This is a genomic window from Citrobacter freundii complex sp. CFNIH4, from assembly GCF_002934505.1.
Classification (GTDB): Bacteria; Pseudomonadota; Gammaproteobacteria; order Enterobacterales; family Enterobacteriaceae; genus Citrobacter; species Citrobacter freundii.
In genome coordinates this window covers 1204488-1262158 of record NZ_CP026231.1, presented here as the reverse complement: position 1 = coordinate 1262158, position 57671 = coordinate 1204488, and the positions used below count along the sequence as shown (strand labels likewise).

The following is a 57671-nucleotide window of genomic DNA, read 5'->3' as shown; positions in this document are numbered from 1 at the left end:
ACATGCCAGATCACTAGTAATTCCTCTGCAACGATATCTGGATAATAAACCCTTCGGTGAACATTATTTATTTCGCTCCGATCAACTGGTAACCAGTGAGCGCCTTATCATGCGACAGGCTGAACATGGCTACGAAATTATCAGACCAGATTCCTCATTTCAGGATAACGATCAGGCTATCGACATCAGTGATTTTTTGCGCCTGATGGAAAAGTTTATTCGAAAGTTCAGTCTGATGTTAACGGACCTGACAGCCAGCGAAGATGAAACGTATGAATACATCAAAAAGTTAACCCGACTTCTGTTCGACCCGGTTAATGACTACAGACCGTCATATTATGGTTCAACCCTGCCAAATATGTCTCGTTTTTTGTTACCACGTACCGATCTGCCTGAACTGCGGGAACTAAGAAAAAGTAATATTTTGCCCAATACACATGCCAGTATTTTTGGGTTAACTAACTGGTTGCTGAAACAAAATGTTGTGGATACCGATATCGATCCATTACGAATACAGATCAAGCGTGCGTTCTTGCCAACAACAGCAGAAGGTTTACTACTGTCATTAGCCAGCCGTAATCTCGTTTTTGCACTGTCGGCCACATCATATATTGAAAGAGCCTGCAACCACTTTGATGTCCGGTGGATAAACTCAGCCTTACGCTATATTGCAGAAGCACGTAACCCTACAGTTACGGAAAGCTTTCTTGGAACTACTTTTGAAAACCGACCTGATTCCTGGTTTAAAGAACCGATTCCCTACGTTCAGACCGATGATGACCTTCAGTTACAAAATACCGCGATTGAAGAAATCAATAGCAGCAAGGAAAGCATCAGAAAGACACAACTGAATACTGAGATCCATGATTTTAATAGAACAAAGAACAGCCCGCATTCAGCCGATCTTCTCGCTTCTCTGCCCCCCGATTTTTTCCAGAATGATGATGAACCTTCAACAGATTTCGAATCAGAGTATCGCCAGAATATTCTACTTAAACTACTTGATGTGCTGGATCTAGCAGGAAAAAGGCCTCAGCACCGAGGGCATCTGGCTTTTGTTAATTCCATATCTTATTTAAGAAAATGGCTAACCACTGCAATAGCGACACAAAGCAGAGATTGCCTCACATGGTTAAAGCTGGATCCGCCTTTATCCGACAATCTTCTGCTAAAGAATTTTACTGATGTATTTATCCCGTTGACTATACATAACGAGCCCGCACTAATCTGTCTGTTAACCGCAGAATGTCAGAAAAAAAAGGGCTTCAGTGATGCCTATCAGGCTGCATTTGCTTCCCGACGTATTGTTATTGTGCTGACACAAACAGCCTCTGCCACCAACGGTATAAATCTGGATTTCAGCCTACCTGAATCCGGCAAAAATATGGATTTGACCTGTTTATATTTACTGGAATCACGGCATTTTTACTTTTCCGCTTTCCAGACTAGTGCAGATAGCAATGATGATATGGCACATGCAGGCTTCCAGTTACGCAATCTGGAAAAACTACTACGAGCAGGGGAAATTTCACGTAAACAGCATCAGCGCTTTATCCTGCCACTGATGTTGAACAGGAAGAACGAAATCTCCCGGTTAAACGGAGAGTATAAGAGAACCAGCGATTATATAAAAAATACGGCAGCCAATGTTCAACAGCAGGTTGGTCGTATTGAGAGAGCCTGGTGCGAAGTACCCAACGCTGAGATTCACCTTGATGCTGAACTAGCAAAAGACCTGTCCCGCTTTGCTTCATTACCTATCTATACATCAAATCGTCGACAGCTTTCGGCACTCAATCGTCAATTACTGGATACACTTCGGGAGCGTGATGAACTGACACAGAATAATTTCTTCAGCCAGCTCATGACGCCGACACAGCCTGGAAAACTAGCAGTGGATTATATCGATCAGCGACTAGTTCCTGCTATTCGGTTGTTACGGGAACAGTCAACACCAAGAGATGACATCCCATTACTCTGGCGACAACTCGGTAAAGCAGTACTTCAACATGATTTAGCCTGGAAACCGGGAAAAAACGCTTTCGACATTGATCTTGAATTATATAAATGGGCTTGCTTTGAAAAACCGAAATTAGCTAATACTGACGGCAAAATCTGGTACTCCCCACAGACATGGCAGTTTTTTGACAAAACAGCAGAAGGGCTGCGCCAATACAACCCTCAGAAACTGTATCAGTATATTCAACGTCATCCTGTCATTACTGACTGGTTCAACCGTAAGGGTTACAGAACGTCTATTATGCCCTTCGCGAACGATTTGGAAGAGCGTTACGCATTTCATCCACTAGTTATACAACGCCTACTGATGGGACGTCTGGGAGAAGAAGCTATCCGGGCACTTCTTTATTCAGAGAGCATCATTACCACCAGCCAAGTGAGCAATCACCGGCTTTTTGAGCAGTATGATTTCAGCATAAAAAATTCTGATTATCGTGTGGATGCTAAGTTTTGGAGACAAGATACTCTTGATAAGGCAGATGAAGAATATCAACGATGGTTGGCATCTGGCGCAAATCAAGAGCATACCCCTCTGGGTCTGAGTAAAAAACTGGCACAAATTCGCGCTATCGAGGGTAATAAAACCAAATTGGTTATCGCCAACTTTGTTGCTCCACATGCTGATAGTCAATTACTGGGTTTCTCTCACCAATTAACCCCTGTTCAAAATCCTTATGAGGCGGACATTCTGATTCTCGGCGGATGCGTGACCCCAGACACCATTTCAGTGGAAACACCCGGATTCGGGCAACTCAAAAAAATCATCAATCAAAACATTATGGAAAGAGCATAACATCATGGCGAAACGTAATGACGAAATAATCCGTTCTCTCCCTCTTTCACACATGATCTACCGGGACAACGAGATCGATCGGGAGAAAGCTGAAAAACTAGTTGTCTATCATTATCCGTTAAGTAAAAACTATCGCTGGAATGAATGGCAAAGCCGAATTGATGATGAGTTAGGCAGTCGTTATTATCCTTATTTGATGAAATCTCATAAGGATCAATTTGGACTATACGTTGCTTTGGACTCAGAGCAAGACAAGCCACCAATAATAAAAAATGGTGATGGGATTATTGTTGAGCCAATGCGTGTCCATTACGAGGCTATGCTGAATCCAGTATGGATCCGACTTATCATGCGTAAAGTCTCCGCCTTTGGTTCACATTGCAAAGGTAGCCATACACTGGGATGCCCATTACTACAGACCGACGTTTGGAAAAGTAAGAATAGTTGCGGTATCAATGCAATTAGTCTGGACTGTCGCACTCAACAAAGAAGCGATAAAAATATCACTGAGGTTATATTATTTCATAAAAATGTCCCACTACGTCCAGTCGATATAAAAGACGAATTATTTAATATTCATCAACCATTATGGATTTATGATAAAAACAATGTTCTTGCCCGCTGGAAAGCGGAAGAAACGACAAAACCTAAATCTCAAATTTACCGGGAGGTAGCCAAAAATAAAGATAAACGCAAGCTACGCCCTTTTCTCGACCTTTCGTCTTCAACCTCACTCAAAAATAGCTGGCCTTGGATCCTTCAACCCGTTCAAAATGAATTTATTGAGCAAGCAAGAAAATTTGGTTTCGGATTATCTCCAATAGTACTTAAGTTACGCCCTTTACCGCTTAAAACAAAATTCAAAACAGCTGACAAGGCTAAATTCCCAAGTGTACAGCTTGACAGAGAGATAAAGATTCTTGATTTACGTTTTTCGAAAAATGTATCCCCACAATACATTGTTAATAACATTCAGTCGTTGCTGAATGAAAAATATCCTGATGCACGCATGTCATTACTACCTGATATAGAACCGGATCAGATTGTGAACATAGAAATTGATGGATCACAGTGTCTACTTGTTTTGCTGGATCAGACCCCGGGTATCATTGACGATCGCTATCCATTGACACAAATATTAAGAACAAAAGCTGCCTGCCAGCATATTAATGTTAATCCTTTTGATCTCACAGTCGACCCAATTACGGATAACTTACTAATAGAACAGTCTACCCCTGACGGTGACACGAGGCTTATTCCTGCCACAGATTCTCGTTACTATGATTATAGTATCAGTGATTTTGAGAAAAAACCGGTTCAAGAATCTTTGGCACGTAATGTTGAAATTGTATATAAAGAATTAGCCCTGAAGCATTTGCTGCTATGCAATGAGACCAAAATTAGTGTGACGCTTCCGCAGCAGAAGGATCTACTCACTAGCAGTCTCGCTGTAATCACTAATGGCTGTTTGTTTACTGTTAAACAAGACCGCCCAATAATATTACCTTTCCACCCAGCTATGCCAGATGCTGTTTCAGCCTGTGATAATATACTCTGTTCATTTGATACCTCTGTAACAGCACTACTCGCTTTGCTTAACGAAAAATGGCCTTACCATTATCGCCCCCAAGATATTACACAAGGGATTTGGAATGAAGCAGAGAAGTTGACCCGATTTATTAATCGGTTGACGGTGATAATTCACAAAACGGAAGAAGTGACTATCCTCCTTCAGGATCCACAATATGGAGCACCTCATATGCTTCCGGAGAGATTAAACGATTTAATGACTATTCTGGATTCTCAACGGCAACAACTCCCTCTTAATAAATGGTTATTACCTGAAATGGATGAACTAATGTTTCATATAGACCAACTTACTGAAGAAAGTGAATTATCCGATGCAAATAAAAATACGTTACTTCGTGAATTAGAGTTGTTGTGTGACCTATGGAAATGTGCTTTAAGAAAATATTATTCCGACAATGAATTCAATATCACTTATGATGTTTTAAAAAATTATGTTTTTTCCCAATGGCCTGAAAGGAAAAATGCGCTTATGGTGGCAGTCGCTAAAAAATCAGTAAAAAGAGCCAGTACATCATTAATAGCATCATGGAATAAATTATTATCTCGTGTCTTCGATTTACCTTTAGGCGATCCTCGCAACTGGCTCAAGAACGTACCAGGTATTACACGACTCTGGCATGATCCAGAGCAAAATTACGTCATTGTTGGCAGTCTTTCATCCCCTCAACCCATTATTCAACGACAACCCAGTATTCGCCAATGGCATGCATTGCAGGGTGAACTTAATTCCGAACTTCTTGCCGGACTAGTTGATGTTGATTGGGTCAGAATGAATCAACTAGCGGGCAATCCCTGTGTGGCTACGCTTGTGCGTCGATGGAAGGAATGTCAGGTTCAGCTGGATGTGGACTGACCCCACCCCGGTAGACGATCCTGCCCTATAGTTTGGGCATAGGGGGAGCATATGGGCACACCACGATTTACGCCTGAATTTAAGGAAGAAGCCGTCCGTCAGATAACGGAACGCGGTTATTCCGTTGCCGAAGGATCTGACCGTCTGGGCATTTCTGCGCACAGCCTCTACAAGTGGCTACGGGCTATCAAGCCTGATAACAGCGAACAACATGCCCGGGATTTACTGGAAGTCAAAAGCGAAATCCTGAAACTACGCGCGCAGCTAAAACGTACCGAAGAAGAACGGGATATCCTGAAAAAGGCCGCGCGGTACTTTGCAAAGGAGCCCGACTGAAGTACCGCTTTATCAATGAACACCGCACTGTATGGGGTGTGATGACGATGTATCTGGTACTGAATGTCTCCCGGGCCGGGGTCTATGCATGGCTGCACAACCCGGTCTCGGCGCGTGATAAAGATAACCAGTGTCTGCTGATGCTTATCCGCGACGCCTATTCACTGAGCGGAGACGTTTACGGTTACCGGCGGGTTCATGGCGATCTGAACGAAATCGGGGAAACCTGCGGTAAAAACCCCGGGTGGGCCGCATCATGCAACTGAACCGGATTAAAGCGGTACGCGGCTATAAAGCGCCACGTCGTATCGTCGGCAGACCTTCAGTGGTCGCTCCTAATCGCGTGCAGCGGCAGTTTACCGTTGTCCGGGCCAATCAGGTCTGGGTCACCGATATTACTTACATCCACACCTGGCTGGGATGGTTGTATCTGGCGGTGATTATCGATCTCTTCGCCCGTAACGTGGTCGGCTGGTCGATGAAGCCCTCTCTCTCACGCGAACTGGCGCTGGATGCACTGATAATGGCCGTCTGGCGTCGAAAACCGGACGGTGAGGTCATCGTACATAGCGGTCAAAGTAGCCAGTATGGCAGTGACGACTGGCAGCGCTTCTGCCGGGTCAATAACCTGGCTCCGAGTATGAGCCGGCGTGGCAACTGCTGGGATAATGCGGTGGCCGAATCGTTCTTCAGTTCACTGAAAAAAGAACGTATCAGGAAGAGAATATACAAAACCCGGGATCTGGCCCGGGCGGATATCTTCAATTACATTGAAGTGTTCTACAACCGTGCCCGGCGCCACAGTCATCTCGGCGGCGTCAGTCCGGAGGCCTTCGAACAGGCCTCGTCGTGAGGACAGAACTTGTCCACTGTCGTGGGGTCAGTCCATAAATGACTCCGAGGTGTCTGTTAAACCTGTGGCGATTCACTTAACAAACTGTAAACCCGACAAAGCAACCATAATGCTTCTGTATTATTGACGATGATATGTATATTGCATATATATCCACCTTCGAATTATACAATAGCCCATCTTAATTAATACCTTATCATAATTTCAACATTGAATACCTGCCAGGACAATCTATTCTAGTTAATGGTATATGGTGAATTTATAATTTTCGCCATATTTTTCCATTAACATCATTATGTCCATTAATATTAAGGAGAAAATGATGAAAACACTTAACTTTCTCTTAGTTACATACTTAACTGTCATACCTATTGCATCAGTAACCTCTGCGACAATAAAACCCACTGACGAACTAATTGAACAGGCAAAGGTAATAAGTGATATTAATGATGTAAAACTTAGCCATAAGGTTGTAAGAAATGGCTTTGAGGAGTTTAAAAAAACGGTCTATAAAGAACCATTTCCTGGTGGTGTTTATATTGTTAATGGTGATACCCCTATTGCTAATGAATCTGACTTGCGAGAGTTTTATGAAAGAGAACTTGCAGCCAGTTGGAAAAGTGTTTTATTCGGTTTTAATATAAATGAAAACACATTGCTTATTGTTGATGCCCCACAAGGGAATATAAGTAAATGGGACAACGTAACAAAAAGGAATCTCACCTATTGTGTAAGTACCTCGTTTGGAGAGAAATATGACACCGTCGTAGCAGCAATGCTTGATGCAGCTAAAGCATGGTCAGATGCAAGTGATGTAAGATTTATACATTCTTCATGGCTTGACCCACTTTGCAATGAGAATACAACTGATGTCATATTTGATGTTCGGCCTGTAGATGTCAATGGACAATACCTTGCACGTGCGTTTTTCCCAAGATACGAAAGATTACAACGAAATGTTCTTATCGATAAATCAGCGCTGAATCTTTCACCTGGAAAGTTAACCTTGACCGGCATACTCAGACATGAACTAGGACATACGCTTTCATTTAGGCATGAGCAAACTCGCCCTGAAGCAGGCAAATGTTTCGAGGACAAGGACTGGAAACCTTTAACTTCATATGATGGGTTTTCAGTAATGCATTACCCTCAATGTAATGGACTGGGTGACTGGTCCCTTAATTTAACAGAAAAAGATAAAATAGGTTCTGCATGCCTTTATGGCCCAGTTCCCAATGCTGTTTTTGATCCTACCGTATGTTCAATAAAAGGGTGATTATAATGAAATTATTACCATTCCTATTTTTAATTAGTATGCCACTATCTGGTATTGCTGCACAGGTGCCTAATAATGATTTAAAGGTAGATGGATACGATTCAAAAGGATTCCCTAATTTTGATAAGAAAGACCTTGGGTCTGCTTTAAGTTCTGGTGGCCAGTATGGAAGGAAAAAAATTGCACAATGGGGTGATCCTCTGACACCACCGCAAACAAGAACAAGATGTATAGGTGAAGCATGGGGTAACTGGCCATGGGGAGGAGAATGGCGTACCTGCAACCAGTGGGCAACTGATTACCGGACAATGCAGGTAGAAGTATATATGAATGGAATTGGTCCCACAGATCTTTCAGAAGCCGCGCGCAGCGTAGTGGAAAACATAGTAGCTACGTGCGTTGGTCTCTCCTCCGCTGTTGCAGTTGCCGCACTTTGGGCTACACCATCACCAGAACCAACTGCCCGAGTTGCTGCGGCATATGCAGGCGCATCTGCCACTTTTACTGGATGCCTTTCCGGTAAGGCTGCTGAACTAACTGCCGTTGGCCTGGCTACGGCTGCAATAAAACTGGCCTTTGAACAATCCGCTGGGTGGTCAAACTGGAGTAATGAATAAAATAATAGCCGGCCAAGTATCAATCTTTGATTATTTTCACTCTAACCTTAGCCAAAGCTGGCTTTTAAGATACCCCTTTTACTCTAAAAAAGAGTAAAAGGGGTCAGTCATGAAAACATTAATGTTATAAGCCGGCTTGTAGCGTCATTCTTGTTAGGGAAGGTGCGAACAAGTTCCTGATATGAGATCATCATATTCATCCGGAGCGCATCCCAGAGGGACATCATGAGCCATCAACTCACCTTCGCCGATAGTGAATTCAGCACTAAGCGCCGTCAGACCCGAAAAGAGATTTTCCTCTCTGTAGTGGTTTACTGAATTTGGCCACCTGAACAGAGGTGATATGCTCACCTCAGAACATTACAGGTGCCTCAATGAAAAAAAGAAATTTCAGCGCAGAGTTTAAACGTGAATCCGCTCAACTGGTCCTTGATCAGAACTACACCGTTGCAGCTGCGGCCAGTGCTATGGATGTGGGTCTTTCTACCATGACGCGATGGGTAAAGCAGTTGCGGGATGAACGACAGGGCAAAATACCTAAAGCCTCCCCTATAACCCCGGAACAGATTGAAATACGTGAGCTGAAGAAAAAGCTACAACGCATTGAAATGGAAAACGACATATTAAAAAAGGCTACCGCGCTCTTGATGTCAGACTCCCTGAACAATTCTCGTTAATCGGGAAACTCAGAGCGCAGTATCCTGTGGTCACACTCTGCCACGTGTTCGGGGTTCATCGCAGTAGCTACAAATACTGGGAGAAAAGCGCCGAAAAGCCAGACGGCTGGCGAGCTGTGTTACGCAGCCAGGTTCGGGAGCTGCATAACATCAGCCATGGCTCTGCTGGCGCAAGAAGTATCGCCATTATGGCAACCCTGAGAGGCTTCAGAATGGGACGCTGGCTTGCTGGCAGGCTCATGAAAGAACTGGGGCTGGTGAGTTGTCAGCAGCCTACCCACCGGTATAAACGTGTTGGTCATGAACACATCGCTATCCCGAATCGCCTTGAGCGACAGTTCGCAGTGACAGAACCTAACCAGGTGTGGTGCGGCGATGTGACGTACATCTGGACAGGCAAGCGTTGGGCTTACCTTGCAGTTGTTCTCGATCTGTTCGCAAGGAAACCAGTGGGCTGGGCAATGTCATTCTCGCCGGATAGCAAGCTGACCATCAGAGCGCTGGAAATGGCGTGGGAAGCTCGCGGTAAACCAGCCGGAGTGATGTTCCACAGTGACCAGGGTAGCCACTATACAAGCAGGCAGTTCCGGCAGTTACTGTGGCGTTGCCAGATCAGGCAGAGTATGAGCCGACGTGGAAACTGTTGGGACAACAGCCCGATGGAACGCTTCTTCCGTAGTCTGAAAAACGAGTGGGTGCCAGTGACAGGTTATATAAACTTTAGCGATGCTGCTCATGCGATCACAGACTATATCGTCGGGTATTACAGCTCGCTAAGGCCGCATGACTATAACGGTGGGTTGCCCCCAAACGAATCGGAAAACCGATACTGGAAAAACTCTAAAGCCGTGGCCAGTTTTAGTTGACCACTACAATCCCGCATGGAGCAGATTCTGCCATGGCAGAATATGACCGCTGTCATCGAGCCGTTTTATCCCAAGGCGGGCAATGGCCGACGGCCCTATCCGCTGGAGACCATGCTGCGTATTTACTGCATGCAGCATTGGTACAACCTGAGCGACGGTGCCATGGAAGATGCCCTGTACGAAATCGCCTCCATGCGCCTGTTTGCCCGATTATCCCTGGATAGCGCCCTGCCGGATCGCACCACCATCATGAATTTCCGCCACCTGCTCGAGCAGCATCAACTGGCCCGTCAATTGTTCAAGACCATCAATCGCTGGCTGGCCGAAGCAGGCGTCATGATGACCCAAGGCACTTTGGTGGATGCCACCATCATTGAGGCACCCAGCTCTACCAAGAACAAAGAGCAGCAACGCGATCCGGAGATGCATCAGACCAAGAAAGGCAATCAGTGGCACTTTGGCATGAAGGCCCACATTGGTGTCGATGCCAAGAGTGGCCTGACCCACAGCCTAGTTACCACCGCGGCCAACGAGCATGACCTCAATCAGCTGTGTAATCTGCTTCATGGAGAGGAGCAATTTGTCTCAGCCGATGCCGGCTACCAAGGAGCGCCACAGCGCGAGGAGCTGGCCGAGGTGGATGTTGACTGGCTGATCGCCGAGCGTCCCGGCAAGGTAAAAACCTTGAAGCAGCATCCGCGCAAGAACAAAACGGCCATCAACATCGAATACATGAAAGCCAGCATCCGTGCCAAGGTGGAGCACCCGTTTCGCATCATCAAGCGGCAGTTCGGCTTCGTGAAAGCCAGATACAAGGGGCTGCTGAAAAACGATAACCAACTGGCGATGTTATTCACCCTGGCCAACCTGTTTCGGGTGGACCAAATGATACGTCAGTGGGAGAGATCTCAGTAAAAACCGGAAATAACGCCAGAAATGGTGGAAAAAATAGCCTAAATAGGCTGATTCGATGTGTTTGCGGGAAAAAAATCGGCCCAGATCCGCGAAATTTTAATCAGCGAGTCAGCTTGGGAAGAAATGACCTGCTTATTCGCACCTTCCCTAACTCCAACATCAGGAACTTCTTTCCCAAAGGAAGAGCATGAAAGAATTTTCTCATCAGAGAAAGTAAAAGAAATATGCAGTATCAATTCGCATCTAGATAGAGTTTCTTATAAAAGCGGGCAATATAGTTTTACAGGCTTTGGCCGAGGCTTTGTCGATTCGTGTGTCGGCAGATATAGCATTTAAAAAGTCAAAAAGCTGCTCCGGTTATTGAGGCCTTAACGTCCGCTCCTCGCTCAAAGTTGCCCCTCAGCTCCACGCCAGCTGCTGAACAAACGCATCCGTGTAAGTGCACAATTTTCATGTGCCACTAAAGCAGTGTGTTCCCATCGACATTCAGTCAGCTTTATACGCCTGCCACTCGCGCCAGACATTCTCAGGATCAATATCGCGGTAGCCACGCTCTCTGATTATATCCTCGGCTGCTTCGGCCGGCAGGCGGATGGCTGTAGCACCATCGCGAATGGACTCAACCTCATCGCGGGTCAATTCCCGTCCTATGTCCTGTTCTTTATCAATCAGGACTACGATCAACGCAGGGATAAAAACAATCTTCATACTGACAAGCCTCTGAAATATTCGCATCCCACTGTATCACTGACAGTTTTGATATAATTTAGTAATCGTCAATTTATTACCAGGACGGGAATCATTCATGACATTACAAATCCGTGACGCCACACCGGCCGACGCGATGTTGCTTAATGCGCTGGGATACCGCATCTACCGCGCACATTTTGAACAAAAGGCACTGGAGCTTCGCTTATATGTCCACGGAGATAACGGGCGTGCGATTCGTGCTTATGAGCGATGTGGTTTCACTGAATCTCCGTATACCATTATGAAAGTGGGTTTATAGCTTCCCCAAATACAGTACTCCTAATGCTCCGCCTGAAATCAGAACACTCCTGACAGGCCACGATTCCACCTGATTCAGATTTTTCATTCATCTTATTTTTCATGTTGCCATCAGATGAGGGAGATAATCGTTTTCACTTCCCGTCTGTCGCGGTAATCTCATAACGGTCGTTAATATTGCGACTGCAATGTGTGTAACCCAACTCAAATACTAATAACTAAAAAACAGTACAGACAGGATAACTATGGATTCCACCCTCACCTCCACGGGTCCCCAACAGGACGCCTCTTCGCTTAACCGCGCCCGACGCGCTGCGCTTGGCAGCTTCGCGGGTGCCGTGGTCGACTGGTATGATTTTCTGCTTTATGGCATTACTGCCGCACTGGTCTTTAACCGCGAGTTCTTCCCGCAAGTCAGCCCAGCGATGGGGACACTTGCCGCATTTGCTACCTTTGGCGTCGGATTTTTGTTCCGTCCGTTAGGCGGGGTGATCTTCGGCCACTTCGGCGATCGTCTGGGCCGTAAACGTATGCTGATGCTCACCGTCTGGATGATGGGTATTGCCACTGCGCTGATCGGGATTATTCCCTCTTTTGACACCATTGGCTGGTGGGCTCCCGTTCTGCTGGTGACGCTGCGTGCTATTCAGGGATTCGCCGTTGGCGGTGAATGGGGCGGCGCAGCGTTGCTCTCGGTCGAAAGCGCGCCGAAAAATAAAAAAGCCTTCTACAGCAGCGGCGTTCAGGTTGGTTACGGCGTCGGACTGTTACTTTCTACCGGTCTGGTCTCGCTGATTAGCTCGCAAACCACCGATGAGCAGTTCCTGAGTTGGGGCTGGCGTATTCCATTCCTGTTCAGCATCGTGCTGGTATTGGGCGCGTTGTGGATGCGTAACCGAATGGATGAATCGGCCGAATTCGAACAGCAGCAGCAGGCACCGCAACCAGAGAAAAAGAGACTACCGGTAGTCGAGGCATTAATCCGTCATCCAGGGGCGTTTTTGAAAATTATCGCTCTGCGCCTGTGTGAACTGCTGACGATGTATATCGTCACCGCGTTTGCCCTTAATTACTCCACGCAGAATCTGGGCTTACCTCGCGAACTGTTTCTGAATATCGGGTTGTTAGTTGGTGGACTGAGCTGTCTGACCATCCCCTGCTTTGCCTGGCTCGCCGACCGCTTTGGTCGCCGGCGCGTTTACATTACTGGCGCACTGGTCGGGACGCTTAGCGCATTCCCGTTCTTTATGGCGTTAGAAGCGCAATCCATTTTCTGGATCGTGTTCTTCGCGATTATGTTGGCCAACATTGCACACGATATGGTGGTCTGCGTACAGCAGCCTATGTTTACCGGTTTGTTTGGCGCAAGCTATCGCTACAGCGGCGCAGGCGTTGGTTATCAGGTAGCAAGCGTAGTTGGCGGCGGTTTTACCCCCTTCATTGCTGCTGCACTGGTAACATTCTCCGGCGGAGACTGGCACAGTGTAGCCATTTATCTGATGGCGGGTTGTCTTATTTCCGCGACTACAGCATTGCTGATGCGGGATAAGCAGCACGGTTAAGCCCGGGTGCGGAGGCCGTCCGGTCTTCGCACAATCTTCCTCAACGTCTGACTTTTGTTTCACATTCCTGTGACATACTATCGGGAGAGCAGTACATCTGTGAAACAAGGAGACAGACATGAACAATAAGGGCTCCAGCCTGACCCCAACTCAGGCACTGGATAAACTGGACGCGCTGTACGAGCAGTCGGTTAAAGCACTGCGTAGCGCCATTGGTAAGTATATTGAAACAGGGACGCTCCCTGATGTAATCGCCCGCCATAACGGTCTTTTTGTTTACCCATCACTGTGTGTCACCTGGGATGGCATCGCCACCAATCCCCCGAAAACCCGAGCCTATGGTCGTTTTACCCATGCGGGCAGCTACACCACTACGATTACCCGTCCGTCGCTTTTTCGTCCGTATCTTGAAGAACAGCTCACGCTGCTGTATCAGGATTATGATGCGCATATCTCCGTCGAGCCGTCGCAGCATGAAATCCCCTATCCCTATGTGATTGACGGTTCAGAACTGACGCTGGATCGCTCGATGAGCGCCGGATTAACGCGCCATTTCCCCACCACTGAATTGTCGCAGATTGGTGACGAAACGGCAGACGGGATTTTTCATCCGGCGGAATTTTCTCCGCTGTCTCACTTCGATGCCCGACGCGTGGATTTTTCGCTGGCGCGACTACGTCATTACACGGGAACGCCGGTTGAACATTTTCAACCTTTTGTGCTGTTCACCAACTACACCCGCTACGTCGATGAGTTTGTGCGTTGGGGTTGCAGCCAGATCCTCGACCCGGACAGCCCATATATCGCGCTTTCTTGTGCGGGCGGGATCTGGATCACCGCCGAAACCGAAGCGCCAGAAGAAGCCATCTCCGATCTCGCCTGGAAGAAACACCAGATGCCCGCCTGGCATTTAATCACGGCTGACGGTCAGGGGATCACGCTGGTCAATATCGGCGTTGGCCCGTCTAACGCCAAAACCATTTGCGATCATCTGGCCGTACTGCGTCCTGACGTCTGGCTGATGATTGGTCACTGCGGTGGTCTGCGTGAAAGCCAGGCGATTGGCGACTATGTTCTGGCCCACGCTTATCTGCGTGACGATCACGTTCTGGATGCCGTACTACCGCCGGATATTCCGATTCCGAGCATTGCGGAAGTACAACGCGCCCTGTATGACGCCACCAAAGAAGTCAGCGGTATGCCCGGTGAAGAAGTTAAACAGCGCTTGCGTACCGGTACTGTCGTCACCACCGACGATCGTAACTGGGAGCTACGCTATTCCGCTTCTGCGCTGCGTTTCAACCTCAGTCGCGCGGTGGCTATCGATATGGAAAGCGCCACCATCGCCGCTCAGGGATACCGTTTCCGCGTTCCGTACGGCACGCTGCTGTGCGTTTCCGACAAGCCGCTGCACGGTGAGATCAAACTACCTGGTCAGGCCAACCGTTTTTATGAAGGTGCTATTTCTGAGCATCTGCAAATAGGTATCCGGGCTATCGATCGTCTGCGTGCTGAAGGCGACCGACTGCACTCCCGTAAATTACGTACATTCAACGAACCGCCGTTCCGTTAAGACCTGAAGGTTAGCTATGCACAACTCAACTCCTCTTTCCGCCCTGCGCAACCTGCTGATAGCGCAGGGGCTGGATGGCATGATTGTTCCGCGCGCCGACGCTCATCAAAGCGAAGATTGTACGCCGCATGACAATAAACTGGCCTGGCTGACCGGATTTAGCGGCTCTGCCGGCCTCGCGTTGGTCCTTCAGGACCGTGCGTTAATGTTTGTCGATGGACGCTATCAGGTCCAGGTACGCAATGAAGTCTCGCTGGATGATTTTGAAATTCATCATTTACACGATGAACCGCTGGCCGACTATTTGCAGTCTCACGTTGCAGCGGGTACACGTATCGGCTTTGAACCGCTGCTGATGGTCAACAGCCAGTTTGAAGCCTTGTCGGCAACTCATTGCGAGCTGGTACCTCTTGAGCAAGATCCTTTTGACCAGGTGTGGCTTGACCGACCGGCAGCCCCCTGCGGCATCATTCGTGAAATGCCCATTGAAATCAGCGGGGAAAGCAGCACGCAAAAGCGTGCCCGCGTCGTGGAACAACTCGCTCAACATGAGGCTGACGTACTGGCAATTACCCTGCCGGATAACATTGCCTGGCTGTTGAATGTACGCGGTTCAGATCTAGCTATGGTGCCAGTACCGTTTTCGTTTGCCCTGCTCCATCGCAGCGGTGAGCTGGAATGGTTTGTGGATAGCAACAAAACGCAGCAACTCCCCGTATCACTGCTAAACACGCTCACGCTGGCCCCGCAAGAGAGTTTCCTGGTACGTTGCCAGCAACTGGCCAGTGGGAAACGCTTCCTGGTCGATAAAGACTACGCCCCGGTTGCGTTGCGTTTTGCCATTGAAGAACACGGTGGCAACGTCTTATGGGCCCCTGATCCCATCACCTTGATGAAAGCCCACAAAAATGACGTTGAACTGGCGGGCTATCGGGAATGCCATGAACAAGATGGCGCAGCCTGGGTTAATTTCCTTGCCTGGCTGGCCCATGAAGTCCCTTTGCGCGAAGCGGCTGACAATCCGGTCACCGAACTGGAAGCCCAGGCAAAGCAACTGGAATTTCGCCAGCAGCAGCCGGGATTTATTGAGCAAAGCTTCAGCACGATATCGGCCTCTGCCAGCAATGCGGCGATGTGTCATTACCACTCCAGTGAAAAAACCAATACGCCAATTACCTCGCAGGCCATGTATCTGAATGATTCCGGCGGCCAGTACCACAATGGTACGACGGATACGACGCGTACCTTCGCGTTTGGTCCACAGGATCCGCAACGTCGTCTGCATTACACCGCCGTGCTGAAAGGCTTTTTGTCGCTTATTTCACTGCAGTTTCCCAGCGGCACTCAGGGCCATCAACTGGATGCCTTTAGCCGTCGGGCGTTGTGGGATTTAGGCCTGGATTTTGATCATGGAACAGGACACGGCGTAGGCCACCAGTTGCTTATCCATGAACAACCCCATCGCATTGCCAAGAAAGTAAACCCCTGGCCTCTGGTCGCGGGCAATATCATCACTATCGAACCGGGTTACTATCTGGCCGGGCAATATGGGATCCGTATTGAGAACCAGGTGGAAATAATCAACAGCCGCCCTGGCTTCTGTCGTTTCTCAACGCTGACGCTGGTGCCGATTGATTTGAATCTGGTTGAACTGCATCTATTGAGTGAAGCTGAAAAGCAATGGATTGATGATTACCACCAGCAAGTCAGAGAGACGTTATCCCCTCGCGTGAATGCAGAGGCTCGTCCGTGGCTGTTCGCAGTCACCGCGCCGATTCGCGTTCAGGCTAATTAATGCAATAAAAAAGGCAGCCCGTAGGCTGCCTTAGTTCTCCCCAATTTCTTACTGCTTAGCTGTTACGGATGTACTCATCCATTTCAGTTTTCAGGTTATCGGACTTAGTACCGAAAATCGCCTGAACACCGGAACCAGCTACCACAACGCCCGCCGCACCCAGTTTCTTCAGGCCAGCCTGATCCACTTTGGCAACGTCAGCCACGCTGACACGCAGACGGGTGATACACGCATCAAGGTTAGTGATGTTTTCTTTACCGCCGAACGCCGCAACCAGAGCCGGAGCCATTTCGCCTGACGCACCTGCTTTGCTGTCTTCGGTGGCATCTTCACGACCCGGAGTTTTCAGGTCCAGCGCTTTGATCAGCACACGGAAGATGGTGTAGTAAACAATCGCATAACCGATACCGACAATCGGGAACAGCCACAGTTTGCTGCTGTTACCGGAAAGAACGATAAAGTCGATCAGACCGTGGGAGAACGACGTACCGTCACGCATACCCAGCAGGATACAGATCGGGAATGCCAGACCAGCCAGAATCGCGTGGATGATGTACAGGATCGGCGCCACGAACATGAAGGAGAACTCGATCGGCTCGGTAATACCGGTCAGGAACGAGGTCAGCGCCGCGGAGATCATGATACCGCCCACTTTCGCGCGGTTTTCTGGTTTAGCAGAGTGCCAGATAGCAATAGCAGCAGCCGGCAGACCGTACATTTTGAACAGGAAGCCACCAGACAGTTTGCCCGCAGTCGGGTCACCCGCCATATAGCGAGGGATGTCGCCGTGGAACACCTGACCTGCAGCGTTGGTGTATTCACCGATCTGCATCTGGAATGGAACGTTCCAGATATGGTGCAGACCAAACGGCACCAGGCAGCGTTCAATGAAGCCATAGATACCGAACGCCACGACCGGGTTCTGGTATGCAGCCCACTGGGAGAACGTCTGAATAGCAGTACCGATTGGCGGCCAAATGAAGGACAGAACCACACCTGTGAAGATAGCAGCCAGACCAGAAATGATAGGAACGAAGCGCTTACCCGCAAAGAAGCCAAGATACTCAGGCAATTTAATACGGTAGAAGCGGTTGAACATATACGCTGCAATCGCACCGGAGATAATCCCCCCGAGAACACCCGTATCAGCAAGGTGTTTAGCTGCGATCTCTTCAGCAGGTAAATGCAGAACCAGCGGCGCAACTACAGCCATGGTCTTAACCATGATGCCGTAAGCAACAACGGATGCCAGTGCAGATACACCGTCATTATTAGTGAAGCCTAACGCAACACCGATAGCAAAAATCAGCGGCATGTTCGCAAAAACAGAACCGCCCGCTTCTGCCATTACGTGCGATACAACGGCTGGCAGCCAGCTGAAGTTAGCGGAACCGACGCCCAGCAGGATACCTGCAATTGGGAGTACGGATACCGGCAGCATCAGCGATTTACCGACCTTTTGCAGGTTAGCAAATGCATTCTTAAACATAATTAGGAGTGCTCCTGAGTATTTGTGCTTTTCTACGTTCTCACGCATTAGCGAGGGGGGAGAACCTCGCCGTGTACAGGGCATCTAAGTACCCTTTATTTATTACACAGAGTAAAATAATTCAGTTTGTTTTTGTTTGACGGCTATCACAGTTCAGTCGTGAATGGCCGCAAAATCCGCACATTCCGATAAAATGCGTTTCTGAATGTGTCAAGCTGGTTATTCACCGCCCATTTTGTGGCGGTGAACTTTACTCGCATTAGTGATTAATTACGAGCTTTAAAAAAAGTCAGTTAACGAACAGATTGCAGGCGAGAAGCGTCGATGTGAAACAGGCGGGCAAAGTTATCAGTGGTTGCCTGCGCCAGTTCTTCAACGGCAACACCTTTCACTACGGCCATGTACTCTGCAACGTCACGAGTCATGGCGGGCTGGTTCTCTTTTCCACGATGCGGTACAGGCGCAAGGTAAGGAGAATCCGTCTCGACCAATAACCGGTCCAGAGGAACATAGCGGGCAGCATCACGGAGCTGCTCTGCATTTCGGAACGTGACGATGCCGGAAAACGAGATATAGAATCCAAGGTCCAGTAATTTGCCCGCCGTTTCTCTGTCCTCTGTAAAACAGTGTAGTACGCCGCCACAATCCGTCACTTTTTCTTCGCGCAGAATAGACAGCGTGTCGGCTCGCGCATCGCGGGTATGCACGATAACTGGCTTCTGTAACTCACGGCCAATCTGAATATGGTGGATAAAAGATTCCTGCTGGCGCACCTTTGTTTCCGGCGTGTAAAAATAGTCCAGCCCGGTTTCTCCCATCGCCACAACCCCCTCTTCGGCGGCAAAACGACGCAGCTCCTCAACATCATAGGTTTCATCCTGATTTAACGGATGCACGCCGCAGGAAAAAACCACATTGTCGCGCTCACCAACCAGTTCACGCATACTGCGGTATCCTGGCAAGGTGGTTGCAACGGCAAGACAGAATTTCACATCGCGTGCGGCCGCTTTCGCCAGCACGTCGTCCACGTCCTTATGCAGAGATTGATAATCCAGGCCATCAAGATGGCAGTGTGAGTCGACTAAAAACATAATGTCTCTCTCAAAGATGGGGAACAGGCAGTACGGTGCCTGGTTGCAGGTAATGCTCAATACGAAGAATAAGATCGGTTAATACCAGCTCGCGGTTTACGCCCGTCACGTTCAGCAACTGCTGACGGCAATGGCAAACGTCACCGAGTATCGCCTGTATCTGGGCAACGGATAACCGTTCTGCGATTGAAGATATCAGGTCCAGGGCATCAGGATTGGTTAAATGGGCAACCCCATACGGACGTTTCAACGCATCCGTAAACAACGTTGCCAGCCAGTGTAAACGGGCGGCAGCCTGATCGTGGTTTAACGCCGCGAGCAAGATATACCAATCACCGGCATTTAATGTATTTACCAGTGCCGCACAAAAATCTGTACGGTGCGCCCAGCTTTCAGCCTGTAACAGCGTGAGTGCCGCGCCTGGCGAACCGGCACTTAGACGTAACGCGCTAAGCAGCGCTTCTGACGACGCAGTCACTTCACGAGCAAGCCAGCAGATAGCATACGACTCCGGAGGTGGCGCAAGATGATGTAACCGACAACGGCTGCGTAATGTCGCCAGCAAACGAGCTGGCTCTGTGCTGGCGAGGAAAAACCAGGTCTGTGCCGGGGGTTCTTCCAGCGTTTTCAACAGGGCATTGGCGGCAGCATCGGTTAACTGGGCGGCATCAGGGATCCATACAACCTTCGCACCACCGAGACGCGAATGCTCGTACAGCTTTTCACTGACTTCGCGTACAGCATCAACCCCCAGCGTGCTTTTGCCTTTTTCTGGCAGCAGCGAATAGTAGTCAGGGTGCGTCCCCGCCTGCATCAGCTGACAGCCACGGCACTGTCCGCAGCTTTTATGTCCTTCCGGCTGCTGGCACATTAAATAGCGGCTGAGGGCGTAAATAAGCGCCTCGTCGCCCATTCCGGGTAACGCCTGAATCAGTAACGCATGGTGACCACGACCCGCCTGGTAGCTGGCCACCAGTTTTTCAAAATCCGGTCGTAACCATGGGTACCATTTCATGCGCCCTGCTCCTTCACCCACTGGGTGATGGTATTGCGAATATCAGCCATCACAGCCTCCAGCGGCTGCGTAGCGTCTATAGTGCGAATGCTGGCGTCTTTGGCAGCCAGCTCAAGATAGCGCGCGCGGGTACGATTAAAGAAATCGAAAGATTCCTGCTCAATACGATCCAGCTCGCCGCGTGCACGGGCACGCTTCAACCCGACTTCTGGCGTCACATCCAGATAGATAGTGAGATCCGGGCGAAAATCGCCGAGCACTGCATCGCGCAGGGTTGCCAGCATGTTTTGATCGATACCACGTCCACCACCCTGATACGCCTGGGTAGACAGATCGTGACGATCGCCAATTACCCACGCGCCTTTCGCCAGCGCAGGTTTAATAACGGTTTCGACCAGTTGTACGCGCGCGGCGTAAAACATCAGAACTTCGGCTTTGTCAGTGATAACCTCGTCACCCACCGACTTAATGTCCAGCACCAGGCTTCTTAGTTTCTCAGCCAGTTGCGTGCCGCCAGGTTCGCGGGTGAAAACCATGTCACGAATACCGAGTTGCTCAAGTGTCTCTACCACTACGTTACGCGCGGTGGTTTTTCCGGCGCCTTCCAGGCCCTCGATGACGATATAGTTACTGCCCATTTTTTTCCTTAAGCACTTTCAGGTAATCCTGCACGGACCGGTTGTGGCTGGCAAGATTGGTGTTAAACGTGTGGCCACCTTTACCGTCAGCCACAAAATAAAGATACGGCGTTTTTGCCGGATGTGCCGCGGCCTGCAACGATGCCTCTCCCGGCATGGCAATCGGGCCAGGTGGCAGTCCTGTAATGGTATAGGTGTTATAAGCGGTCGGGGTGTCTAAATCCACGCGCGACAATTTGCCATTATAACGTGACCCCATACCGTAAATCACCGTCGGATCGGTTTGTAAACGCATACCGATACGTAAACGGTTAATAAACACCGAAGCCACCTGGTCACGCTCGCTGGCAACCGCAGTCTCTTTTTCAATAATAGAAGCCATGGTTACCAGCTGATTTTTGTCCTGATAAGGCAGGCCGTCAGCGCGCCCTTCCCAGACAGTATCCACCGCTTTAACCATTTTCTGATGCGCGCGTTTTAGCAACGCTACGTCAGTCGTATTGGCGGTATACATCCAGGTATCTGGCCAGAACCAACCTTCCACCCATTGCGGGTTTTCCAATTTCAGCGCCTGGGCCACGGTCTCATAGCTATCGTCGCTTAACGTATGTTTGATATACGGGGCATCGCGCAGCTGTTTCAGGTAATCGCTTAGGCGCATCCCTTCAACCAGACGTAACGGGAACTGCGCCTCTTTTCCGCTTTCCAGCAGTTGCAGCATATCCCGAACCGTCATGTCGGGTGTAAAACGGTAGGTTCCGGCCTTAAAATGCGACAGTTCAGGTTCCACACGCAGCAGCCATTGGAACACGCGCGGACGGTTAATAACCTTGTCCGCATACAGCTGTTCGCCAAGGGCCAGGCGGCCCGTCCCCGCTTTCAGCGTAAAAATCGTCTCTTCTTTAATCAATAATTTACTGTCCGCCAGATGGCGAACTTTCCACATTCCCACTCCCGCGGCAATGCCCAGCACAACCAGCAATAACAGGACAACAAGTAACAGTTTTTTCATGACTAATTCGGGTGCTCACAAAGTGGGGCTAAAAAATCGAATAACAAACGTGAAGACAGCAATGTGTCGCCACAGGCACGCACGGGAATAATGGGCATTAACGCGTTACAGACGACGATTTCATCAGCCTGCATAACCTCCTCCAACCCGGCATACACTTCGACAATACTGAATGGCGATTGTGCCAGCATCCGGATACAGAATTGTCGCATAATGCCGTTTACTCCGGCCTGATCCAGGCGGGGCGTGTAAACCACATCACCTTTACGCCAGAACAAATTAGCCGCACAGCATTCCGTAACCCATCCCTCGCTGTCAAGAACCAGTGCTTCATCTGCGTCCGTCTGTTCAAGATGAGAGCGAATCAACACCTGCTCCAGTCGATTCAGATGTTTAAGCCCGGCAAGCAGTGGATTACGTCCCAGACGTACTGGGCTTAGCGCCAGCACAATGCCATCTTGCCGCCAACGATCGTAATGAACGGGCCAGGCTGAAACGGAGAGGATGCGTGTGGCGCTGTGACAACTTTTGCCACTGTAGCCCCGGCCTCCACTGCCACGGCTGATAATCACTTTCAACACCCCGCGTACGTGCCCTTTCGCCAGCATTTTCATTTCATTTTGCAGCTCGGACCAATTTTCAAAAGAGATCAGCAGTTTTTGGCAAGCGTCTTGTAAACGCTCAAGATGCGCTGCAAAGAGAGGGATTTCGCCGTCGATAATACAGGCAGTGGTAAAACAGCCATCACCAAATTGGGTCGCTCGATCGTTTGCTGCCAGCATATTCTGCTCGCAGCCATTAATTAAGAACATGGTGGCTCCTTATTTCTGGTCCGCTAGTTTGGCAGGATGAGTAACACAGGACAAGGGCGGAAAACCGAATAAAAAAAGGCCCGACAAGCGGACCTTTTCAATTTGCTATCGATGCTAGCGCATCAGCTAACGGGCTTAAATCTTTTTAAAGATCAAAGAGCCGTTGGTACCACCGAAGCCAAAGGAGTTACACAGTGCATACTCCAGACCACTAACCTGACGCGCTTCGTGAGGTACGAAGTCCAGATCACAACCTTCATCCGGGTTATCCAGGTTGATGGTTGGCGGAATAGCCTGATCGCGCAGCGCCAGGATAGAGAAAATAGACTCTACCGCGCCCGCCGCACCCAACAGGTGTCCGGTCATAGATTTGGTGGAGCTTACCATTACACGGCTTGCCGCATCACCAAAGACAGATTTCACTGCCTGGGTTTCTGCTTTATCGCCTGCAGGCGTAGACGTACCATGCGCGTTGACATAGCCAATCTGACCCGCTTCGATAGCCGCATCACGCAGCGCGTTAACCATTGCCAGCGCAGCGCCTGCACCGTTTTCCGGTGGTGACGTCATGTGGTAAGCATCACTGCTCATACCGAAGCCAACGACTTCAGCATAGATTTTTGCACCGCGCGCTTTCGCATGTTCGTACTCTTCCAGTACAACCATGCCTGCGCCGTCGCCCAGCACAAAGCCATCACGTTCTTTGTCCCACGGACGGCTTGCCGCTTGCGGGTTATCATTACGCGTAGACAGCGCACGTGCCGCGCCAAAACCACCCACGCCCAGCGGCGTACTGGCTTTTTCTGCACCACCCGCAACCATCGCGTCCGCATCGCCGTATGCAATGATACGTGCAGCATGACCGATGTTATGCACGCCTGAAGTACAGGCGGTCGCGATGGAGATGCTTGGCCCTTGCAGGCCGTACATGATGGTCAGGTGACCTGCCACCATGTTAACAATCGTCGACGGAACGAAGAACGGGCTGATCTTACGCGGTCCACCATTTACCAGAGAGGTATGGTTTTCTTCGATAAGACCGAGACCGCCAATACCAGAGCCGATAGCGGCGCCAATACGGTGGGCGTTCTCTTCCGTTATTTCGAGGCCAGAATCCTGCATGGCCTGAACGCCAGCGACAATTCCATATTGAATGAAAGCATCCATCTTGCGCTGTTCTTTGCGCGAGATAATGTCTTCACAGTTAAAATCCTTTACTAAGCCAGCAAATTTCGTTGCATAGGCGCTAGTATCGAAATGGTCGATCAGGCTGATGCCACTCTGACCGGCAAGGAGAGCTTTCCAGGTAGACTCTACGGTATTGCCGACAGGAGACAACATGCCCAGTCCGGTCACAACTACACGACGCTTAGACACGGTTGTCCTCCAGGGAGGGAAAATAATTCAAGTGGGATAAAAAGATAAAACTCAGGCGGTCGAATGACCGCCTGGAGATGTTCACTTACGCCTGGTGGCCGTTGATGTAATCAATGGCAGCCTGAACGGTAGTGATTTTCTCAGCTTCTTCGTCCGGAATCTCAGTATCAAACTCTTCTTCCAGAGCCATTACCAGCTCAACGGTGTCAAGAGAATCTGCGCCCAGGTCTTCAACGAAGGAAGCATTGTTGGTTACTTCTTCCTGCTTAACGCCCAGCTGTTCGCCGATAATTTTCTTAACGCGTTCTTCGATAGTGCTCATACTCTTAAATTTCCTATCAAAACTCGCTTTCGCGATGGTTTTCGTAGTGTATAAAATGTTGAAAAATTTGCAACTAAATCCCGGCAGGTCTTACCACGATTTTGCGCTATTTTGAGGCCATTCACCCTAATAACGCAAATATTTTTCAATCGTGGTTAAACCATGTACATCCCGCCGTTGACGTGCAAAGTCTCACCTGTGATGTAACTTGCTTCGTCAGAAGCTAAAAATGCAACCGCACTGGCGATTTCCTGAGCGCCGCCAAGGCGACCCGCAGGAACCTGCGCCAGAATACCCGCACGCTGATCATCAGACAGCGCACGCGTCATGTCCGTTTCAATAAAGCCCGGAGCAACAACGTTTACAGTAATGCCACGAGACGCAACTTCGCGCGCCAGTGATTTACTGAAGCCGATCAGACCCGCTTTCGCCGCAGCGTAGTTAGCCTGACCCGCATTTCCCATGGTACCAACCACAGAACCGATAGTGATAATACGCCCATGACGCTTTTTCATCATAGCTCGCATTACCGCTTTTGACAGACGGAAAACAGATGACAGGTTGGTTTCGATGATATCGTTCCACTCGTCATCTTTCATGCGCATTAACAGGTTATCACGAGTAATCCCGGCATTATTGACCAGGATATCGACTTCACCAAATTCTGCGCGAATATTTTCCAGAACAGATTCGATAGATGCAGGATCGGTCACATTCAACATCAGACCTTTACCATTTGCACCTAAATAATCGCTAATGGCCTGCGCGCCGCTTTCGCTGGTAGCAGTACCGATAACTTTCGCGCCACGGGCAACGAGTGTCTCAGCAATTGCGCGGCCAATGCCACGGCTTGCACCGGTAACCAGCGCGATTTTTCCTTCAAAACTCATGGTCTTCCTCTTTTATTGCTCTAGCGCCGCAGACAGTGCCGCCGGCTCATTCAGTGCCGAAGCAGTCAGGGTGTCAACAATACGTTTCGTCAAACCGGTCAGAACTTTACCCGGACCGACTTCATACAGGTGCTCTACGCCCTGGGATGCCATAAATTCAACGGTTTTAGTCCACTGAACCGGGCTATACAGCTGACGAACCAACGCATCGCGAATTGCGTCTGCCGTGGTTTCACACTTCACATCGACGTTGTTCACGACCGGAACAGTCGGCGCGTTAAAGGTGATTTTCTGCAGCTCAACGGCCAGTTTCTCAGCAGCAGGCTTCATCAGCGCACAGTGAGACGGCACGCTAACTGGCAGTGGCAGAGCACGTTTCGCACCCGCAGCTTTACAGGCAGCGCCCGCACGTTCAACCGCTTCTTTATGACCCGCGATAACCACCTGGCCTGGCGAGTTGAAGTTAACCGGAGAAACAACCTGACCTTCTGCTGACTCTTCACATGCTTTAGCGATAGACGCATCATCAAGACCGATAATCGCAGACATACCGCCAGTGCCTTCTGGTACAGCTTCCTGCATGAACTTACCGCGCAGTTCTACCAGACGTACGGCATCAGCAAATGCGATCACGCCTGCGCAGACCAGCGCAGAATATTCGCCCAGGCTGTGACCCGCCATCAGCGCAGGTGTTTTACCACCCTGCTGCTGCCATACGCGGTAAAGCGCGACAGATGCGGTCAACAGCGCTGGCTGCGTCTGCCAGGTTTTATTCAGTTCTTCGGCCGGACCCTGCTGAGTCAACGCCCACAGATCATAGCCCAGCGCAGCTGATGCTTCAGCAAATGTTTCTTCAACAATTGGGTAGTTTGCTGCCATTTCAGACAACATCCCAACGGTCTGGGAACCCTGCCCCGGAAACACAAATGCAAATTGCGTCATGTTTAAATCCTTATACTAGAAACGAACCAGCGCGGAGCCCCAGGTGAATCCACCCCCGAAGGCTTCAAGCAATATCAACTGCCCAGCTTTAATACGCCCGTCGCGGACGGCTTCGTCCAGCGCGCACGGTACGGAGGCAGCAGAGGTATTACCATGTCTGTCGAGCGTCACGACAACATTATCCATCGACATACCCAGCTTTTTCGCCGTCGCGCTGATAATGCGCAGGTTAGCCTGATGCGGTACCAGCCAGTCCAGCGCAGAACGGTCGAGATTATTGGCTTCCAGCGTTTCATCAACGATGTGCGCAAGCTCGGTCACCGCGACTTTAAATACTTCGTTACCCGCCATCGTCAGATGAATCGGGTTTTCTGGGTTCACGCGATCGGCGTTAGGCAGCGTCAACAGTTCGCCATAGCGACCGTCAGCGTGCAGATGCGTGGAGAGAATGCCTGGCTCTTCCGATGCGCTCAGTACAACCGCGCCCGCGCCATCACCGAAAATGATGATCGTTCCGCGATCGGTTGGATCACAGGTGCGCGCCAGAACATCAGAGCCAACGACCAGAGCATGCTTAACTGCGCCAGATTTAACATACTGGTCGGCAACGCTCAGGGCGTAAGTGAAACCAGCGCAAGCGGCTGCAACGTCAAACGCCGGACAGCCTTTGATCCCCAGCATACTTTGGATCTGGCACGCCGCGCTTGGAAATGCGTGAGTGGATGATGTGGTAGCAACCACAATCAGACCAATTTGTTCTTTGTCGATGCCCGCCATTTCAATCGCACGGTTTGCGGCGGCAAAGCCCATCGTCGCAACTGTTTCATTTGGCGCTGCAATATGGCGTTCACGGATACCTGTACGAGTGACGATCCACTCATCAGATGTCTCAACCATTTTTTCCAAATCGGCGTTAGTACGCACTTGTTCAGGCAGATAGCTGCCAGTACCAATAATCTTCGTATACATGTACGCTCAGTCACTTTTTGGTTATATACCGCCACGAGCAAATCGCTGATACGTTGGCTACATTCACAAACGCACCGTTATCTGTGTGCTCGTGAGGTTGCGCTTTCGCCACCGTCCAGCAGTTCGAATCCAGCTGGGTATACAGATTCCAGGCGAGCGGCAATTCGCTGAGGAACTTGTCGCTGCACCGCCTGCACTGCCTGTTCAATCGCGACTTCAAATGCTCGCTGATTGGCCGCACCATGACTCTTAATCACCGTGCCGCGCAATCCTAACAGACAGGCGCCATTATACTGGTCGGGGTTGAGGTGACTAAATCGCCTTGTCAGGCTTTTTTGTAACCAACGTTTTAATAACAGAAGCCACCACGACCGTTTTTTGCCCTCACCCTGAGATTTCAGCAGTGAAAGGAACATTCTGACAACACCTTCCATCGTCTTTAATGTGACATTACCTGTAAAACCGTCACAGACCAACACATCGGTTTTGCCAGTCAGTAACTCATTGGCTTCAAGATAGCCGATATAATTAATGGAAGGGATTGTTTTTAGCACAGCTGAAGCATCTCGAATACTGTCGAGACCTTTCGTTTCTTCTTCGCCGATGTTGAGTAACGCTACGCGAGGATTGGCAATGCCAACAACCTCTTCTGCCAGCACGGAACCCATGACGGCAAATTGCACCAACATAGTGCTATCACAATCTACGTTGGCGCCCAAATCCAGCACCACCGTTTTGCCCTTTTGCTGATGCGGTAAAACCGTCACCAACGCCGGACGCTCAATCCCATCAAGGGGTTTGAGCAATAACTTCGCAAGTCCCATAAGTGCGCCCGTATTACCGGCGCTGACACAAGCTTGTGCCTGACCTTCTTTCACGAGCTCCAGGGCAACACGCATTGAGCTTCCACGACTGGCGCGAATAGCTTGCGAGGGCCGGGCATCACTGGCAATAACTGACTGAGCAGGGATAATCTGCAGACGCGAACGTTGTTCGAAGTCAGCTTTGGCAAGTAATGGCGTGATTGTATCGGGATCCCCGACTAAAAGAAGTGTGAGTTGCGAATTAGAATTCAGTGCCTGCAATGCTGCAGGCACTGTCACGGTAGGGCCAAAATCTCCCCCCATGACATCTAACGCCAGGGTTAGACGTGTCAAGGTATCGTCGCTGCCCGGTTAGGTGTTTCCCCAGTTACCCGGGGAAAGCCTCACTAAGCTTCATCACGCGTTCACTCTTTGTCTTTCTCACCAGGGTGGGAAAGCCATTGAGTCATGCGTGATTACTTAGCGATTACCTTACGGCCACGGTAGAAACCGTCGGCAGTGATGTGGTGACGCAGGTGTTGTTCACCAGAAGTTTTGTCTACAGACAGGCTGGTGACTGCGGTCAGAGCGTCATGAGAACGACGCATGCCACGTTTGGAACGGGTTGGTTTATTCTGTTGTACGGCCATGGACCTTACTCCTCAATTACTTACGCTTTAAGCTGGCTAATACGGCAAATGGGTTTGGTTTTTGCGCTTCATCAGGCAATTCTCCAAAGACCATGTCCGCCTCGGACACTTCACAGTGTTCAGAATCATGCACCGGAACTACCGGCAAGGAGAGGATAATCTCATCTTCAACCATTGCAAGCAGATCGATTTCACCGAATTCGTTAACCTCAATCGGCTCATACGCTTCCGGGAGTGCTTCAGCCTGCTCGTCAGAACGGACAGGACTAAAACAATATGTTGTGTGAACATGAAGTGGGAACGGTTTCCCGCAACGCTGACATTCGAGCGTAACCGATACCTTCGCATCACCGGTTATAACGGCGAGACGCTGGTTATCGATAGCGAACGACATGGAGCATTCCACATCACTGTCCACACTGACTACAGAATCGGCGACGCGCTCAACCAGATCAGAAGTATAGATACCTTCATAATCGAGGCGTTTTTGAGCCGTACGAACCGGATCAAGAGTCAGGGGTAATTTTACCTTTTGCATAGGGCGCGCATATTAACTTTGTAACGTCATATAGTCAAAGAAAAAGGCAGCCTGTGGTTGCCTTTTGCCAATAATTCGCACACATTGCGGGTCATCGACTTAAAATCGCTCAAGACAAGCCACTACAGCCAGCTTGTAGGTCGAAGTCCATAGTTTAAAATGGCTCTCATCAATACGCTATATGCGAGGGAAAAAATATGCCTCAACTTATTCTTGCTTCCACCTCTCCCTGGCGTCGCGCTTTACTCGAAAAACTGGCAATTCCGTTCGAATGCGCAGCACCAGAGGTTGATGAAACACCATTACCAGGCGAGGCGCCACGTCATCTGGTGTTGCGACTGGCGCAGCAAAAAGCGCAATCACTCGCCCACCGTTATCCCTCGCATCTGATTATTGGCTCCGATCAAATTTGTGTTCTTGATGGTGAAATAACCGGCAAACCATTAACAGAAGAAAGTGCGCGCCAGCAATTACTCAAAGCCCGTGGCAATATTGTGACATTTTACACCGGACTGGCGCTGTATAATTCTGCGACCGGACATTTACAAACTGAAGTAGAACCTTTTGACGTCCATTTCCGTCATTTAAGCGAGGCGGAAATTGATGATTATCTGCGCAAAGAGCGTCCGCTCCATTGTGCAGGTAGTTTCAAAAGTGAAGGGTTAGGTATTGCACTCTTTGAACGCCTGGAGGGTCGTGACCCAAATACCTTGGTAGGTTTGCCGCTGATCGCGTTGTGTCAAATGCTGCGGCGGGAAGAAATGAACCCGTTGAACGCCTGATTAATCTGCCTGATGTCGACGCGATGCGTCTTATCAGGCCTACGGTCCATCACACGATTGTAGGCCTGATAAGCAACGCGCATCAGGCTTTGCTGCGTAATACCTCGAGGCAGCGCTTCAACTGTTTATCCATTGGCGCTTCAATACGCATCACTTCCCCCGTACCCGGATGAGTAAACTTCAACGCTGCGGCATGCAGGAAAAGTCGGTTCAACCCCGTATCCGCCAGTTGCTTATCGAACTCACGGTCACCGTAGCGATCGTCAAAAGCAATTGGATGACCGGCATACTGGGTATGCACACGGATCTGGTGCGTACGGCCGGTCACCGGGCTACAGCGCACAAGCGTGGCAAACGCATAGCGCTCTTCCACTTTAAAACGTGTTTCTGACGGTTTGCCTTCCTGATTCACCCGCACGATACGCTCGCCGCTTTGCAGAATGTTCTTTAACAGCGGCGCCTGCACGGTTTTGACATGCGACTGCCATTGGCCTCGAACCAGCGCGAGGTAATCTTTCTGCATGCCTTTTTCACGCAGTTGTTCATGCAATGAACGCAAGGCTGAGCGTTTTTTGGCAACCAGCAGCACACCGGAGGTATCCCGGTCGAGGCGATGCACCAGCTCAAGGAAACGCGCTTCCGGACGCAACGCACGTAATCCTTCAATGACGCCAAAGCTTAACCCGCTTCCGCCATGCACGGCCGTACCTGAAGGTTTGTTAAGCACCAGAATGTGGTCATCTTCATATAAAATGACATCGGTCAGCGCCGCAACCTTCTGCAGGTTTGGCGAAATGGCCTCTTCTTCACGTTCAGCGACACGCACAGGTGGAATACGCACAATATCCCCATCTTCGAGTTTGTACTCGGGTTTAATGCGTTTTTTATTCACCCGCACTTCGCCTTTACGCAAAATGCGATAAATCATACTTTTCGGCACGCCCTTAAGCTGGGTGCGCAAAAAGTTGTCGATGCGTTGCCCTGCTTCGTCGGCAGTAATGGCAACTGTTTTTACGGCTGGAGTCTCTGTTTTCATGGGGGCCGATTTTAAATAGCCATCAAGATTCGCGCCACACATTTTTCTATGCTTATATTAACTGCTATACCTTATTACTTAAGTTTGACATAGCCGATTTGGTGGTTATTAAAGCAATCACTACGCGGAAGTGAAAAAACTGTGAGTAACCGGGTGATAAATGGCAAAAGTCATCTTGCTATAACAAGGTTAGCAGTGGAATAATGCGGTTGTTTCCGTGTTGAATCTTGTTAAAACAAGAACTTTTCCGGAATGACCCAATTTTGCCCGACCGATCATCAACGCAGCAATGGCGTAAGACGTATTGATCTTTCAGGCAGTTAGCGGGCTGCGGGTTGCAGTCCTTACCGGTAAGTGCTCTATGGATTTCACATTGTAGGAAGGCGGCAAGTCTGGATACCCCCAGGTTCTTACTCCTGTAAGCGACCAGGGTGAGAAGATAAAGCCAACGCACCGACAGCGTGAAAGACGACAAGCACAATGGAAGCTTCTCTGGAGAGTAACACCCAGACTGTTCCCCTGATAATTGCGCTGTGTTTCCGTATGAAATACAGGCAACCGACACTCTGCGCCTCTTTGAGCTGACGATAACCGTGAGGTTGGCGACGCGAATAGACACGAGGCCATCGGTTCACACCCGGAAAGGCATTACTCTGCCCGCAGCTTAGTCGTCAATGTAAGAATAATGAGTAAGTTACGATGAAAAGAATGTTAATTAACGCGACTCAGCAGGAAGAGTTGCGTGTCGCCCTTGTAGATGGGCAACGTCTGTACGATCTGGATATCGAAAGTCCTGGACACGAACAGAAAAAAGCCAACATCTATAAAGGCAAAATTACCCGTATTGAACCGAGTCTGGAAGCTGCTTTTGTTGATTACGGCGCTGAACGTCACGGTTTCCTCCCGTTAAAAGAAATTGCCCGCGAATACTTTCCCGCTAACTACAACTCCCATGGTCGTCCCAACATTAAAGACGTGTTGCGTGAAGGTCAGGAAGTCATCGTTCAGATCGATAAAGAAGAACGCGGTAACAAAGGCGCTGCGCTGACTACCTTTATCAGCCTGGCGGGTAGTTATCTGGTTCTGATGCCGAACAACCCGCGCGCGGGCGGCATCTCCCGTCGCATTGAAGGCGACGACCGTACCGAATTAAAAGAAGCGCTGGCAAGCCTGGAACTGCCTGATGGCATGGGGCTTATCGTGCGTACCGCAGGGGTAGGCAAATCCGCCGAAGCGCTGCAGTGGGACCTGAGCTTCCGCCTGAAGCACTGGGAAGCGATTCAAAAAGCCGCTGACAGCCGCCCTGCTCCGTTCCTGATCCATCAGGAAAGCAACGTTATCGTGCGTGCCTTCCGCGACTATCTGCGCCAGGACATCGGCGAAATCCTCATCGACAACCCAAAAGTCATGGAGATGGCGCGTCAGCACATCGCCGCGCTGGGTCGTCCGGATTTCAGCAGCAAAATCAAACTGTACACCGGCGAAATCCCGCTGTTCAGCCACTATCAGATCGAGTCTCAGATTGAGTCCGCGTTCCAACGCGAAGTGCGTCTGCCGTCCGGCGGCTCAATCGTTATCGACAGCACTGAAGCACTGACCGCTATCGATATCAACTCCGCACGCGCAACCCGCGGCGGCGACATCGAAGAAACAGCGTTCAACACCAACCTTGAAGCAGCCGATGAAATTGCACGTCAGCTGCGTCTGCGCGACCTCGGCGGTCTGATTGTAATCGACTTCATTGATATGACGCCGGTTCGTCACCAGCGCGCGGTTGAAAACCGTCTGCGCGAGGCCGTACGCCAGGACAGAGCGCGTATTCAGATCAGCCATATTTCTCGCTTCGGTCTGCTGGAAATGTCCCGTCAGCGTCTGAGCCCGTCACTGGGTGAATCCAGCCATCACGTGTGCCCGCGCTGCTCCGGCACCGGTACCGTACGTGATAACGAATCACTGTCGCTGTCTATTCTGCGTCTGATCGAAGAAGAAGCACTGAAAGAAAATACGCAGGAAGTACACGCTATTGTTCCTGTGCCGATCGCTTCCTACCTGCTCAACGAAAAGCGTACCGCGGTAAATGCAATCGAGACGCGTCAGAATGGCGTGCGCTGTGTGATCGTGCCAAACGATCAGATGGAAACCCCGCACTATTCTGTGCTGCGCGTACGTAAAGGGGAAGAAACGCCGACCCTGAGCTATCTACTGCCGAAACTGCATGAAGAGGCAATGGCATTGCCGACGGAAGAAGAGTACGTCGAGCGTAAACAGCCTGAGCAACCGGCGTTGGCCACCTTCGCCATGCCAGACGTTCCGCCAGCTCCTGCTCTGCAGGAACCTGCCGCGAAAGCCGCCGCGCCTAAAGCTGCGGCAGCGACTGCAGCCGTTGCCGAACAGCCCGGTTTGATTAGCCGTTTCTTTGGCGCACTGAAGTCCATCTTCGGTGGTAGCGAAGAAGTGAAGCCGGTTGAACAACCTGCGCCGAAAGCTGAAGAGAAAACCGAACGCCAGCAGGATCGTCGTAAACCGCGTCAGAACAATCGTCGCGACCGTAACGATCGTCGTGATAACCGGGATAATCGCGGTGACCGTGACAACCGTAACGAACGTTCAGAAAACGGCGAAAACCGTGAAGATAACCGCCGTAACCGTCGTCAGTCACAGCAGCAAAATGCGGAAGCTCGCGATAACCGCCAGCAAACTACTGACGTTGCAGACAAAGCGAAATCTGGCGATGAGCAGCAGGCTCCGCGTCGCGAACGCAACCGCCGTCGTAACGATGACAAACGTCAGGCTCAGCAGGAAGTCAAAGAGCTGAACCAGGCTGAACAACCTGTGCAGGATGCCGAGCAGGAAGAGCGCGTACGTCAGCCTCAGACTCGCCGTAAACAGCGTCAATTGACTCAGAAAGTGCGTTTCACTGACAGCCCGGCGGTTGAAACCGAAGTGGCAACTGCCGCAGTAGTTGCTGAAACCTCTGCCGCTCAGCCAACAGAACAGCCTGCACCAGCACAACGCACCGAACTGGCGAAAGTTGATCTGCCAGCCGTCGTTGCGACTGAGCAGGAAGACAACAGCGACGCGCGTGACTCCAATGGTATGCCGCGTCGTTCCCGTCGCTCCCCTCGCCATCTGCGCGTCAGTGGACAGCGTCGTCGTCGTTACCGTGACGAGCGTTATCCGGTTCAGTCACCAATGCCGTTAACGGTCGCCTGTGCATCTCCTGAATTAGCGTCCGGTAAAGTTTGGATCAGCTACCCTGTCGCACGTCCTCAGGATCAGCAGGTTGAAGAACAGCGCGAACAAGAAATGATCCAGCAGCAAGCCGCACCTGTCGCCGTAGCGCCTCAGGTTGCTGCAGCTGCCGTGGAACACATTGTGGATGCCCCTGCGCCAGTTGAAGCCGTGCAGCCAGAAATTGTCGTAGCTGAGCCTCAGGCCGCCGTTGTTGAAACCACACAGGTTGAAACCACGCATCCGGAAGTCATTGCGACCCCGGTCGAGGAACAACCGCAAATTATCGCTGCATCTGATGCGCCCGTTGCAGAAGAAATCGCCGCTGAAGCCGAACCTGTGGCTGACGTTGTGACTGCGCCGGTTGTTGAAGAGCCTGCAGAGGTTGTTATTTCCCAGCCAGAAGTGGTTGAAGAGATTGCCGAAGTTGTGGAAACAGCGCCAGTTGCTGAAGAGATTGCTGCGCCGCAGGAAGTTGTTGCAGCGCCAATTGTAGAAACGACTGTCGTTAAGCCTGAAGTTGTCGCAGCCAGTGTTGATGCTGAACACCTTCACAGCCATGCGACCGCACCGATGACCCGCGCCCCGGCACCGGAATATGTGCCAGAAGCGCCGCGTCATAGCGACTGGCAGCGTCCGGCATTCGCCTTTGAAGGCAAAGGTGCCGCAGGTGGACACAGTGCAACGCATCAAGCGACTGCGCCAGCAACACGTCCTCAGCCTGTCGAGTAAGCCATAATCAATATCAAAGCCGGCCTTCGGGTCGGCTTTTTTATATCTGATCTACGCCTTTCATCCCCGTCAGCTGCGGCATAACATCCTTCATTAAGTCCAGAAACTTGCGTAAGCGAATCGGATAGTAACGCGCCCACGGATAAACCAAATGTACAGGCAACGGCGCCGCATGCCACTCAGGTAGCAACGCAACCAGACGTCCGTTGGCAATATCCTCCGCCACCATCCAACTTGAAACAATAGTCACTCCCAACCCCGCCAGCGCGGCATTCCTTGCGACATAAATACTGTCGGTACTTAATCTGGGTGAAATATTCAACGTGACTGGCTCATTACGCAATTGGTGCAACAACGAAACGCTATGTTGATAAAACGTATTCACGGCAATCCAGGGCAGCGCTGATAACTGCTCAGGATGAGAAAGCTCGCCGTATTGTTCCAGCAGCCCAGGGCTCGCCACCATACTACGGGGAACTTCAGCCAGTAAAACGGCAACCGTGGCCGGATCCACCTCGGCACCAACCCTGATAGCGCAGTCAATATTATCGCTCAGAAAATCAACGGTTTTATCGTTGAGCATCCACTCTACTGCTACCTGGGGATAGCGCGAAAGAAACTGCAAAAGCGGCTCAAGCAGTTGTTGTTGCCCGAACGCATGCGGTGCACGGACTCGCAAAGTCCCCACAGGTTCATCTTCTGTGACATTAAGTCCATCTTCCAGCGCCAGCCAGGCATCAATAATCTTCTTGGCATGCTGGTAGCCTCTTTCGCCGTCGTCGGTCAATTTCATCGCATGCGTGGTACGCATGATCAGTTTCACACCCAGCAGAGTTTCCAGGGATTGCAACCGTCGGCTTACGGTCGCTTGCGTTGTCCCCATCTGTTTTGCCGCTGCCGAAAGCGATCCTGCTTCGACAATACGTACAAACGTACGCATCAGCTCCACCCTGTCTATACGCTCATTTTTTATCATTTTCTGTTTCATCATACGTCTGACGTATAACTGTTTTACCACTGCACTCGCTACCACGCCACTCGCTGAAGGATAAAAATAGCCGCACATCCAGTGATTGAGGAATCATTTGTGAACACATATACCGCACTTTCCTGTTGGGTCACTTTCGTTCTGGCAGTAGGTGCCGGATTCAGTGTCGCTGCTATCTACTATGCTCAACCCCTTCTGCCTTTAATGGGTCAGGATCTGAACTTAAGTATTACCGGCATGGGGTTGGTCCCGACGCTGACCCAGGCGGGATACGCGCTGGGTATTTTGTTTTTATTGCCATTGGGCGATCGTTATGACCGCAGGACATTAATCCTGCTGAAAAGTATCTCTCTTGCTGTGCTGCTTCTGGCATGCAGCTTTACCGGGCAGTTGCATTCACTGTTAATAGTGAGCCTGATGATGGGCATGGCGGCAACCATGGCACAAGATATTGTGCCTGCGGCGGCAATACTGGCGCCCGAAGGCAAACAGGGAAAAACGGTGGGCACCGTAATGACGGGCCTTCTGCTGGGAATTTTACTCTCACGTACCGTCAGTGGACTGGTCGGTGAGGCGTTTGGCTGGCGTGAGATGTACCAACTTGCTGCCGTCAGTATTGCCGTAATCACCGCGATTATGTGGAAAGCACTGCCTCGTTTTACGGTCCATTCCACGTTGAGCTATCCATCATTAATGCTCTCGATGGTGCAACTTTGGCAACGATATTCCACCTTGCGCCGAGCAGCACTGGCACAAGGCTTTCTGTCCATTGCTTTTAGCGCCTTCTGGTCTACGCTGGCGGTGATGTTATCTGAGCATTACCACCTGGGTAGCGCTATAGCGGGTGCTTTTGGTATCGCGGGAGCAGCCGGAGCGCTTGCTGCACCGATGGCGGGCCATCTTGCCGATAAAGTGGGTGCAGCAAAAGTGACGCAATTGGGTGCTTTGCTGGTAACGGTATCTTTCGCACTGATGTTTTTGTTACCCGCCCTGCCCGTTCAGGGGCAGTGGCTGCTTATCGCCCTTTCGGCGGTAGGTTTTGATCTCGGATTGCAATCCAGCCTGGTTGCCCACCAAAACCTGGTCTATAGCCTGGAGCCTCAGGCACGAGGACGATTGAACGCTCTGCTGTTTACGATGGTGTTTATCGGTATGGCGCTGGGTTCCGTTCTCGGGAGTCAGGTCTATGCGCTTGCCAACTGGGAAGGAGTGGTGACGCTGGCAACATTCAGCAGTGCGATCGCGTTGGTCATAAGACTGACGGGGAACCCGTCGCTTAGTAAGGCGTCGGTTGCCTAAAAAAATGCCCGCTCCGGGGTGTTAAAGGAGCGGGCAGACAAACATACCCAGTTTCATGATATGTTCAAAATGGATCGTTACCGGTTAAGCTGGAACAGCGACATTCCCTGCATATCAGTAAACGTTTTATACGATGCCTGTAGTGCGGCTTGTTGCATCACGTAAGACGAAATCGCGGCGTTCCAGTCGACATCCACCAGATTACTCATCTGCTGAGTTTGCCCCAATGCACGATCGGCGCCCAGTGAATCCAGCGAGCTCAATTCGCTAAGCTGCGTGCCTAATTCTGCACGCACGGACAGCACATTATTCAGCGAGTTTTTAAGACCTCGGCTGGTTTTATCGATGGCTGCAGTGGCAGTAGCTTTTGCCGCATCATTGCCCTCAACCGGTGTCTTAAGCGCATCAATAGCAGTATCCAACATTTTGAACACATTCTTTTCCTGGGTACCGCCGCCTGGCTCCGGTACGGCGTTGCTGGTCAGACTGGCGAAGACTTTATCACCGGTATGACCAATCACCATGGTCCGGGAGGCATCAACCTGCTGGGTGACGTTTGTCGTACCGCCGCTGTAAGCGCCATCAGCCTGGGCAAACGGTGCAGATTCTGTTTTATATCCGCCAAAAATGTAGCGCCCATTACCGTCGGTGCTGTTCGCCAGGTTCATCAGTTGATCGCGGATTCCCTGCAGGTCGATGGCCAACGATGCACGGTCATCATCACTTAACGTACCGTTTCCCGCACTAACGATTTTTTCCTGCGCGGTCTGGATCGCCGTCGTCACCTGATTCAGCACGTTCTCTTCCAGCGATACTTTTTGCGTCGCGAATGAGCGCGCCAGTGTGTATTGGCTGTTCTGCGCCTGAGCCTGCGAAAGTACTACGGCCTGCGAGGCGGCAATCGGATCGTCAGATGGATTGATCACGCGTTTACCCGTCGACATCTGCTCGCCGAACTTCATCCATTCCGCCTGAGAGTTAGTGATGCCGCGCATATTCTGCTGGTACATCATCTGGGTGCTAATACGCATAGTCTCCCTCTCCCTTAGCGAATATTGATCAGTGCATCAAACAGCGCATTCGCAGTTTGCAGAACTTGCGCGTTAGCCAGGTAATATTGTTGATAACGCTGCAAATTTCCGTACTCTTCATCGAGGTTAACCCCAGAAATAGACTGCTGCTGCTTATAAAGCTGCGTTACCACGTTGTTCTGAGTGGTGGCGCTGGTTTTCAGCGTCGCCGTTTTGTTCCCGACATCGCTCACCAGCGTAGCGTAGGCATCATTAAACGTTTTATCACCGACGGTAGACTTGGTTTGCAGATCCAGCAGCTTTTGACCGTTACGGTTATCGCTTTTGCCTTTATCAACATTCGGATCAAGGTCGTTTTTGGATACTTCTGCCATGGCGATTTTCGACTCATCGGTCACCGCCACTTTCATATTGATAATGGCGTCACCCACGGGTTTCACCGTAAAGCTGTCATTTGCCAGCGCACCATTTTTGACAGTGATTTCCAGCCCATCAAACGACATTTTTCCGCCAGTGACGGTCGGCTTAAAGCTGGTATTGTCAGCCAGACGGGTTACCTGCCAGTCAGTACCATCAAACGTAATTTTATAGTCTGTGGCTTGCACCGACGAACTATCCGTTATTTTAACATCAAGCGCACCGGTCCCTTTATTCGTCGTATTGCTAAGGACTGCCGGGCCACCAATATCGAAAAAGTTTTTGCCCGGGTCGCCGTTGGCATCAAAACCTTCTTTGTGCTGCGTGTTAAACGCATCAGCAAAAGCGAGGGCCAACTGACCAAGGGTATTACGCGTTTGGTCGAGTTCCTGCGAACGGAACGTCAACAGCCCGCCCAGCGAACCGGTCGTGATCAGCTTTTCCGGGATGGCAACTTCTCCGGCCACGCCGTCAACATAAGCGACAGTCGTGCGAGAGGGATCGTCGCTGGAAGGGACTGCCGCCAGTTGGCGAGCGTTGCTGCCCTGCACCAGCGAATAGCCATTCGCCATGGTCACGTTGTAAGTCCCGCCGTCCTGCACGCTGACTTCCACGCCGACAATTTGGTTCAGTTCACTCACCAACTGGTCGCGCTGGTCGAGTAAATCGTTCGGCGATGCCCCCGCGCCGACGCCCGTCATACGGGAAATCTGGTCGTTAAGGTTAGCAATCTGTTTCGAGTAATTGTTGATCTGGTCAACGCTGGCCTTAATCGCCGTGTTTACCTGCTTGTCCTGATCCCGCAGATATTGGTCGGTTGTTCTGAACTGGTTGACTAAACCTTCCGCTTTGCCGATCAGAGCCTGGCGCGCCGCCGGATCTTCGGCGTTACTGACCAGCGTCTGCAGGCTGGTAAAAAAACCCTGCATTGAGGTCGAAATAGAGCTGGTTTTGCTGGAGAGCAAATTGTCTATCTTTGACATTTGCTCATAACGCGTTGTCAGACCGCTGCTCTGGTTCTGCGCTGCTCGCAACTGGTTAGTGATAAAGGAGTCATATTCACGTTGTACACCAGAAACATAGACGCCATTGCCTACCCAGCCCCCCGCACCCAGCGTGCTGTTCGCTTGCGCCATAATTGTTGTTTGTCGGGTATATCCGGCAACGTTATAGCTGGAGATGTTATTACTGGCAGTATTCAACGCGGCCTGCGCTGCGCTGAGTCCACTCATCGCGTTATTAATCAAGCTGGACATGGAGGTTCCTTGTAATCCTTCAATACTCGTTATTATCGGCAGCAGGTCGGTAGACTTGAGCTATTTAAAAGAGATTATCGAGATTCGTGCTGTAGGTTTTACTCACCTTTTCGCTCATCGATTTCAACTGCTGGATCATGCTGGTTAATTTACGTGCATAGTTAGGGTCTGTGGCGTAACCCGCATTTTGCAATGCCTGCGCCCCCTGTTCGGCGGTCGCAGCAGCGGTCACCGCCGCATAGCGCGGGTTACGGGATATCAGACCGACATAATCCGACAACGCCTCAAGGTAAGAGCTATAGACACGGAATCTGGCTTTCACCTTTTTCGCCTCACCGTTCTCATATTCAGTGGTGGTGATTTCAGTGGTTGGACCTTTCCAGCTTCCCGAAGCCTTCACGCCAAAAATTTTGAAACTCGGTTCGCCATTCTCGCGACGAATTTGTCGCTGCCCCCATCCAGACTCCAGCGCCGCCTGCGCCAAAATCAGATGATGCGGGACCCCGCTCTGCTGACTGGCCAGCTTAGCCGGCAGTGACAGCTGGGCGAGGAAGTCTTTGCTGTCACCTGACAGCGGCTCATCATTGCTTTCTGTCGCCCGGGGGATGGCTTTGCGGACTAGTTGCGTCAGTGCCTGATTTTGATAGCTGGTCACCGTTTCCAGTGAAAACTTCATCGGCACCTGCGGCGCGTCATCCGCAGGTTGCGCTTGCCCTTCAGTCATCTGCTTGACCATCATTTCAGCCAGCCCCAGACCTTTGCCTGCGGTCATCTGCTGCGCAATTTGTTGGTCATACATGCTGGTATACAAGCGCGTTGAATCGCTGCTAAACACGCCATCTTTCGGTAACGCTTCACGCATGCTTTTCAACATCATTTGCACGAACATCCCTTCAACCTGACGGGCGACCGGGCGGATATTCGCCGCCGGGTCCTGACCCGCTTTCGCTTTCAGTTCGTTCAGAGATTGCGCATCCCAGGCGGCACTGGTCAGCAGTTTGCTGTCACCAATCATTAGATGATTTCCAGTTTGGCGCGTAAGCAACCCGCGCTCTGCATCGATTGCAGAATGGACATCAGATCCATCGGCGTTGCTCCCAGCGCATTCAGCGCACGCACAACGTTGTTCAGGTTGGCGCTGGAACGTACGCTTTGCAGCGAACCACCGCTTTGGCGCAGGTCAATCTGGGTTTGTGGCGTCACTACGGTTTGTCCACCGCCAAACGGAGTGTCCGGCTGGCTGACGTTCGCCTGGCGGTTCACCGTGATCGACAAGTTGCCTTGTGCCACGGCACAGCTATCCAGCGTTACTTCGCGGTTCATGACGACAGATCCGGTGCGCGAGTTGATAATCACTTTCGCATCCTGCGGCGTGACGTTCACCTCCATATTCTGGATATCAGCAAGGAAACGCACCTGCGAGCTGTTGCCGCTTGGCACACGCACCTGAATAGTGCGGGCATCCAACGCCGTTGCGCTGCCAAAGCCACGCGAGCGGTTAATGGTGTCGGTAATCTGCTGCGCCATCGTGAAATCTTCATTATTCAGTTGCAGATTAATGGTGTTACCGCCGCCGAACTGGCTGGGTAATTCACGTTCGATGGTCGCGCCGTTGGTAATGCGTCCGCCATTGAGCTGGTTTACCTGCACGCTGCTGCCACCCGCAGCCGCGCCGGCACCGCCAACCAGAATATTCCCCTGCGCCAACGCATATACCTGACTATCGACCCCTTTCAGCGGGGTCATCAGCAGCGTTCCGCCGCGCAGGCTTTTAGCGTTACCCATGGAAGAGACTACAACGTCAATAGTTTGCCCCTGACGACCAAAGGCCGGGAACTGCGCGGTGACCATTACCGCTGCCACGTTTTTCAACTGCATATTGGTGCCGGTGGGCACGGTGATCCCCAACTGCGACAGCATGTTGTTGAGCGTTTGCGTGGTAAACGGCGTCTGGGTGGTCTGGTCACCTGTGCCATCCAGACCTACCACCAACCCATAACCAATCAGCGAGTTTTCCCGCACGCCCTGCACGCTGGTCAGGTCACGAATACGGTCGGCATGCGCGAAGCCGGTTACCAGCACCAGTGCCATTCCAACAAAAAATTTAAACACGGGGTACCTCGCTTACATCGGCGACAAGTTAAGGAAGAAACGCTGCAACCAGCCCATATTTTGCGCTTCATTGATGTAGCCGTTGCCGACGTACTCAATACGCGCATCCGCAACCTGGGTTGACGGTACGGAGTTGCTGCCACTGATGGTGCGCGGGTTAACGACCCCGGAGAAGCGAATGAATTCAGTGCCCTGATTTATGGCGATCTGTTTTTCACCCACGACATGTAAGTTGCCATTCACCAGTACCTGATCTACCGTTACGGTCAGCGTACCGCTGAAGGTATTTCTGGCGTTCGCGCCGCCTTTACCGTTAAAGGAGTTACCGCCTGAGGCTTCTACGTCAGCACGTTCGTTACCGAACAGACCTTGCAGATAGCGCGGTACGGTATCAAAGCCAAAGTTTGTCTTGCCGTCGCGGCTGGCGTTCGCCGAAGAGCTTTTGCTCGCGCTGACGTTTTCCTGCAACACGATGGTCAGCGTATCGCCAATATTGCGTGGACGACGGTCTTCAAAGAGTGGCTGATAACCATAGTTAATCGGTTGTGCCGACTGGAAGATTGAGCCATTCGCCACCGGCGTTGGACCTGGAACGGGCTGGGCAGTCGTCGCGCCCTGCACGAGGGGAGTAGCCGGGATCCAGGCACATCCTGTTAGTGAAACCACCAGCAGGGCTAAAATAGGGTATGGGTGAAGCGCGTATTTTCGCATTGCGGTCATCTTCAAAATCAGTGTGCCGGTGAGGTTTTCACCCCACCGGACTCCACTTTAGAGTTGCGTCAGTTTTTGCAGCATCTGATCGGTGGTCGATACCGCTTTACTGTTGATTTCGTAAGCGCGCTGAACCTGGATCATGTTTACCAGCTCTTCCGCCACGTTGACGTTAGAGGTTTCAACATAGCCCTGATACAGCAGACCCGCGCCGTTCAGCCCCGGCGTGCTCTCGTTCGGCGCACCGGATGACTGCGTTTCGGTGTACAGATTCTCACCAATGCTTTCCAGACCGGTATCGTTCATAAAGGTTGTCAGGTTAAGCTGCCCGACCTGAACAGGCGCCGCCTGTCCCTGTTGGGTCACGCTGACAATCCCGTCGCGTCCAATGGTGATACTGAGCGAGTTAGCCGGAATGGTGATGGCAGGCTGAACCTGAAAACCACCCGCCGTCACCAACTGACCGTTCTGATCCACCTGGAAAGAACCGTCGCGGGTATAAGCGGACGTACCATCGGGCAACATGACCTGGAAAAAGCCCTGGCCTTTAATCGCCACATCTTTACTGTTGTTGGTCTGCGACAGGTTACCCTGGCTGTGTAAACGCTCGGTTGCAACCGGACGTACACCGGTACCAATCTGCAAACCAGACGGCAGCGTGGTTTGTTCAGAAGACTGTGCGCCAGGCTGACGAATCGTCTGGTACAACAGATCTTCGAACACGGCGCGCTGGCGCTTAAATCCGTTGGTGCTGACGTTTGCCAGGTTGTTGGCAATCACATCCATGTTGGTTTGCTGCGCATCCAGGCCGGTTTTGGCGATCCATAATGAACTGATCATAAAATGTCCTGTATTAACTCATCGACAGCAGTTGGTTGGCGCGGCCCGCGTTATCATCCACGCTACTGATAATTTTCATCTGCATTTCAAAGCGGCGGGCGTTGGCGATCATGTCGCTCATCGCAGCAACCGGTTTAACGTTACTGCCTTCCAGCACGCCCGACATCACACGGATGCTGGGGTCGGCCTGTAACGTCGCACCACGGGTAGCCTGTGCGGCCTGGGTCAGACGGAACATACCGTCATCGCCACGTTGCACTTCGATCCCTGTTGCCTTCACCAGCTTCAGCCGCCCCACTGGCGCGACCGTATTAGCCGGATCGCCAGGGTTAAGTGCAGAAATTGTCCCGTCCGCCGCAATGGTGACTTCTGAACCTTCCGGTACGGCTATCGGTCCGGCTTCGCCAATTACCGGGTGTCCCTGAATAGTCAGTTCACCCGTTGGGCTTACCTGAATAGCGCCGTTACGGGTATATCCTTCGCTACCATCCGCGGTCTGCACAGCCAACCAGCCATCCTGTTGCAGCGCCACATCCAGCGGGCGGGAGGTATAGTCCATCTGACCCGGCGTCATATCGGCCCCCGGTGTGGAGGCCACGACCAGCGTACGCGTCGGTAAAGACAATCCTTCTACAGGAACCGCGCGCAGTGCATTGAGCTGCGCACGAAACCCTGGCGTGGAGGCGTTTGCCAGGTTGCTGGCCGTCACCGCCTGTTGATTCAGCGTCTGACTGGCCGCGCCCATGGCGGTATAAATTGCGTGATCCATTAAGCCATCCCGTCAGGCGCTTAGCGCAGGTTGACCAGCGTGTTGAGGATCTGATCCTGGGTTTTGATGGTCTGCGCGTTCGACTGATAGTTACGCTGGGCGACAATCATATTCACCAGTTCTTTACTCAAATCCACGTTTGACGCTTCAAGCGCCCCGTTGGTCAGCTTGCCGAAGTTACCCGTACCCGCGGTACCCAGCAGCGCCACACCGGAGGCCTGAGTGGCCGCCCAGACGTTGTCGCCCTGAGACGCCAGACCTTCGTTGTTGGCAAAGTTTGCCAGCACGATCTGTCCTAGAACCTGTTGCTGTTCGTTGGAGTAGTTACCGACCACCGTACCGTCATTGTTAATCTGGTAGCTCACCAGATCGCCCGGCTTATAGCCGTTCTGACTCGTGGCGACGATGTTGTTGGCACCGGTGTTTTGCTGCATGGAGTTCAGGAAGCTCAGGGAGAAGTTCGCCGGAACTGCACCATTGATCGTACCGGTGGAGATCTGAATTTGCGGTTGGGCATTAGCCGGACCTTCAACCAGATGTTTTGGTCCGGTTGGATCTAAGGGGTCTACTGGCTCTTCAACATAATTATTCACAGAAGTCAGCGTACCGTTAGCACTAAAGTTCATCACCGCATTCTTGGTGGCAACTGAACCCGTAACGCTGGCGTCCTGGGTGTAGACATCCCATTTGTTAGGGCCTGTTTTGACATAAAAAATGTTCATGTCATGGGCATTACCCTGGCTATCGAAAACGGTAACACTGCCTTTTTTGTTGTAGGAGTCCGCATCGCTTGGGTTAAACGGGGTCTTCGTTGGCAATTTGTCAGTGGAGTTCAGGTTGACCTGCATTGACGCGGTAGTCGTGGTTTTCGCCGCCATCAGCGTATTCGGAATAGTGATCGGTGCCGGGTTAGCACCTTGCTGTATTGTCGGTGGTGTACCGGTAGCCGGATAGCCCGTCAGCTGCAGCCCCTGCATGTTAACGATATTGCGATTTTCATCGAGCTTGAACTGACCGTTACGGCTGTAGAAAACGGAACCGTTGCTGTCTACCATACGGAAAAAACCATTCTGGCTGATAGCAACATCCAGCCCGCGGCCGGTGTTGGTGGTGGTGCCGTCGGTAAAGTCCTGGGTAATACCCGCAACTTTAACGCCCAGACCCACTTTAGAACCGGCGAACATATCGGCAAAAGATGCCGTACCGGATTTAAAACCGTAGGTGGCGGAGTTGGCGATGTTGTTACCAATGACATCGAGGTTGGTCGCTGCAGCGTTCAGACCGCTGACCGCTTGAGAAAAGGCCATGACTTACTCCTGATAAGTGTGAAGGCTTAAATTATCTGCCGTACTTCGTCGAGGGTGGTGGTTCCATAGGTGCCAAGATCCAGCGTATTACCGCCGTTACTGCGAATAACGCCCTGCACCAGCGCAAACTGAAGCGGCTGTGCCACCAGTTGCGTTCCACCATTGCTGGCAGCAATTGACACGTTGTAAGAACCGCTTGGTGCATCCGTGCCATCGGTCATGGTGCCGTCCCAGGTAAAGGTATGAACGCCCGCTTTCAATCCACCAATGTCAATGGTGCGTACCACTTTGCCGTCTTTATCGGTAATGGTTGCGGTAACCTTATCTGCCGGTTGCTGCAGCTCAACGCCAAATGGTGTTGTCGTGGTTTTGGCACCCTCTTCCGTCCCTTTACCGGTCAGGATGGTGGTACCCGGGATCATGACCCCGTGGCCAATCAGCGTACTGGCCTGCAGCGACTGACTGTTGTCGATCTGCCCGGAGATCGACCCTAACGTGGTGTTCAGTTTCTCAATCCCGCTCACGGTACTGATTTGCGCCAACTGGGTAGTCAGTTCGTTGTTTTGCAGCGGGTTGGTAGGATCCTGGTTTTTCAGTTGTGCGACCAGCAGCGTCAGAAAACTGCTTTGCAGGTCAGCGGCATTGCTGCCCGTCAGGGAGCTATTCCCGGTGGCAGCTTTAACGCCTGCATTGCTCGGGTCATTCATGGTTACAGCAATAGACATATGCGCCTCCTTTACTGGCCTAACGTAAGCGTTTTGAGCATCAGGCTTTTCACGGTGTTGAGCACTTCGACGTTTGCCTGGTAGCTACGCGAGGCTGACATGGTGTTGACCATCTCACCAACGACGTCCACATTCGGCATTTTTACGTAGCCATTCGCATCGGCCAGCGGATTACCGGGTTCATAAACCAGCTTATCCGGTGCCTGACTTTCAATGACGTCAGCAACTTTTACGCCACCAGTTGCCGCACCTGGCGCAGCATCTACCTGAAAAACAACCTGTTTCGCGCGATACGGCTGACCGTCGGGCCCGCTGACGCTATCCGCATTCGCCATGTTACTGGCCGCGACGTTCAGGCGTTTAGACTGAGCCGTCAGCGCAGAACCTGCGATATCAAAAATATTTAACAGCGCCACGAATTAGTTCCCTCCTTGCAGCACGTTCATCATGCCTTTGATTTGCCCACCCAGCGCGGTCAGCCCCATTTGATACTTGAGGCTGTTGTCTGCAAATTGCGTGCGCTCCCGGTCCATATCCACCGTGTTGCCATCAAGAGATGGCTGGTCAGGAATACGGTAGAGCAGCTCCGTAGACGGCGAAGAAACGGTCTGGGCCGGAATGTGTTGTGCAGAGGTCAGCGTCAACGAAACGCCGCCGGTTTCTTCCCGTCCTCGCACCATGACTTTTTTTAATTCACTGGCGAAATCCAGGTCGCGCGCCTGGTACCCCGGCGTGTCGGCATTGGCAATGTTGGCCGCCAATATTTCCTGGCGTTGGGCGCGCAAATTCAGCGCTTCCTGTTGAAAACGTAAGGCGGCGTCGAGCTTATCGAGCATATCTCCTCCGCAAATGACAAAATTCAGCCGACAGCTTAAATCCCATTACGCGCGCGTTATCGCCGGAATAAACGCAAAATGCGTCGCTATTTGTTGCGTTGATGACTGCGTCACACAGGTAAAATCCTGCCACTACCTGAAAAAGCGCGAGGTTTTGATGCAAACGTTTAAACGTGGAATAGTCGTGGCAGCACTGCTGTTCAGCCCTATGACGCTGGCGCAAGACCTGAATTCGCAGCTAACGGCATGGTTTTCCCAGCGCCTGGCCGGATTTAGCGATGAGGTGGTGGTCACTATCCGAACGTCGCCAAACTTATTGCCGAGCTGTGAGCAACCGGCATTAAGCGTGTCAGGTAGCGCGAAACTGTGGGGTAATGTGAATGTGCTGGCTCGCTGTGCCAACGAAAAACGTTATCTGCAGGTGAACGTCCAGGCGACGGGAAACTACGTAGTAGCCGCCGCGCCTGTAGCGCGAGGTAGCACCCTGACCCCAGCCAGCGTAACGCTGAAACGTGGTCGACTGGACCAACTACCGCCGCGCGCGGTGCTGGATATGAGTCAGGTGCAGGATGCTGTGAGCCTGCGCGATCTGGTCCCTGGTCAACCGATACAGCTTTCGATGTTGCGCCAGGCATGGCGGATCAAGGCCGGTCAGCGCGTGCTGGTTATTGCCAACGGAGATGGCTTTCGGGTTAACGCCGAAGGTAAAGCGCTGAACAACGCCGCTGTCGCACAGAATGCGCGAGTGCGGATGATTTCAGGCCAGGTGGTGAGCGGCGTCGTCGATTCTGATGGGAATATTCTTATTAACCTATAATAGGTTAAAGATTTTTTAGCGTGTGCCGATAGATAAACAACCAATGATTACAGCGGGCCGCTATAGCGTAACCCCTCGATGAGGAAAAATAAAATGAGCATTGATCGTACCTCACCATTGAAGCCAGTAAGCACCGTTCAGCCGCGTGAAACCAGCGATGCGCCGGTACAAAAAGCGCAGAAGGAAAAAACCACCGCGACCACCAGCACCAGCGTCATGCTGAGCGACGCCCAGGCCAAACTGATGCAGCCCGGCACCAATGACATCAATATGGAACGCGTGGAAGCACTGAAAACCGCAATCCGTAACGGTGAATTGAAAATGGATACCGGAAAAATTGCCGACTCGCTGATTCGCGAGGCGCAGAGCTACCTACAGAGTAAATAAAGTATGACTCGTTTGTCAGAAATACTTGACCAGATGACGACTGTCCTCAATGACCTGAAAACGGTAATGGATGCTGAACAGCAGCAGCTTTCCGCAGGGCATATCAATAGCAGCCAGCTACAGCGTATTACAGAAGAAAAAAGCTCGCTGCTGGCAACCCTTGATTATCTTGAGCAACAGCGCCGTCTGGAGCATGACGCCACGCGCAGCGCCAATGATGAGATTGCTGAACGCTGGCAGACTATCACCAAGAAAACACAGCACTTACGCGACCTCAACCAGCACAATGGTTGGCTGCTGGAAGGGCAGATCGAGCGTAATCAACAAGCAATACAAGTGCTGAAACCGCACCAGGAACCGGCGTTGTATGGCGCAAACGGTCAAACTTCAGCTGCGCACCGCGGCGGGAAAAAATTCTCTATCTGATGCAAGCCTGATAACGTTTTGCTTATCAGGCCTACACTTTTTGTAGGCCGGATACGGCGTTATGCCGCCATCCGGCATTGATTCTTTATGCCGTCCGGCGCACAAACTCTTTTACTTTAAAGCCCAGTACAGCGAGTGCTGCGAAGTAAGCAGCAATACCTGCCACCACGACCGCCATCAGACGCAGTAGGCGCCACAACATCGTTCCCTGTGACCAATCTGGCATGATGTAGAGCATCCCAACCAGCACCGCCGACATCACCAACACGGAAACCACCAGTCGCGTCAGGAACCAGGCCCAACCCGGTTGCGGGGTGAAGATTTTCTGCTTACGCAACTGCCAGTACAGCAGTGAAGCGTTCAGACACGCCGCCAGACCAATCGACAGCGACAGCCCGGCATGCTTTAACGGCCCGATAAAGGCCAGGTTCATCACCTGGGTCATAATCAGCGTCACAATGGCAATCTTCACTGGCGTTTTTATATCCTGGCGCGAGTAAAAGCCCGGAGCCAACACTTTCACCACGATCAAGCCAATCAAACCTACCGAATACGCCACCAGCGCACGCTGGGTCATCGCAGCATCAAAGGCAGTAAATTTACCGTACTGGAACAGAGACACCGTCAGCGGTTTGGCCAGAATACCCAACGCTACAGCACTCGGTAATGCCAACAGGAAACACAAGCGCAGGCCCCAGTCCATCAGGCGACAATACTCATCATGATTACCGCTGGAAAAGCTTTTTGACAGCGATGGCAGCAGGATAGTCCCCAGCGCTACGCCAAGCACACCGGACGGAAACTCCATCAGACGGTCGGCATAGTACATCCACGAAACTGAGCCAGAGGCCAGAAACGAGGCGAAAATCGTATTGATGATCAGTGAAATCTGGCTGACTGATACCCCAAGGATCGCCGGGCCCATCTGCTTGACGACGCGCATCGCCCCCGCATCGCGGAAGTTCACACGCGGCAGTACCAGCATGCCAATTTTCTTCAGATGCGGAAGCTGATAAATCAGCTGTAGCACGCCACCCACGGTAACGGCCCACGCCAGCGCCAGCACTGGCGGATGAAAATAAGGGGCCGCAAACAGCGCGAAACCGATCATGCTGATATTCAGAAAAGTCGGGGCAAACGCAGGAATAGAAAAGCGGTTCCAGGTGTTAAGGATCGCACCAACCAGTGAGGCCAGTGAAATCAGTAGAATATAGGGAAAAGTGATCCGCAGCAGTTGAGTGGTCAGCGCAAATTTATCCGCTGTGTCGGCAAACCCCGGCGCGGTAACTAAAATCACCCATGGCGCAGCCAACATCCCGGCTACCGTCACCACAGCCAGCGCCAGCGTCAACAGTCCGGAAACGTAGGCAACAAACACGCGGGTAGCATCTTCCCCCTGCTTGCTTTTGTACTCAGCAAGAATCGGCACAAACGCCTGCGAAAATGCGCCTTCGGCAAAAATTCGGCGTAGCAGGTTAGGAAGTTTGAATGCCACAAAAAAGGCATCTGTCGCCATCCCTGCACCAAAGATTCTGGCGACAATCGCATCACGCGCAAAACCCAGCACTCGTGAAAACATCGTCATCGAGCTGACGGCTGCCAGCGACTTTAATAAATTCATCTATGTTGTATTCCAGACTCTGAGGCAAAACCCCGACAAACCTGCCCGTAGGTCGGATAAGGCATTCTCGCCGCCATCCGACACTTTTGCTGCGCCTGATGGCGACACCGTAGCGCCTTATCAGGCCGACAAATCAGCCTATGGTTGAAAAGAGGTGTTATTTTGAGTGGGCATATAGTACCTGGATTACAATGAATTACTACCGCCAGATGTTACAGGGGGTTATTCAGCCATCGCCTCCCGCCACAGCTTTTCAACAACACGCTGGGCCAGTAGCGCCTGCTCGCCTGCCGTCTGGGGAACCGTCTGATTTTGCACGCACTCAATGAAATGACGCGCACATCCGGCAAAACCACGCTGTTCTAAGGTCGTTTGCCAGCCCGCTATCGGCTTATGAACAACACCTTGCCCACGCTCTTCCCGCCATTCCCGCATATCAGTTACGTCAATCAGGCCACCGTCCGTCACCGCCTGCACGCTCTCACGCTGGCTACCGGCACGGCGATGCATACTGGTCGTTATCTGCATTTGACCGGTAGAAAAATGGTGCTCGGCGTAAAGCATCGCACCAGATTCATTGGTCAGCAGCGTGCCGTTATTTAACTGCGCCTGCCCTCCCGCCAGCCACAATGCGGTATCGACTACGTGCAGATAGTCGTCCAGCAAAGTGAAACGCAGATCGTGCGGCCCAACGCTATCCGTACAGTGCTTATCCATACGTACAGACGCTGCGGTGCTCAACTGGGTTTTGAGATCCTGGTACAGCGGTGCAAACCGGCGGTTAAACCCGACCATCAGCGTGAGTTTTTTCCGCGCGGCCAGCTCCACCAGTTGCTCAGCCTCACGCAGGTTTTCCGCCAGCGGCTTATCCACACACACGTGAACTCCGGCATTCAGCAATTCACTGACGACCGCATAGTGAGTCGCGGTGCTGGAATGGACGAAAACCGCGTCGCAGGTTTGCGCCAGATTCACCAGTGAATCCACGTAGGGTATCCGCCAGGTATCACAGATACGCAGTGCTTTATCGCGCGAAGGTGAAAAGGCGCCTTGCAGCGTCCAGTCCGCGGAGGTGCCCAGCACGGGTAGCCAGGCCTTTTGTGCAATACCGCCAAGGCCGACTACGCCGATACGTAATTTATTCACGTTAGTCTCCCAGGTGCGCCAGCAATGAATCAAGTCGCTGCTTAAGTTCTGCGACCTCCGTTTCCAGCATTTCCACGCGTGCCTGCAGATCACCGGAGGCTGCAGGGAGTTGATCTGCCGCGGCAATGGCTCCATCAACCTCACCGCAAAACAGGTGCATATAGCGACTTTCACGTTTGCCCGGCTCGCGCGCCAGGCGGATCACATAAGGCCCATCTTCCCGGGTTGCCAGATTTTCCAGTGTCGATTCCACTTCGGCCATATCGCTGAATTCGTACATACGGGATGCGCGACTACGCAATTCACCAGGCGTCTGAGCGCCCCTCAGCAGCAGTGTAGTGATTACGGCCACCTCTGCGGCACTAAGCTTCAGATTGCCAAATTCAGAGTTGCAGAAACGCTGCTCATATTTCGTAACGCGATTGCCAAAGCCGCTCACCGTGCGCAGAAAATGTCGCTTAACCAGGTTATCCAATTGCTCCTGCACGTCCGATTCCGACAGGTTCATCACCGGTTCACGATTCGTTTTTTGATTGCAGGCTGTTACGACTCCATTAACGGAGAGTGGGTACTGTTCCGGCGTTGTCACTTGTTTTTCTAATAAACAGCCAATCACTCGTGCTTCGGTGGCGGTTAATTCGTATTTCATCGTCTTCTCCATTAATCATGGCTGCATCTGAAACTTAGCGGCCGGGGGTCCATTCTGATGTGGTCAACGCCGTCAGCACGTGATCGCGCCACTGCCCGTCAATCAGCAGGTAGTCTTTGGCATACCCTTCTTTTTCAAAACCCAGTCGCGCCAACAGGTCACCGCTGCGCTTATTATGTGGCATGTAGTTAGCCATAATGCGGTGAATATGCTGCGTGCGCTGCATATAACGGATGGCCGAAGTTAAGGCTTCATACATTAGCCCCTGCCCCTGCCATTTCTGCGCAATGGAGTAGCCGAGATAACAGGCATGGAAGGATCCCCGCACTACGTTTGAGAAGTTCGCAACGCCGATAATCTCTTTTTCGTCCGGATCGAGCAGCGCAAAATAATAAGCGGTGCCCTGTTTATGAAACTCAGAGATCATGCCAAGACGCGCCTGCCAGCCGGACGGATAGCAGTGGCTTTCATCGCGAATAGGTTCCCAGGGTTTTAAGAAATGACGATTTTCTGCGTAATAATCTGCCAGACGCCAGGCATCACGCTCATGCACTAAACGCACGACCAGGCGGTCCGTGGTTAAGCGCACTTTTGGCACGTTACTGCGATAGCCAAACATTCTATACCTACTCCTTCCCGTAACGTCTTCAATACGCTATTCGCATTACTATACCTGTGCGAATACACCCTGTGAAAAGAGCAAAATGCCATTTTTTGAATTATTCACACATTTTGATGAAAACTCTCTATCAAGACGGACTTTTGATAAAAAAATATTGTCCCGCGAAGGGTGGGAAAAGCGATGACGACACCGCAGAATAGGAGGTGCTTATCTTTTAAACTCTATCCAGAGTGACGAGTTTTTCCCTGGAGGGGAAATGTCGCAAGTCTCGCAGGCAAGGAACCTGGGTAAATACTTCCTTCTCATCGATAATATGCTGGTCGTGCTGGGTTTCTTCGTCGTTTTCCCGCTGATCTCAATTCGTTTCGTCGACCAAATGGGCTGGGCCGCCGTGATGGTCGGTATCGCGCTTGGATTACGTCAATTTATCCAGCAGGGGTTGGGTATTTTCGGTGGTGCTATTGCTGACCGTTTCGGCGCCAAACCGATGATCGTCACCGGCATGCTGATGCGCGCAGCCGGGTTCGCCACCATGGGCATTGCGCATGAACCGTGGCTGCTGTGGTTTTCCTGCTTTCTTTCCGGGCTGGGTGGCACGCTGTTCGACCCTCCCCGTTCGGCGCTGGTAGTCAAGCTGATCCGCCCGGAAAAGCGCGGGCGTTTTTTCTCTATTCTGATGATGCAGGATAGCGCCGGGGCCGTGGTCGGCGCGTTACTCGGCAGTTGGTTATTGCAATACGATTTCCGTCTGGTATGTGCCACCGGCGCAATTTTGTTCGTTCTGTGCGCGGCGTTTAACGCCTGGCTGCTCCCGGCATGGAAGCTGTCGACGGTGAAAATTCCGGTGCGTGAAGGGATGAGCCATGTGATGCATGACAAGCGCTTTGTCACCTATGTGCTGACGCTGGCGGGCTATTACATGCTGGCGGTACAGGTGATGCTGATGCTGCCCATCATGGTGAATGACATCGCTGGCTCACCGGCCGCCGTGAAATGGATGTATGCCATTGAGGCATGTCTCTCTTTAACGCTGCTGTACCCGATTGCCCGCTGGAGTGAAAAACGCTTTCGCCTTGAACATCGTCTGATGGCGGGCCTGCTGGTGATGTCTCTGAGCATGATGCCCATTGGGCTGGTCGGTAATTTGCAGCAGTTGTTTACCCTTATCTGCACGTTCTATATTGGCTCGATCATCGCCGAACCGGCGCGTGAAACCCTGAGCGCCTCGCTGTCGAATGCGCGGGCCAGAGGAAGCTATATGGGCTTCAGCCGACTGGGACTCGCCATCGGTGGCGCAATTGGCTATGTCGGCGGCGGCTGGCTGTTTGACATGGGCAAAGCCCTGACACAGCCTGAGCTGCCCTGGATGATGCTCGGTATTATTGGCTTCATCACCTTCCTGGCGCTGGGCTGGCAATTCAGTCTCAAACGCCCAACGCGAGGTATGCTGGAACCAGACGCCTGATAGCCGAACCTGCGTCCGGGCGCTTTTCAGTTTTTTCTGCTGGCGTCCGGGGCGCTGGTACTCGATGATGCTTTGTGTCACGATTACGCCACATGCATCATGTTGAGGAACCCCATGAAAAAGTTTTTTTTTGCCGCTGCACTGATTGTCAGCGGCCTGTTGGTTGGTTGTAATCAACTCACGCAATACACGGTTAGCGAGCAAGAAATTAATCAAGCCCTGGCAAAGCATAATAACTTTTCAAAAGACATCGGTTTGCCCGGCGTTGCTGAAGCACATATCGTACTGAATAATCTCGCCAGCCAGATTGGTCGTGAAGAGCCAAACAAAGTAACCCTGACCGGCGATGCCAACCTGGACATGAACTCCCTGTTTGGCAGTCAGAAAGCGACCATGAAGCTGAAGCTGAAAGCCTTACCGGTTTTCAATAAAGAAAAAGGCGCGATTTATCTGCAAGAGATGGAAGTCGTCGACGCCACCGTCACGCCAGAGAAAATGCAGTCAGTACTGCAAACCCTGATGCCTTATTTAAATCAGTCGCTGCGTAACTATTTCAACCAGCAGCCAGCGTACATTCTGAAGGAAGACAGCAGCCAGGGTGAAGCGCTGGCGAAAAAACTGGCGAAAGGTATTGAGGTCAAACCGGGTGAAATCATCATCCCGTTCACCGACTAATAAAACTGAGGGTGCTGATGCGCCCTTTTTTTTCGTGCAAACGAAAACGTTTCCGCTTATCCTTTGTTTCCGGCAAAAAAGACCATCCTCAGCCGGAGCATATTGATGACTGCACCATCCCAGGTTTTAAAGATCCGCCGCCCAGACGACTGGCATCTTCACTTTCGCGATGGCGACATGTTAAAAACTGTCGTGCCCTATACCAGTGAAGTTTATGGCCGCGCCATTGTCATGCCGAACCTGGTACCGCCCGTCACCACGGTTGACGCGGCTATCGCTTATCGCCAGCGCATTCTTGACGCGGTACCTGCCGGACACGACTTCACGCCATTAATGACCTGCTACTTAACGGATACGCTGGATCCGAACGAGCTGGAACGTGGATTCAACGAAGGCGTATTCACCGCGGCAAAACTCTATCCAGCCAATGCCACCACCAACTCGACGCATGGTGTAACCTCTATTGACGCCATCATGCCAGTGCTGGAGCGGATGGAAAAATTGGGTATGCCACTGCTGGTGCACGGCGAAGTCACGCATGCAGATATCGATATTTTCGATCGCGAAGCACGCTTTATTGAAACGGTGATGGAACCGCTGCGTCAGCGTTTGACCTCGCTGAAAGTGGTGTTCGAGCATATCACCACCAAAGATGCTGCCGAATACGTTCGCGACGGTAACGAACTTTTGGCTGCGACCATTACGCCACAGCACCTGATGTTTAACCGCAACCACATGCTGGTTGGTGGGATTCGCCCTCACCTGTATTGCCTGCCAATCCTCAAACGTAACGTCCACCAACAGGCGCTGCGTGAACTGGTTGCCAGCGGGTTTAAGCGCGCATTCCTCGGTACCGACTCAGCGCCGCACGCTCGTCATCGCAAAGAGTCAAGCTGTGGTTGTGCGGGCTGTTTTAATGCACCGACCGCGCTGGGCAGTTATGCCACCGTGTTTGAAGAGATGAATGCGCTGGACCATTTCGAAGCCTTCTGCTCACTCAACGGCCCACAGTTCTATGGCTTGCCGATAAATGAGACCTTTATTGAGCTGGAACGCATGGAGCACCTGGTTCCTGAGAGCATTGCACTGGAAGACGATACGCTGGTGCCTTTCCTGGGTGGCGAAACGGTACGTTGGTCAGTAAAAAGCTAAAAAAAGTGTAGCCAACTGATGCGAATAACTGTATAAATAAACAGTATATTCCACAGGGGGCTACTATGCGTATTGAAGTCACTATTGCCAAAACTTCACCTTTACCTGCCGGTGCAATTGACGCACTGGCTGGTGAACTCTCCCGCCGTATTCAGCACCATTTTCCGGATAACGAAGGTAACGTTACCGTCCGTTATGCCGGCGCAAACAATTTGTCGGTTATTGGCGCGACTAAAGAGGACAAAGAACGCATCAGCGAGATCCTACAGGAAACCTGGGAAAGCGCGGATGACTGGTTCATCAACGAATAAATAATGATATGCAGTGATGTTTGTTTGCCGGGTCGCCCCGGCTTTTTTATACACACTATCCTGTAATCAATCGCGCATTTCTTCTGACGAGTATTTAATTTAATATTAACCCACCGATTATCTTTTAACCAAAACAACAAAATAATTGTGCAACATACTAAAAAAAAATGAATAACATGTTGGTTTCTTAGTCAGATAACGCTGAAAACAAAAAATTTATGCCCTTCCCTCTTTAAATTTTCAATGAATACCCTTATTTATTGATATACTGAAGTTGCTTCAGAAAAAAACGCATTGAACCTCGAAAACCGTTGTCTAGTAACACGAATTAGGGGGCATGATGGAAAAGAATAATGAAGTCATTCAGACTCATCCGCTTGTAGGGTGGGACATCAGCACTGTTGATAGCTACGATGCGCTGATGCTGCGTTTGCACTACCAGACCCCGAATCGCCCTGACCCGGATGGGACTGAAGTTGGTCAAACGCTCTGGTTAACCACTGATGTTGCCAGGCAATTTATTTCGATATTAGAAGCAGGAATCGCCAAAATTGAATCTGGCGATTACCAGGTAAATGAGTATCAGCGACATTAAACCTGATACATCCAGCCATCAAAAGGCACCTTAACGGTGCCTTTCTTATTTCCAGGTTGAATATTCCGGGTCAGTTATTTAACCTGCTACTATCGCGATTGCAGAGAGAAGCGGATGAAATACGACTTAATCATTATTGGCAGCGGTTCTGTAGGCGCCGCAGCTGGATACTATGCCACTCGTGCCGGTCTGAAGGTTCTGATGATCGATGCACATATGCCTCCTCATCAGCAGGGCAGCCACCACGGCGACACTCGATTAATTCGTCATGCTTATGGCGAAGGTGAAAAATACGTTCCGCTGGTACTACGTGCGCAAACATTGTGGGATGAACTGTCCACCCATAATGAAGAACCGATTTTTGTTCGCTCCGGTGTTATCAACCTCGGTCCGGCAGAGTCCACCTTCTTAGCGACTGCAGCGCAAAGCGCCAAACAGTGGCAACTTAACGT

The 57671-nt window shown here is 51.2% G+C and carries 55 protein-coding genes and 2 pseudogenes (2 of these 57 cut by a window edge); 25 read left to right on the top strand and 32 right to left on the bottom strand.

Annotation, left to right across the window (positions count from 1 at the left end):
- The 9 genes and pseudogenes from C2U41_RS06355 to C2U41_RS29935 all read left to right on the top strand — a co-directional run.
- Nucleotides 1-2812: the 3' portion of a hypothetical protein gene (locus tag C2U41_RS06355; RefSeq protein ID WP_103849017.1), read on the top strand. Its footprint begins 1088 nt before the window's first position; only the last 2812 of its 3900 coding nucleotides appear in the window; its start codon lies off the left edge, out of view; it ends in the stop codon at nt 2810-2812.
- A 4-nt stretch (nt 2813-2816) separates the two neighbouring features.
- The gene (locus C2U41_RS06350; protein WP_104427095.1) at nt 2817-5255 is read left to right on the top strand and encodes a hypothetical protein; all 2439 of its coding nucleotides are present in this window, start codon (nt 2817-2819) and stop codon (nt 5253-5255) included.
- Between the two features lie 51 nt (nt 5256-5306).
- Nucleotides 5307-6444: pseudogene (locus C2U41_RS06340) on the top strand (IS3 family transposase).
- A 319-nt stretch (nt 6445-6763) separates the two neighbouring features.
- Nucleotides 6764-7720: a matrixin family metalloprotease gene (locus C2U41_RS06330; protein WP_231501070.1), complete on the top strand. Its 957-nt coding sequence runs from the start codon at nt 6764-6766 to the stop codon at nt 7718-7720.
- 5 nt (nt 7721-7725) lie between these two features.
- Nucleotides 7726-8337, top strand: coding sequence for a hypothetical protein (locus C2U41_RS06325; RefSeq protein WP_003836702.1), 612 nt, complete (start codon nt 7726-7728; stop codon nt 8335-8337).
- A gap of 225 nt (nt 8338-8562) precedes the next feature.
- A pseudogene (locus tag C2U41_RS30060) lies at nt 8563-8640 on the top strand (hypothetical protein); the annotation flags it as partial.
- A 71-nt stretch (nt 8641-8711) separates the two neighbouring features.
- A protein-coding gene (locus tag C2U41_RS06320) for an IS3 family transposase (protein WP_100216202.1) occupies nt 8712-9880 on the top strand; the annotation gives its coding sequence in 2 pieces (ribosomal slippage) (nt 8712-8961 and nt 8961-9880; 1170 coding nt in all).
- 15 nt (nt 9881-9895) lie between these two features.
- Nucleotides 9896-10795 carry an IS5 family transposase gene (locus tag C2U41_RS06315; protein WP_104427094.1) on the top strand — a complete coding sequence of 300 codons (900 nt, stop codon included), beginning with the start codon at nt 9896-9898 and terminating at the stop codon, nt 10793-10795.
- Nucleotides 10777-10986, top strand: a complete 210-nt coding sequence (locus C2U41_RS29935; RefSeq protein WP_308457696.1) for a hypothetical protein — start codon at nt 10777-10779, stop codon at nt 10984-10986. The genes C2U41_RS06315 and C2U41_RS29935 overlap by 19 nt, the downstream gene beginning before the upstream one ends.
- A 295-nt stretch (nt 10987-11281) precedes the next feature.
- On the opposite strand, the gene C2U41_RS06300 is transcribed toward C2U41_RS29935, so the two are convergent.
- Nucleotides 11282-11503: a hypothetical protein gene (locus C2U41_RS06300; protein WP_003036289.1), complete on the bottom strand. Its 222-nt coding sequence runs from the start codon at nt 11501-11503 to the stop codon at nt 11282-11284.
- Nucleotides 11504-11600: 97 nt separating this feature from the next.
- On the opposite strand from C2U41_RS06300, the gene C2U41_RS06295 reads away from it, so the two are divergent.
- The 4 genes from C2U41_RS06295 to C2U41_RS06280 all read left to right on the top strand — a co-directional run bounded on the left by C2U41_RS06295 (nt 11601) and on the right by C2U41_RS06280 (nt 16733).
- On the top strand, nt 11601-11804 hold the full coding sequence (locus tag C2U41_RS06295; RefSeq protein WP_049016426.1) for an N-acetyltransferase: 204 nt from the start codon (nt 11601-11603) through the stop codon (nt 11802-11804).
- 244 nt (nt 11805-12048) lie between these two features.
- A complete protein-coding gene (shiA, locus tag C2U41_RS06290; RefSeq protein WP_003036285.1) occupies nt 12049-13365 on the top strand; it encodes a shikimate transporter in 1317 nt (438 codons plus the stop codon).
- Between the two features lie 118 nt (nt 13366-13483).
- Nucleotides 13484-14938: an AMP nucleosidase gene (locus C2U41_RS06285; RefSeq protein WP_003836722.1), complete on the top strand. Its 1455-nt coding sequence runs from the start codon at nt 13484-13486 to the stop codon at nt 14936-14938.
- A gap of 16 nt (nt 14939-14954) precedes the next feature.
- Nucleotides 14955-16733: an aminopeptidase P family protein gene (locus C2U41_RS06280; protein ID WP_046670476.1), complete on the top strand. Its 1779-nt coding sequence runs from the start codon at nt 14955-14957 to the stop codon at nt 16731-16733.
- Between the two features lie 55 nt (nt 16734-16788).
- Here the strand turns inward: C2U41_RS06280 and ptsG are convergent, their stop codons facing one another.
- The 14 genes from ptsG to yceD form a co-directional block, all read right to left on the bottom strand.
- A complete protein-coding gene (gene ptsG / locus C2U41_RS06275) occupies nt 16789-18222 on the bottom strand; it encodes a PTS glucose transporter subunit IIBC (protein WP_003036277.1) in 1434 nt (477 codons plus the stop codon).
- 293 nt (nt 18223-18515) lie between these two features.
- Complete coding sequence (locus tag C2U41_RS06270; protein ID WP_003036276.1) at nt 18516-19313, bottom strand: metal-dependent hydrolase; 798 nt, start codon at nt 19311-19313, stop codon at nt 18516-18518.
- Between the two features lie 10 nt (nt 19314-19323).
- Entirely contained in the window at nt 19324-20328 is a 1005-nt protein-coding gene (gene holB, locus C2U41_RS06265) for a DNA polymerase III subunit delta' (RefSeq protein ID WP_046670474.1), read from the bottom strand.
- Nucleotides 20325-20966, bottom strand: coding sequence for a dTMP kinase (tmk, locus tag C2U41_RS06260; protein ID WP_003036268.1), 642 nt, complete (start codon nt 20964-20966; stop codon nt 20325-20327). Before tmk ends, holB begins: the two co-directional genes overlap by 4 nt.
- Nucleotides 20956-21978: a cell division protein YceG gene (gene yceG / locus C2U41_RS06255; protein WP_003036266.1), complete on the bottom strand. Its 1023-nt coding sequence runs from the start codon at nt 21976-21978 to the stop codon at nt 20956-20958. Before yceG ends, tmk begins: the two co-directional genes overlap by 11 nt.
- 2 nt (nt 21979-21980) lie before the next feature.
- Complete coding sequence (pabC, locus tag C2U41_RS06250; RefSeq protein ID WP_103849078.1) at nt 21981-22790, bottom strand: aminodeoxychorismate lyase; 810 nt, start codon at nt 22788-22790, stop codon at nt 21981-21983.
- Nucleotides 22791-22925: 135 nt separating this feature from the next.
- The gene (gene fabF, locus C2U41_RS06245; protein ID WP_003036260.1) at nt 22926-24167 is read right to left on the bottom strand and encodes a beta-ketoacyl-ACP synthase II; all 1242 of its coding nucleotides are present in this window, start codon (nt 24165-24167) and stop codon (nt 22926-22928) included.
- A gap of 85 nt (nt 24168-24252) precedes the next feature.
- Complete coding sequence (acpP, locus tag C2U41_RS06240; protein ID WP_000103754.1) at nt 24253-24489, bottom strand: acyl carrier protein; 237 nt, start codon at nt 24487-24489, stop codon at nt 24253-24255.
- Nucleotides 24490-24644: 155 nt separating this feature from the next.
- Nucleotides 24645-25379, bottom strand: a complete 735-nt coding sequence (gene fabG / locus C2U41_RS06235; protein WP_003036255.1) for a 3-oxoacyl-ACP reductase FabG — start codon at nt 25377-25379, stop codon at nt 24645-24647.
- Between the two features lie 12 nt (nt 25380-25391).
- Entirely contained in the window at nt 25392-26321 is a 930-nt protein-coding gene (gene fabD / locus C2U41_RS06230) for an ACP S-malonyltransferase (protein WP_008320343.1), read from the bottom strand.
- A gap of 15 nt (nt 26322-26336) precedes the next feature.
- Complete coding sequence (fabH, locus tag C2U41_RS06225; protein ID WP_003832181.1) at nt 26337-27290, bottom strand: beta-ketoacyl-ACP synthase III; 954 nt, start codon at nt 27288-27290, stop codon at nt 26337-26339.
- 77 nt (nt 27291-27367) lie between these two features.
- Entirely contained in the window at nt 27368-28447 is a 1080-nt protein-coding gene (plsX, locus tag C2U41_RS06220) for a phosphate acyltransferase PlsX (protein WP_003836738.1), read from the bottom strand.
- Nucleotides 28448-28569: 122 nt separating this feature from the next.
- Nucleotides 28570-28743: a 50S ribosomal protein L32 gene (gene rpmF, locus C2U41_RS06215; protein ID WP_003036242.1), complete on the bottom strand. Its 174-nt coding sequence runs from the start codon at nt 28741-28743 to the stop codon at nt 28570-28572.
- A gap of 16 nt (nt 28744-28759) precedes the next feature.
- Nucleotides 28760-29281, bottom strand: coding sequence for a 23S rRNA accumulation protein YceD (yceD, locus tag C2U41_RS06210; RefSeq protein WP_003036239.1), 522 nt, complete (start codon nt 29279-29281; stop codon nt 28760-28762).
- Between the two features lie 197 nt (nt 29282-29478).
- Between yceD and C2U41_RS06205 the strand changes: the two genes are divergently transcribed.
- Nucleotides 29479-30063, top strand: coding sequence for a Maf family protein (locus C2U41_RS06205; RefSeq protein WP_103849077.1), 585 nt, complete (start codon nt 29479-29481; stop codon nt 30061-30063).
- Between the two features lie 82 nt (nt 30064-30145).
- Here C2U41_RS06205 and rluC read toward each other — a convergent pair whose 3' ends face one another.
- Nucleotides 30146-31099: a 23S rRNA pseudouridine(955/2504/2580) synthase RluC gene (gene rluC, locus C2U41_RS06200; RefSeq protein WP_003036228.1), complete on the bottom strand. Its 954-nt coding sequence runs from the start codon at nt 31097-31099 to the stop codon at nt 30146-30148.
- Nucleotides 31100-31798: 699 nt separating this feature from the next.
- Here rluC and rne point away from each other — a divergent pair.
- Nucleotides 31799-35062 (top strand): ribonuclease E, encoded by a 3264-nt coding sequence (rne, locus tag C2U41_RS06185; RefSeq protein ID WP_103849076.1) that lies wholly within the window; start codon nt 31799-31801, stop codon nt 35060-35062.
- Nucleotides 35063-35102: 40 nt separating this feature from the next.
- Here rne and C2U41_RS06180 read toward each other — a convergent pair whose 3' ends face one another.
- Nucleotides 35103-36128, bottom strand: a complete 1026-nt coding sequence (locus C2U41_RS06180; protein WP_103849075.1) for a LysR family transcriptional regulator — start codon at nt 36126-36128, stop codon at nt 35103-35105.
- Between the two features lie 21 nt (nt 36129-36149).
- Here C2U41_RS06180 and C2U41_RS06175 point away from each other — a divergent pair, with 21 nt between their 5' ends.
- Complete coding sequence (locus tag C2U41_RS06175; protein WP_103849074.1) at nt 36150-37349, top strand: MFS transporter; 1200 nt, start codon at nt 36150-36152, stop codon at nt 37347-37349.
- 77 nt (nt 37350-37426) lie between these two features.
- Here C2U41_RS06175 and flgL read toward each other — a convergent pair whose 3' ends face one another.
- The 11 genes from flgL to flgB form a co-directional block, all read right to left on the bottom strand.
- Nucleotides 37427-38380 (bottom strand): flagellar hook-associated protein FlgL, encoded by a 954-nt coding sequence (gene flgL / locus C2U41_RS06170; protein ID WP_103849073.1) that lies wholly within the window; start codon nt 38378-38380, stop codon nt 37427-37429.
- Between the two features lie 14 nt (nt 38381-38394).
- Nucleotides 38395-40053, bottom strand: a complete 1659-nt coding sequence (flgK, locus tag C2U41_RS06165; RefSeq protein ID WP_016149929.1) for a flagellar hook-associated protein FlgK — start codon at nt 40051-40053, stop codon at nt 38395-38397.
- Between the two features lie 64 nt (nt 40054-40117).
- Nucleotides 40118-41068 carry a flagellar assembly peptidoglycan hydrolase FlgJ gene (flgJ, locus tag C2U41_RS06160; protein WP_103849072.1) on the bottom strand — a complete coding sequence of 317 codons (951 nt, stop codon included), beginning with the start codon at nt 41066-41068 and terminating at the stop codon, nt 40118-40120.
- Nucleotides 41068-42144 (bottom strand): flagellar basal body P-ring protein FlgI, encoded by a 1077-nt coding sequence (locus C2U41_RS06155; RefSeq protein ID WP_085954040.1) that lies wholly within the window; start codon nt 42142-42144, stop codon nt 41068-41070. Before C2U41_RS06155 ends, flgJ begins: the two co-directional genes overlap by 1 nt.
- Before the next feature lie 33 nt (nt 42145-42177).
- The gene (flgH, locus tag C2U41_RS06150) at nt 42178-42876 is read right to left on the bottom strand and encodes a flagellar basal body L-ring protein FlgH (protein ID WP_003836756.1); all 699 of its coding nucleotides are present in this window, start codon (nt 42874-42876) and stop codon (nt 42178-42180) included.
- Nucleotides 42877-42933: 57 nt separating this feature from the next.
- Nucleotides 42934-43716: a flagellar basal-body rod protein FlgG gene (gene flgG, locus C2U41_RS06145; protein WP_003036202.1), complete on the bottom strand. Its 783-nt coding sequence runs from the start codon at nt 43714-43716 to the stop codon at nt 42934-42936.
- 13 nt (nt 43717-43729) lie between these two features.
- Complete coding sequence (locus C2U41_RS06140) at nt 43730-44485, bottom strand: flagellar basal body rod protein FlgF (RefSeq protein WP_003036200.1); 756 nt, start codon at nt 44483-44485, stop codon at nt 43730-43732.
- A 20-nt stretch (nt 44486-44505) separates the two neighbouring features.
- On the bottom strand, nt 44506-45792 hold the full coding sequence (flgE, locus tag C2U41_RS06135; RefSeq protein ID WP_032936211.1) for a flagellar hook protein FlgE: 1287 nt from the start codon (nt 45790-45792) through the stop codon (nt 44506-44508).
- A gap of 26 nt (nt 45793-45818) precedes the next feature.
- Nucleotides 45819-46517, bottom strand: a complete 699-nt coding sequence (gene flgD / locus C2U41_RS06130; RefSeq protein ID WP_003836761.1) for a flagellar hook assembly protein FlgD — start codon at nt 46515-46517, stop codon at nt 45819-45821.
- A gap of 11 nt (nt 46518-46528) precedes the next feature.
- On the bottom strand, nt 46529-46933 hold the full coding sequence (gene flgC, locus C2U41_RS06125; RefSeq protein ID WP_003036191.1) for a flagellar basal body rod protein FlgC: 405 nt from the start codon (nt 46931-46933) through the stop codon (nt 46529-46531).
- Nucleotides 46934-46936: 3 nt separating this feature from the next.
- Entirely contained in the window at nt 46937-47353 is a 417-nt protein-coding gene (gene flgB, locus C2U41_RS06120; RefSeq protein ID WP_003846806.1) for a flagellar basal body rod protein FlgB, read from the bottom strand.
- A gap of 157 nt (nt 47354-47510) precedes the next feature.
- On the opposite strand from flgB, the gene flgA reads away from it, so the two are divergent.
- From flgA to flgN, 3 genes are all read left to right on the top strand, one after another.
- Nucleotides 47511-48170 carry a flagellar basal body P-ring formation chaperone FlgA gene (gene flgA / locus C2U41_RS06115; protein ID WP_003036186.1) on the top strand — a complete coding sequence of 220 codons (660 nt, stop codon included), beginning with the start codon at nt 47511-47513 and terminating at the stop codon, nt 48168-48170.
- A 93-nt stretch (nt 48171-48263) separates the two neighbouring features.
- Entirely contained in the window at nt 48264-48557 is a 294-nt protein-coding gene (gene flgM, locus C2U41_RS06110) for a flagellar biosynthesis anti-sigma factor FlgM (protein WP_003036183.1), read from the top strand.
- 3 nt (nt 48558-48560) lie between these two features.
- Entirely contained in the window at nt 48561-48983 is a 423-nt protein-coding gene (gene flgN, locus C2U41_RS06105; RefSeq protein WP_032936212.1) for a flagella biosynthesis chaperone FlgN, read from the top strand.
- 85 nt (nt 48984-49068) lie between these two features.
- On the opposite strand, the gene murJ is transcribed toward flgN, so the two are convergent.
- The 4 genes from murJ to rimJ all read right to left on the bottom strand — a co-directional run bounded on the left by murJ (nt 49069) and on the right by rimJ (nt 53018).
- The gene (murJ, locus tag C2U41_RS06100; RefSeq protein WP_103849071.1) at nt 49069-50604 is read right to left on the bottom strand and encodes a murein biosynthesis integral membrane protein MurJ; all 1536 of its coding nucleotides are present in this window, start codon (nt 50602-50604) and stop codon (nt 49069-49071) included.
- Nucleotides 50605-50826: 222 nt separating this feature from the next.
- Nucleotides 50827-51750, bottom strand: a complete 924-nt coding sequence (locus tag C2U41_RS06095; RefSeq protein WP_104427093.1) for a Gfo/Idh/MocA family protein — start codon at nt 51748-51750, stop codon at nt 50827-50829.
- Nucleotide 51751: 1 nt separating this feature from the next.
- Complete coding sequence (locus C2U41_RS06090) at nt 51752-52399, bottom strand: YceH family protein (protein WP_032936214.1); 648 nt, start codon at nt 52397-52399, stop codon at nt 51752-51754.
- A gap of 34 nt (nt 52400-52433) precedes the next feature.
- Nucleotides 52434-53018: a ribosomal protein S5-alanine N-acetyltransferase gene (gene rimJ, locus C2U41_RS06085; protein WP_016149925.1), complete on the bottom strand. Its 585-nt coding sequence runs from the start codon at nt 53016-53018 to the stop codon at nt 52434-52436.
- 259 nt (nt 53019-53277) lie between these two features.
- On the opposite strand from rimJ, the gene mdtH reads away from it, so the two are divergent.
- From mdtH to solA, 6 genes are all read left to right on the top strand, one after another.
- The gene (mdtH, locus tag C2U41_RS06080) at nt 53278-54486 is read left to right on the top strand and encodes a multidrug efflux MFS transporter MdtH (protein WP_103849070.1); all 1209 of its coding nucleotides are present in this window, start codon (nt 53278-53280) and stop codon (nt 54484-54486) included.
- A gap of 114 nt (nt 54487-54600) precedes the next feature.
- On the top strand, nt 54601-55161 hold the full coding sequence (locus C2U41_RS06075; RefSeq protein ID WP_003836774.1) for a lipoprotein: 561 nt from the start codon (nt 54601-54603) through the stop codon (nt 55159-55161).
- A 105-nt stretch (nt 55162-55266) separates the two neighbouring features.
- The gene (gene pyrC / locus C2U41_RS06070) at nt 55267-56313 is read left to right on the top strand and encodes a dihydroorotase (protein WP_103849069.1); all 1047 of its coding nucleotides are present in this window, start codon (nt 55267-55269) and stop codon (nt 56311-56313) included.
- A gap of 65 nt (nt 56314-56378) precedes the next feature.
- Nucleotides 56379-56624, top strand: a complete 246-nt coding sequence (gene dinI / locus C2U41_RS06065) for a DNA damage-inducible protein I (protein WP_003036157.1) — start codon at nt 56379-56381, stop codon at nt 56622-56624.
- 340 nt (nt 56625-56964) lie between these two features.
- The gene (gene bssS / locus C2U41_RS06060) at nt 56965-57219 is read left to right on the top strand and encodes a biofilm formation regulator BssS (protein WP_003036154.1); all 255 of its coding nucleotides are present in this window, start codon (nt 56965-56967) and stop codon (nt 57217-57219) included.
- A gap of 114 nt (nt 57220-57333) precedes the next feature.
- Nucleotides 57334-57671 carry the start of an N-methyl-L-tryptophan oxidase gene (solA, locus tag C2U41_RS06055; protein WP_103849068.1) on the top strand. It continues 778 nt past the right edge of the window, so only the first 338 of its 1116 coding nucleotides appear in the window; it begins with the start codon at nt 57334-57336; the stop codon falls past the right edge of the window.

Bases quoted from the DNA above. Each gene is read 5' to 3' on its own strand.
- C2U41_RS06350 (WP_104427095.1), top strand. From the start codon at position 2,817: ATGGCGAAACGTAATGACGAAATAATCCGTTCTCTCCCTCTTTCACAC.
- C2U41_RS06330 (WP_231501070.1), top strand. From the start codon at position 6,764: ATGATGAAAACACTTAACTTTCTCTTAGTTACATACTTAACTGTCATA.
- C2U41_RS06325 (WP_003836702.1), top strand. From the start codon at position 7,726: ATGAAATTATTACCATTCCTATTTTTAATTAGTATGCCACTATCTGGT.
- C2U41_RS06315 (WP_104427094.1), top strand. From the start codon at position 9,896: ATGGAGCAGATTCTGCCATGGCAGAATATGACCGCTGTCATCGAGCCG.
- C2U41_RS06300 (WP_003036289.1), bottom strand. From the start codon at position 11,503: ATGAAGATTGTTTTTATCCCTGCGTTGATCGTAGTCCTGATTGATAAA.
- C2U41_RS06295 (WP_049016426.1), top strand. From the start codon at position 11,601: ATGACATTACAAATCCGTGACGCCACACCGGCCGACGCGATGTTGCTT.
- shiA (WP_003036285.1), top strand. From the start codon at position 12,049: ATGGATTCCACCCTCACCTCCACGGGTCCCCAACAGGACGCCTCTTCG.
- C2U41_RS06285 (WP_003836722.1), top strand. From the start codon at position 13,484: ATGAACAATAAGGGCTCCAGCCTGACCCCAACTCAGGCACTGGATAAA.
- C2U41_RS06280 (WP_046670476.1), top strand. From the start codon at position 14,955: ATGCACAACTCAACTCCTCTTTCCGCCCTGCGCAACCTGCTGATAGCG.
- ptsG (WP_003036277.1), bottom strand. From the start codon at position 18,222: ATGTTTAAGAATGCATTTGCTAACCTGCAAAAGGTCGGTAAATCGCTG.
- C2U41_RS06270 (WP_003036276.1), bottom strand. From the start codon at position 19,313: ATGTTTTTAGTCGACTCACACTGCCATCTTGATGGCCTGGATTATCAA.
- holB (WP_046670474.1), bottom strand. From the start codon at position 20,328: ATGAAATGGTACCCATGGTTACGACCGGATTTTGAAAAACTGGTGGCC.
- tmk (WP_003036268.1), bottom strand. From the start codon at position 20,966: ATGGGCAGTAACTATATCGTCATCGAGGGCCTGGAAGGCGCCGGAAAA.
- yceG (WP_003036266.1), bottom strand. From the start codon at position 21,978: ATGAAAAAACTGTTACTTGTTGTCCTGTTATTGCTGGTTGTGCTGGGC.
- pabC (WP_103849078.1), bottom strand. From the start codon at position 22,790: ATGTTCTTAATTAATGGCTGCGAGCAGAATATGCTGGCAGCAAACGAT.
- acpP (WP_000103754.1), bottom strand. From the start codon at position 24,489: ATGAGCACTATCGAAGAACGCGTTAAGAAAATTATCGGCGAACAGCTG.
- fabG (WP_003036255.1), bottom strand. From the start codon at position 25,379: ATGAGTTTTGAAGGAAAAATCGCGCTGGTTACCGGTGCAAGCCGTGGC.
- fabD (WP_008320343.1), bottom strand. From the start codon at position 26,321: ATGACGCAATTTGCATTTGTGTTTCCGGGGCAGGGTTCCCAGACCGTT.
- fabH (WP_003832181.1), bottom strand. From the start codon at position 27,290: ATGTATACGAAGATTATTGGTACTGGCAGCTATCTGCCTGAACAAGTG.
- rpmF (WP_003036242.1), bottom strand. From the start codon at position 28,743: ATGGCCGTACAACAGAATAAACCAACCCGTTCCAAACGTGGCATGCGT.
- yceD (WP_003036239.1), bottom strand. From the start codon at position 29,281: ATGCAAAAGGTAAAATTACCCCTGACTCTTGATCCGGTTCGTACGGCT.
- C2U41_RS06205 (WP_103849077.1), top strand. From the start codon at position 29,479: ATGCCTCAACTTATTCTTGCTTCCACCTCTCCCTGGCGTCGCGCTTTA.
- rluC (WP_003036228.1), bottom strand. From the start codon at position 31,099: ATGAAAACAGAGACTCCAGCCGTAAAAACAGTTGCCATTACTGCCGAC.
- rne (WP_103849076.1), top strand. From the start codon at position 31,799: ATGAAAAGAATGTTAATTAACGCGACTCAGCAGGAAGAGTTGCGTGTC.
- C2U41_RS06180 (WP_103849075.1), bottom strand. From the start codon at position 36,128: ATGTGCGGCTATTTTTATCCTTCAGCGAGTGGCGTGGTAGCGAGTGCA.
- flgL (WP_103849073.1), bottom strand. From the start codon at position 38,380: ATGCGTATTAGCACCCAGATGATGTACCAGCAGAATATGCGCGGCATC.
- flgK (WP_016149929.1), bottom strand. From the start codon at position 40,053: ATGTCCAGCTTGATTAATAACGCGATGAGTGGACTCAGCGCAGCGCAG.
- flgJ (WP_103849072.1), bottom strand. From the start codon at position 41,068: ATGATTGGTGACAGCAAACTGCTGACCAGTGCCGCCTGGGATGCGCAA.
- C2U41_RS06155 (WP_085954040.1), bottom strand. From the start codon at position 42,144: ATGGCACTGGTGCTGGTAACCGGCTTCGCGCATGCCGACCGTATTCGT.
- flgH (WP_003836756.1), bottom strand. From the start codon at position 42,876: ATGCGAAAATACGCGCTTCACCCATACCCTATTTTAGCCCTGCTGGTG.
- flgG (WP_003036202.1), bottom strand. From the start codon at position 43,716: ATGATCAGTTCATTATGGATCGCCAAAACCGGCCTGGATGCGCAGCAA.
- C2U41_RS06140 (WP_003036200.1), bottom strand. From the start codon at position 44,485: ATGGATCACGCAATTTATACCGCCATGGGCGCGGCCAGTCAGACGCTG.
- flgE (WP_032936211.1), bottom strand. From the start codon at position 45,792: ATGGCCTTTTCTCAAGCGGTCAGCGGTCTGAACGCTGCAGCGACCAAC.
- flgD (WP_003836761.1), bottom strand. From the start codon at position 46,517: ATGTCTATTGCTGTAACCATGAATGACCCGAGCAATGCAGGCGTTAAA.
- flgB (WP_003846806.1), bottom strand. From the start codon at position 47,353: ATGCTCGATAAGCTCGACGCCGCCTTACGTTTTCAACAGGAAGCGCTG.
- flgA (WP_003036186.1), top strand. From the start codon at position 47,511: ATGCAAACGTTTAAACGTGGAATAGTCGTGGCAGCACTGCTGTTCAGC.
- flgM (WP_003036183.1), top strand. From the start codon at position 48,264: ATGAGCATTGATCGTACCTCACCATTGAAGCCAGTAAGCACCGTTCAG.
- flgN (WP_032936212.1), top strand. From the start codon at position 48,561: ATGACTCGTTTGTCAGAAATACTTGACCAGATGACGACTGTCCTCAAT.
- murJ (WP_103849071.1), bottom strand. From the start codon at position 50,604: ATGAATTTATTAAAGTCGCTGGCAGCCGTCAGCTCGATGACGATGTTT.
- C2U41_RS06090 (WP_032936214.1), bottom strand. From the start codon at position 52,399: ATGAAATACGAATTAACCGCCACCGAAGCACGAGTGATTGGCTGTTTA.
- rimJ (WP_016149925.1), bottom strand. From the start codon at position 53,018: ATGTTTGGCTATCGCAGTAACGTGCCAAAAGTGCGCTTAACCACGGAC.
- mdtH (WP_103849070.1), top strand. From the start codon at position 53,278: ATGTCGCAAGTCTCGCAGGCAAGGAACCTGGGTAAATACTTCCTTCTC.
- C2U41_RS06075 (WP_003836774.1), top strand. From the start codon at position 54,601: ATGAAAAAGTTTTTTTTTGCCGCTGCACTGATTGTCAGCGGCCTGTTG.
- pyrC (WP_103849069.1), top strand. From the start codon at position 55,267: ATGACTGCACCATCCCAGGTTTTAAAGATCCGCCGCCCAGACGACTGG.
- dinI (WP_003036157.1), top strand. From the start codon at position 56,379: ATGCGTATTGAAGTCACTATTGCCAAAACTTCACCTTTACCTGCCGGT.
- bssS (WP_003036154.1), top strand. From the start codon at position 56,965: ATGGAAAAGAATAATGAAGTCATTCAGACTCATCCGCTTGTAGGGTGG.